Genomic DNA, 47,505 nt, shown 5'->3' with positions numbered 1-47,505 from the left:
AGAGTCACGGAAGGAACGTTTAAGACGAAGACGTGGATAGGCTGGGTGTGTAAGCGCAGCGATGCGTTGAGCTGACCAGTACTAATGAACCGAGCGGCTTAACCTTACAACGCCGAAGGGGTTTTGGTGTCGGAAGACAGCAAACAGAAGTCGGAAGACAGAAGAGAGACAGATTTCAGCTTGTTCAGAGATTGCTTCGGGTGGTGGTGTCAGCAGAGACGCAACGGCCGGAAGGAAACCGAATATGCCTGGCGGCGATAGCGCGGTGGTCCCACCTGACCCCATGCCGAACTCAGCAGTGAAACGCCGTAGCGCCGATGGTAGTGTGGGGTCTCCCCATGTGAGAGTAGGACACTGCCAGGCTTTAAATACAGTGGAAACCCTCAGCGTAAGCTGGGGGTTTTTGCGTATTAAGGCATATCTCACTTTGTTTGCTTATATACCCATGCTCATTGAAACTGCTTGATTTTCCCCCAAATGAGGTCATGGTATCAGTCATGAAAATCTTCATTACCGATGAACAAAAAGCCGAACTTGAACACCTCCATCACACCTGCCGTGATAAGAGAGAGTGCGATCGCATCAAAGCGGTCCTGCTGGCCTCTGAGGGCTGGAGTTCAGTAATGGTTGCTCAGGCCCTGCGTCTTAATGAAACGACTGTTAATCGTCATATCAGCGATTACCTTAATCACCGCAAACTGAAGCCCGAAACGGAGCCGGTTACCACCGGAGTGAGCTGGTGAAAAACTGGGCTTATGTGATGAATATCGACCTTCATTACTTACCGCCATACAGCCCGAATCTGAACCCGATAGAAAGGCTATGGAAGGTGATGAATGAACAAGTCAGAAATAACCATTATTTCGCCTCGACGACCTTGTTCAGGCAGGCAATACATCGCTTTTTTACGGAAATATTACCGGAACTTGCCGGGAACCTGTCGTGTCGTATTAATGACGACTTCCAGGTTTTGAATCCTGCATCTTCAAGTTAAGCGGGTATATATTGTTGCTTGGTTACTACTTCTATGTGCATTCTTATGGTTAACTTAGCCATGATATCAACCATAAATACATTATTTATGGACATAAGAAAACGTAAACCTATTTTCATTCAAGTCAGCCATGTATTGTATATGATACTTGGATATTGGAATCCAAATCATTTACCTAAAGCTTTAATATCTTTCTCATCAGAAAGTTCGCTATATTTCATCAGGTTTTTATTACCATCGATCACCATTAGCTCTTTCTGTGATTTGAAACAATTGCTTAATGGTGAACGGCAGTATTCTGGAAATTTATGATAAATACCTAGCCAATCACTGATAAGGTAATAATTATCTGAAGTTGAGAAAGGGGTATTTATTACACCAGTATGACGATATTTTGGATCAACATTATCGTTATACCAAATAAATAAGGGGATATTATAAGCCTCTTTTCGAGGATGACTAACTCCGTGGTGATAACGAATGTCACCGTTTTTATCTAAGCGTTGTAATCCATGATCTGAAAAATAGAGAATAGATGCTTTATAATCTTTGATTTTATTAATGATTTTCTCTATTAGATGATCAGTATAAATTATTGAGCTGTCATAGCAATTATCATCTTCGTTCGATGAGAAAGATATCAGTTTATTTTCGGGAAATCGGTTACAGGATGGCTCATGACTGCCGTAGATATGCATAATAATAAATTTTTTACCTTTCTGTTTTAGTGCATCATCTAGATAGGGTAGTAACTCTTCATCGTATCCAATATATTCATTCCATTTTTGGCTTTCAGCCATATTAGCAATAACTGTAATCAGGCTATTGCTTTTACCTGATCTTCCTTGATTACTTATCCAAGTTGTCCTAAAACCTGCATCTTTAGCTAAAGATATAATATTGTCGGCATAATGAACCTTATTTCTGAGCTGATATAGAGTAATATTAGAAAGCGAAATAGGTAAGGATAATATAGTAACTGGAGCTGGGGAAATAGCTTGATTGAATATCAACATATTTCTCTGCATTGTGTCTAATGTCGGTGTTGTGGTTTTGTTATAACCGTACAGAGACATATGATCTCTTCTTACTGATTCTCCTATCAGCAATATGTAAATATCAATATCTTTATCTTCTTTTATGTAATTAAAATTCACATTAACAGAAGAAATATTTTTAATTTGTTGATTTTCATATATTGCTTTTACCATTGCTGATGAGTTATAGAATGGTGTTCCCATTAGAAAGTGTTCTGATAGAATAATATCATCTGAATATTTCTTTCCTGAGATATAGTAGTCAACAGGCACTAATAGGCAGACAAAAATAAAAGCCCATAAACTGGATTTGAGTAATTTTTTGTCTATATTTTTGGATAGCCATCTAATAGACAAAAAATATATTAACAACATGAAAATAAAGAAAAGCACATAGTATTTATTGTAGGACAACATACCTACAGCTTCGTTGCTATTTGTATTAATAAAAGTATTGGCAATAGTTGAAGAAAAGCTTATCTGGTGTTCATTAAAGAAGAAAAAAGATGTGGATATATTAAGCGACCACAATAGAGAAATAAGTAAAACCAATGGTTTAAGATATTTATAACAATAAAAGAATGCGTTAACACTTGCTAGCAAGAAACTCAGTAATATTATTTTTAACTTATACTCACCGGCTAAATCGCTAGTGAAAATTATCGGTAGTAAAGAGAGAATCAAAATAATAATAATCGGAGATTTATTTCGCATACAGATTAATAGTTTAATTAATAAGTTGAAATAAAAGAGTTAATCATTAACCTGTGATTAAAACAAGAGGTTAACTTGTGAAATAGCTCTGAATTCAGGTGACTTCTAATGAAAATACCTCTCCCGAAGGAGAGGTTGGACATAAAAACGTAACTAATGTGTTTTTCCTTGTGCGATACCGAGTCCTGTTTGTGATCGAATAAACTGGATTCTAAATTGTTCTCTTTCCTGCATACCTTGTTGTGAATTATCGGTGATAGAAAATAGCCATGAGCCAATAAAAGCGATAATCATTGAAAATAATGCTGGATATTCATAAGGATAGATTGGTCTCTCGTGACCGAGAATGCTGACCCAGATTGTTGGACCGAGAATCATCAAAACCACCGCTGTAATTAATCCTAGCCAACCCCCAGCTAAGGCACCACGGGTAGTGAGTTTACGCCAGTACATAGATAAAAGAATAATTGGGAAGTTACAGCTTGCAGCAATAGAAAATGCCAATCCAACCATGAAGGCTATATTCTGGTTTTCAAATAAAATACCTAATCCGATTGCGATAAACCCAAGTATCACAACTGTTATTTTTGATACTCTCAGTTCATCTCGTTCATTGGTTTTACCGCGTTTAATGGCGTTTGCATATAGGTCATGTGATACCGCTGATGCGCCAGCCAGCGTTAGCCCCGCAACAACGGCTAGAATTGTGGCAAAGGCGACAGCAGAGATGAACCCCAGGAACAAGTTGCCTCCAACTGCATTAGCGAGGTGAACGGCTGCCATGTTAGTCCCACCAATGAGCGCGCCGGTAGCATCTTTAAAGGAAGGGTTTGGACTAACCAGTAAAATAGCACCGAAGCCGATAATAAAAGTCAGAATGTAAAAATAGCCAATAAAGCCAGTAGCATAGAAAACACTTTTTCGTGCTTCTTTCGCATCACTTACAGTAAAGAAACGCATAATAATATGAGGTAAACCAGCAGTACCAAACATCAATGCCAGACCGAGAGAAAGTGCGGATATTGGGTCAGATACCAACCCTCCTGGACTCATGATAGCTTCACCTTTTGAGTGAACAGCAACAGCTTCTTTGAATAACGTATTGAAATTGAAGTTTACTGTTTTCATGACCATAAGCGCCATAAAGGTGGCGCCAGCTAGTAATAGGATAGCTTTGATAATTTGTACCCAAGTCGTTGCTAGCATACCGCCAAATAGAACATAAAGTACCATCAGGATGCCAACCAATACGACCGCTACATGGTAATTGAGTCCAAAAAGCAATTCGATAAGTTTACCTGCCCCAACCATTTGAGCGATAAGATAAAGAGCGACAACAAACAGCGAACCAATTGCAGATAACGTACGGATTGGACGTTGCTGTAACCGGTAAGAAGCGACATCGGCAAAAGTATAGCGTCCAAGGTTTCTTAATCTTTCGGCAATCAGAAATAGGATAATAGGCCAGCCAATCAGGAAGCCGATAGAGTAAATTAGTCCATCATAACCAGAGGTATAGACTAAAGCGGAAATACCAAGGAATGATGCTGCGGACATAAAATCTCCCGCAATTGCCATTCCATTTTGAAAACCTGTAATACGTCCACCCGCCGTGTAGTAATCACTACGGGAGCGTGTTTTTTTTGAGGCCCAGTAAGTGATATAGAGTGTAAAACCAACAAACAGGACAAACATGATAATAGCTTGAACGTTGACAGGTTGCCTTTCTCCGGTTTCAGAGATTGCATTAGCCCAGGTGAGATGAGGAAATAGCATTATTGCTAATAGCAGGAACTTTTTCATTTCTTTACCTCACTGAGAATTTGTGAGGTAAGGTGATCAAACTCGCTATTGGCTCTGATGACATATAAGCCGGTTAAGATGAATGAAATAATAATTAAACCAATACCAACCGGTATTCCACGGGTAATACTGGAATCATTATAAAGGGGAGTACCTAGCCATTCGGGTGAAAATGCAATGAGAAAAATAAAACCGACATACAGAATTAATGTGATTATTGATAGCAACCATGCAAAACGTCCTCGCTTTTCAACCAATTCTTTAAAACGAGGGTTATTTTCGATCCCTTGGTAAATATCGTCATTCATCGGAATATATCCTCTTATATTTATTATATTTTGATTACAGCCGCCTTACGGCGGCATGATCTGTTACGAAATTCTCATTGTTTGTTTTTCTTCCAACAATTTTTCTACTACGCCTGGATCTGCTAGTGTTGAAATGTCTCCTAGATTGCTGGTATCGCCGGAGGCTATTTTGCGCAGAATACGGCGCATAATTTTTCCTGAGCGGGTTTTTGGTAAGGAGTCTGTCCAGTGTAGGATATCTGGTGTAGCAATCGGGCCGATTTCTTTACGTACCCAATTACGGACTTCTGTATAGAGTTCTGGAGAGGGTTCTTCACCGTGATTTAAGGTGACATAAGCGTAAATTGCTTGCCCTTTAATGTTATGCGGGGTACCTACGACAGCAGCTTCTGCAATTTTAGGATGAGAGACCAAAGCAGATTCAATTTCAGCAGTACCTAAACGGTGGCCGGAAATATTCAACACGTCATCAACACGGCCAGTTATCCAATAGTAGCCATCTTCATCACGGCGTGCTCCATCGCCACTGAAATACATCCCCTTAAAGGTGGAAAAATAGGTTTGTTCGAAGCGATCATGATCACCAAATAGTGAGCGTGCTTGTCCTGGCCAGGAATCAGTAATAACCAGGTTTCCTTCACAAACACCTTCTAGTAGCTCACCAAGATTATCAACCAACGCGGGCTGAACACCGAAGAAAGGTAGCGTTGCGGAACCTGCTTTTAGTTCGGTTGCGCCCGGCAGTGGTGTGATCATGAAGCCACCAGTTTCTGTTTGCCACCAGGTATCGACAATCGGGCAATTGCTGTTACCAATTTTCTGGTAATACCATTCCCAAGCTTCCGGATTAATCGGTTCGCCAACTGATCCCATAATACGCAGAGAAGTACGTTTTGTTTCTTCAATAGCTTTGTCGCCTTCAGCCATCAGGGCTCGAATCGCTGTAGGCGCTGTGTACAGGATATTGACCTGATGTTTATCAATAACCTGACTCAGACGGTTAACCGCAGGATAGTTTGGTACGCCTTCAAACATTAGAGTGATAGCACCGCAGGAAAGGGGGCCGTAGAGCAGGTAGCTATGCCCGGTAACCCATCCCACATCTGCTGTGCACCAATAGACTTCCCCCGGCTGATAGTCGAATACATATTTAAATGTCAGAGATGCATATACAAGGTAACCTCCAGTGGTGTGCAATACACCTTTAGGTTTACCGGTAGAGCCTGAGGTATAGAGAATAAATAGCGGGTCTTCTGCATTCATCTCTTCGACTGGGCAATCAGCACTAGCGTCTGCTACCAATTCATGCCACCAAAGGTCACGGCCAGATTGCCAGTGACTAATATTTCCAGTACGTTTAAAAACGATCACATTGGATACACTGACAACGGCTGCATTATTTAATGCATCATCAACATTCTTTTTTAGGGGAATGGTGCGTCCGGCTCTCAATCCTTCATCGGCGGTAATGACCAATTTTGTGTTTGAATCGATGATGCGCCCGGATACGGCATCAGGAGAAAAACCCGCGAAAATAACAGAGTGAATAGCACCAATGCGGGCACATGCCAACATGGCAACCGCTGCTTCTGGCACCATCGGCATGTAAATAGCAACAACATCGCCTTTTTTAATACCCAGATTTTTTAATACATTGGCAAACTGACATACATCATGGTGTAGTTCACGATAGGTTATTGCTTTGGATTCTGTTGGATCATCACCTTCCCAGATAATAGCGGTTTGATCGCCACGTTCTTTTAGATGACGATCGAGACAATTTGCGCTTAAGTTTAGTGTCCCATCTTCAAACCAGCGGATATTGATATGTCCAGGATCAAAAGAGGTATTTTTTACCTTGGTGTAAGGCTTAATCCAGTCAATAATTTTGCCTTTCTCACCCCAGAACCTTTCGGGATCTTGCAACGATAATTGATAATCTTGTTGATATTGTTGTTTATTCATCAGGGCATGTTCTGCGATGGAGGCAGGAATAGGGTGCTTCATTATTTTGGTCATATAATATTCTCCTTACGAATGTTAATATTATGTCAAATCAAAGTTAACTAAAGTGTAAAGAGAATTTTTGTTTTTTTTTTGCGCGGAAGATCACGCAATAAAAAGAATATTTTTCACGTAATTGTCATTTAGTGTAGCGGGTTTCTTTAGGTTTAATTGCTAACCAAAAATAGTAATTCAAAATCCTAATCCAATAATAATGTTAAATATAGATAAATTAACTGATAAGTTGCTGAAACACAGTCATATTATAAAACCATAATGAGAATATGGTATTGATAAACATTTCCAATAATATTTAATTAACTATAATGATCACGTTGTTCACAAGGTGTGGACTTTGAACCATTCTTATATGACTGGAGTACATGATATGAGCTATTCATTACCTTCTCTTCCTTATTCTTATGAAGCTCTGGAACCTCATTTTGATAAGCAGACGATGGAAATTCACCATACCAAGCATCATCAGACTTACGTCAATAATACCAATAGTGCCTTGGAAGCTTTCCCTGAGCTAGCGGGACTGGATATTGATGATCTGATTCAGCAATTAGATAAGATACCTGCTGATAAGCGTACTTTTGTACGTAACAATGCTGGTGGACACGCTAACCATAGCTTGTTTTGGAAAGGTCTGAAATTAGGTACAACTCTGCAAGGCCCATTGAAAGAAGCTATTGAACGTGATTTCGGTAGCATAGATTCTTTTAAAGAGAAATTTGAGCAGGCAGCGGCTACCCGTTTTGGTTCTGGCTGGGCTTGGCTAGTACTGAAAGATGATGGCAAGCTGGCGGTTGTATCGACTGCTAACCAGGATAGCCCATTAATGGGCGAAGCTATTTCTGGTGCATCTGGTTATCCGATTATTGGTCTGGATGTTTGGGAACATGCTTATTACTTACAGTACCAAAACCGTCGTCCTGACTATATTAAAGCGTTCTGGAACGTTGTTAACTGGGATGAAGCAGCAACACGTTATCAGGAAAAAGTGAAATAACTAGCTGAATAATTTCTCTTTTCTGCTATGCCGGCTGATATGACTGCCGGCATTTTTATTGGTTGAATGTTGGTTTATGATGGTGATGTCAGACTGATTTCAATAAGGAAAGTGCATTATGTATTGTCCGCAGGTATATACAGGTAAAATTGAAATATCAGGAAAACTTTCTGCTAGCGCAATTAATAAACGAATGGTTGATGGTAGTCTGAGTCTGACTTCTCTAGGATTGGAAGGTGATGAGCAGGCTGAAACCCGTTTCCACGGTGGACCTGATCGTGCACTTTGTCATTATCCTCGTGAACACTATGATTTCTGGAAACATCAATTTCCTGATCAAGAAGATTTTTTTATTGCTCCAGCGTTTGGTGAAAATATTTCCACAACGGGGTTGACTGAAGAAAATGTTTGTATTGGTGACATTTTCAGTTGGGGTGGGGCAATGATTCAGGTAACTCAGCCTCGTTCGCCTTGTTACAAACTTAACTGTCATTCTGGTATCAGCAATTTTTCTGCCATTATGCAGGAGAGTGGCCGTTGTGGCTGGCTTTATAGAATTATTTCCGCGGGAAATGTCAGCCCAGATGAGCCTCTTGTTCTTGTTTCCCGTAATAGTGATGTTTTAATTAAGGAAGCGATAGCTATTGCTTTTAATATGCCATTTGACGAAGAGCAATATCGTCGGCTGATGAGTGCCGCTGGCTTATCTGCTAGTTGGAGCCTGACTATGCAAAAGCGGGTGATGTTTGGAAAGATTGAGGATTTTAACCGTAGGTTATTCGGAAAATAATAAAATGTGCACGTGATGAACGTGCATATTTTAGATTGCTGGTTTTTAACGTTATTTTTATTCCTTTATTAACCTTGCGATTTAGTGTTTTTTATTGACTTTTCTAAGTCCGATTTATCAGGTTAAATCATGTGGATTATCTTTTTTATACCATTTAAAAACAAATAGTTATATAAAGCTCTCTTATTTAAGTGCGTTATCTGAAAATGATAAAACAGTAGTTAAGAAAAGCCGATAGGCTTTTAGGTTAACCAGATTACAGCGAAAAAAGAATAAAAACATTTAGCAGTATTAAAACCATTAAATAAATTGGTTTTGATTTTAATATTATTAGCATATCTATTATCATTTTTGGTTTTAAACTTAAAATAAATCAAATATGGGAAAAACGAGAAAACTTAAGTATCAGTTTAATGAAAATGGAAGAACCATTATGTTTGCAAAAACTACTTGTTTAAACGGTAATCTGGCAGGTTGTTTTAAAATAAAGTCACGCGCATCTGGTTTTCAGTTGATTTATCAAGTGATTGATGAAGAAATCGTGATATGAGTTATTGTTGTTGGTAAATGCGAGAATGAGAAAGCCTATGATACTGCGCGTAAACAAATTCAATGAGGTTGAATAAAAAAGCAGGAGTATCTGGGGGAAAAGGCTTTTTCTCTGCTGTACAAAAAACAGATTTAATTTAGAATTACCCCGTTCCCCAAACGGCCCCATAAGTCATGTGAGTGAATTTAAGCGATTCCACCAAAAGTAATACCCGGTTATCCCGAACAATCCTGTTGAGATAGAAACCACGATGTCCGATATCAGTAATCTGCTGCGGGATCCGCAGTTTTTTTCTACGCTGCATAAACAGATGTTGCAGTTTGCCAGCTTGCAGTTGAATGATTTTCATCAGGCGGAAGATGTTGTCCAAGAGGCGCTGGAAGGGGCTATGAAGAATGCCGCTTCTTTTGCCGGACGAGCCGCCTGGAAGAGTTGGGTGTTTACGATCCTGCGCAACAAAATCTCGGACGCCTTGCGTATGCGTTATCGGCACAGCAACGTGCAATTGACTGATGATGTTGATGAGCAAAATTTCGAAGCGCTGTTTGATGAATCTGGTCACTGGCCGCGAAACGAGCATCCTCAGCGCTGGCATCTACCAGATGAGGCGGCCGAGCAGGAACAATTCTGGACGGTTTTTGAGCTTTGTCTGACACAGTTGCCAACTCAAAACGCCCGGGCATTTATGATGCGCGAATTTATTGGTCTTGAGACTCAGGAGATCTGTCAGGAAATGGCGCTTTCTGTCAGCAACCTGAATGTGATGCTCTGGCGTGCGCGTATGCGTTTACGCGAATGTTTGTCACAACGTTGGTTTTCCCAGGAGGGTAAATATGCTTAGTTGTTATCAAGCTACGCGCCTGATGTCTCAGGCGCTGGATGAAAAAATCGTGCTTTCCCAACATGTTCAGCTAATGCTGCATTTACGAATATGCGGAGGGTGCCGAAATGTCAGACAACAGCTTGCCGACCTGCGCACTATCACTTCCGCATTCACTCGTGGCGAAAACGAGAATCAAAATAAAGTAACGTAGGGAAAGGGAATCAGGTACGATGGCGGTAAATCAGGCGATCAAGCGAAAACCTCCCACCGCCATACGTCACCAGATACAACTGAGCTGTCAGCCAGGTAGCGTGAACAGGCCAGGCATCTGGATAAACAAATATTTGAATCACCAGCGTCATCACCATTAATGCTAATGCGGAGAAGCGTGTCGCTAATCCGACAATCAGTAGCAGCGGAAACAAGTGTTCTGCGGTTGCGGCCATGACGGCAGCAACATCGGGTGGTAGCAGAGGAAGCTTGTATTCGTTGGTAAAGAGCGACACGGAGCTGTCGGTAACGCGCGGGATACCTAATTGCCAGGGTGTGCGTGTTTCCAGAATATCTATGTTTAATCCCACCACTTTGCTTTGGCCCGACAGCCAGAATGTTGCGGCAAGGCTAATGCGTGCCAGAAGGGGGATAACACTTTCCTGCGCAATGTGTTGCCCTTTTAACACTAATGTTTTGAGTAATGCCATCTTAGCGCTCCGTGTTGCTATATAGAGAAAGGATCAGCTCGTAGTGCTGCATGCGTTGTAAAACCGGCTGAGGCTCAAAAGTTGCATCCTCCCTGGCGGCAATCTCCAGGGCTTCAGTAAGACACTGACCGGACTGGAGCATAGCAATAAATTGCATTTCCGCACGGCTGAGCAACATTATTCGCACGTCGTCGTCAACGCGGCACAGCAGCATATGTTCCGGCTGGAATGGGTCCAGCGCCATCTCGTTTTCACTTTGTTGGTATGAGGCCCACAGGCTGAAGACGGCATAATCTGAACTGAAAAGCCGTACCGAAGGATGGAGCACCATCCGCAACTGTGTGGGATCGTCAACGGGGGCCGCTTCTGTTGTCTGTTCGGTAGGGTCCGCTGCGTGCAGCGATTCAATAAACAACATTTCCAGCCGGGTGAGATCGCTCAGCCAGGGCCAGTCTGCCAACGGTTGAAACGTTGCAATCCAGTCCGGCAATTGAGTGCCATAGCCTGCCAAAACAGGAGAAGAAGGCGGTTGTTGACGTATAAACTCCGCCGCCATCGCACGGAAAAAGTCTTCTCCGAGCTGGTCGACAAGGACGGGGCAGTTTTCGGCCAGTGCGTCGATCAGCGACGTTATGACATTATTACGATAAACCGCAAAACGTACCGCTGGATCGCTACCGTTCCAAGCTGTCAGCCCTTCTGGCACCATGAGGTCGGGGTCAAGGAGGGCTTTATACAGTTGTTGTTGCATTTTTCGTGCTCTCCGTAATGTAACTCTGGGCATGACCGGCTTCGTTCAGCAACACATCTAATGGTGGAATATTGCTGTCCCATTCGAGCAGGGTGGCGATCGGTCCCGTTTCACGCAGGGTCTTGTTATAGAGATCCCAGACAGGCCCGGTCACATGACTGTCGTGTGAATCAATCAGCAGCAGATCGTTTGCTCCATCGCGACTTTCCGTATAGCCCGCCAGATGAATTTCACCGACACAGTGAAGTGGCAGTTCGAATAGCATCTGCCGTGGGCAGCGATTATGGTTGACGCCACTGATATAGAGGTTATTCACGTCCAGTAGTAGTCCGCATCCGGTGCGGCGTATCACCTCGGAGATAAAGTCAGTCTCGCTCATGGTTGAGGTACTGAACTCGACATAGGTGGACGGGTTTTCCAGCAAAATGGGGCGACGCAGCGCATTCTGTACTTGATCGATGTGTTCGCAGACCCGGGTCAACGTGACGTCGGTATAGGGCAGCGGCAGCAGATCATTGAGAAATAGATCGTTGTGAGTCGACCAGGCAAGGTGTTCAGAAAAAACGGCCGGCTGGTAGCGTTCAACCAGCGCAGCAACACGTTGTAAATGGGTCTGATTCAGAGGATTTTCTCCTCCGATGGACAGGCCCACTCCATGAATAGAAAGCGGATAATCCTGGCAAATGGCGGTCAGTGCCTGATGAAACGGACCACCCGCAACCAGATAATTTTCCGCGTGAATTTCAAAAAAACCAATGTCAGGTTTATCGCGCAAAATAGCGCTAAAATGCTCCGGCTTTAATCCAATCCCTGCTCTGGCCGGAAGCCTATTTAGCATGAAGCGATCAGGAGCATCACGAGAGACGCTGTGTGAGAGTAAAGAAATTGTCATCGTATAGCTCCTGCCTGATGTTGGAATTACACTTCTTTAAATGCGTCCAGTTGACCAAAGCCGGTCGGAGAGGTCGGAGACTTCATTTTTACGCAGGAACCCGCCGGTACCATTTTCCAGGCGTTACCTTGATAATCCTTTTTTGAGGTACCAGCACAGGTGGTGCCGGCTCCTGCTTTACAATCATTTTTCCCTTTCAGAGAAACGCCATAGCATTTCTCCATTTTGCTGCCGGAATCCGCCATTGCTGAAGTGCCTACCGTAATCAGCGCACTACCTAAGGCCAGAGCCAGTAATGCTTTTGTCGTTTGTTTAGTCATAGAACGTTCCTTTTATATTGGTGTAGAAGGTGAATTACTACTTCGCTTAAACGAGCATTTGCTTCACTCCATTAGTCGCACCACACATTAATTTCTTACAGTGAATATGAGAAAAAAAATGATTTTTTTATAGTTAACTGATTTTTAATGACTTATTTTTTGAATTAGATATCTCTCTGTACAATAAACAGGCTTATTTTGGGATGTTTTCCGTATGTTCATCGTAGTAGGCGTGAAAGCGGGGTGGTTGTGGTCGTCATAGTACATCTGTATCAAGATGCCAAAAAACTTCCGATTAAACCTAATAAAAAGTAGGTGTTAAAAGTGGTAAAAACAACGGTCAAAACCTTATACCGATTAAAACTAGAAGGTAAAAAAACGGCCTTTAATAATGGTTTAAAATATACCCGTCATAAAACTATTAATGGAAAATGAACCGTTTTAATAATATTTTCAACCGCGGAATAAACTTTTTGATAAACCAGTTAAATAATCGAATATGAAAAATCGGAATACCTTAAATAGGTCAGTTTAAGCTTGCTTTACGCTGTTTTTAATCTGTTTAATCGTATTGCTTTTCTGTCAGATTAAACTATCAGACTTTTCACCATTGATGATGCAAAAACACTCCTCGTTTTTTAAATAGGTTTTTCTGTGGCTTGAAATGTGCACGTAGTGAACGTGCACATTTTATCGATTTAAGGGTGGGCAATAAAGCCAACAGCTTCGTATACTTTATCCAGCGTAATCTGGGCGCGGGCTTTTGCCTTCGTTGCACCTTCCGCCATGATTTTATTCAGCAGGACTTCATCGTTACGGAAATGATGGAAACGCTCTTGTAACTCAGTCAACATACCGGAAACGGCATCAGCAACAGCACTTTTTAAATGACCATACATTTGGCCTTCAAATTCTGCTTCTAGTTCAGGAATGGTTTTGCCAGTAACACCCGCGAGGATATCTAATAAGTTGGAAACCCCCGGCTTTTGTTCTAGATCGTAGCGAACACGGGGAGGCTCTTCTGAATCTGTGACGGCGCGTTTTATCTTTTTAGCGGCTGATTTTGGATCTTCTAACAAAGCGATAACGTTGTTGCGATTATCATCTGACTTGGACATTTTCTTTTCTGGGTCTTGAAGAGCCATAACACGGGCGCCACCGGTTGGGATAAACGGTTCTGGTACAGCGAAGATATTGCCGTAGATGGCATTAAATCGTTGAGCAATATCACGGCTCAATTCAAGATGCTGTTTTTGATCGATACCTACTGGAACTTGGTTTGTTTGGTATACCAAGATATCCGCAGCCATCAGTACTGGATAGTCAAACAAGCCTGCATTGATATTTTCGGCATGACGAGCTGATTTGTCTTTAAACTGGGTCATACGGCTGAGTTCACCGAAATAGGTATAGCAGTTCAGAACCCAGCTTAATTGGGCGTGTTGTGGGACATGAGATTGGACAAAAATAGTACTTTTCTCCGGGTCGATGCCACAAGCTAGGTAGAGCGCCAGTGTATCCAGAGTGCGTTTTCTCAACTCTTTTGGGTCCTGGCGGACTGTGATTGCATGTTGGTCAACAATGCAATAGATGCAGTCGTAATCATCCTGCATTTTAACCCACTGGCGTAACGCTCCCATGTAGTTACCGATGGTTAATTCACCGGAAGGTTGTGCGCCGCTGAATACAATAGGTTTTTGGGAGTTTAGTGTTTCAGATACAGTGGGTTCATTCATTTTATTATGCTTCCTGAAGTTTCAAAGATGGGAGTCCAATTGTGGATAGCAGATCCGAAAAATCCGTTAGTATGCAATCTGGATTGCTTAATGCAATAGATTCACCGTAGTTATATCCATAAGTTAAACCAACACAAGGGCAGCCAGCCGCTTGTGCCGCCAAAATATCATTACGGGAATCACCGACAAAGAGCAGTTCTTCCTTACGCAGTCCGAATGTGCCCATTGTTAAATAAATAGGTGCCGGATGTGGCTTTTTCTCTTTAACATCATCACCACCTAACACTAATGAGAAATATTCACTGATGCCTAAAGAAGCCAGCAGAGGAGCAATGAAAGGTGTTGGTTTATTGGTGATGATACCCATTGGTAAGTTGTGTTTTGCCAGTTCAGCCAATGTAACTTTGACTTCCGGGAATAACTGACTGCCTGTTGTTACAGTTGTTTCATAGAAACGGTCAAACAACTCACGGGTTTCTTTATGCAGTTGAGCGGTCAATTTGACGTTGGCCCATGTCAACGCCCGTTCCACCATAATATCTGCGCCATTACCTACCCAGGCAGCAACCCGCTCTTTTCCCGCAGCAGGGAGATCTTTGGCTAGCAGCGCTTGATCCAATGCATCAGCCAAACCACCGGCACTGTCTACCAGTGTGCCGTCCAGATCAAAAGCGATAGCACGAATACCTGTTAATACCTTACTTGCCATGAGATACCTTTGACAATTCACTACGCATATTATCAATAACAGTTTTGTAATCTGGTTGACTGAAAATGGCTGAGCCAGCAACAAACATATCTGCCCCCGCGGTTGCTGCCGCGGCAATATTGCTAGCTTTAATACCACCGTCTACCTCAAGACGGATATCATAACCGCTTTCATCAATGATTTTACGAACCTGACGCAATTTCTCTAGTGTTCCAGGGATGAAAGATTGGCCACCGAAACCGGGATTTACCGACATCAATAGAATGATATCCAGTTTATCCAAGACATAATCAAGATAACTCAATGGAGTTGCAGGATTGAATACCAAGCCAGCTTTACAACCATGTTCTTTGATGAGTTGTAAACTGCGGTCAATATGCTCACTGGTTTCTGGGTGGAAGGTAATGTAAGTCGCCCCTGCTTTGGCAAAATCAGGGATGATGCGGTCAACCGGTTTTACCATCAAATGGACATCGATTGGCGCAGTGATGCCATAATCCCGCAGAGCCTGGCAGACCATAGGCCCGATAGTCAGGTTAGGGACATAATGGTTGTCCATAACATCAAAGTGAACAACATCTGCCCCGGCTGCCAGCACCTTAGCGGTATCTTCACCCAGTCGCGCAAAATTTGCAGATAAAATGGATGGGGCAATCAGAAAATCTTTCATTATCTTCTCCAAATCGTTTCTATCATCCCTTAATTGCCAGGCAAAAGGGGAGTGGATAAATCAGCGATATAATGCCAAAAGTTCGTCTACCTTACTGCGGGCAAGGATATTCCTGCTGATAGTACGACGTGCTTTGACAATATGAAGTGAAGCTTGATAGTACCATTTTCGTGTCATTGGCGTATCGTGGTTGGATATTAAAACAGGAATTGCACGTTCTGATGATAACTTAAATGCAATATTTGCCAGATTTTCCTGATCTGCAATGTTAAAACTATTAGTGTGATACGCCGTAAAGTTCGCTGTTGCTGACAAAGGCGCATAAGGTGGATCGCAATAGATAACCGAGCCTTTATGTGCTTCGTTCAACGTGTGTTGGTAGTGCTCACAGATAAAAGTCGCATTTTTGGCTTTTTCAGCAAACCAGTGTAGTTCTTCTTCAGGAAAGTAGGGCTTTTTATAACGGCCAAAAGGTACGTTAAATTTACCATGAGAATTATAACGACAGAGGCCGTTGTAACAATGGCGATTGAGATAAAGGAATAACACGCTGCGATAGAACGGGTCAGTGCTTTGGTTAAATTGCTCCCGTAACTGATAAAAGTGTTCGGCTGTATTGTATTCTTGGGTAAACAGAGGGCGTGTGTGGACGATAAACTCATTAGCCCTGAGTTTTACTGTGTTGTACAGGTTAATCAGGTCACTGTTGATATCAGCGAGGATATAAGAATCGTAGTCTGTGTTCAAAAAGACAGAACCTGCGCCAACAAATGGCTCTATCAGACAACTACCGGCTGGCAGATGACGTTTGATGTCATCTACCAACGGGTATTTTCCACCGGCCCATTTTAAGAAAGCGCGTTTTTTTTTCATGCTGTCAATAAGTACTCAATCGTTCCAGAGCCGCAGATTGTACTCTGTTTAGGACAGCATATCAGCGCCTAATAAATATTGTTTTATTTTCTTAGGTCTTGTTGCACTTGCTGCATCGTTCTGACCCAAGGTTTTTTCGCCTGAATCTCGGCCGGTAGAGATGAAACAGCCCGTTTAGCTTCAGAAACGGAACGGTAATCACCATGAATTAAAACAAACCAAACTTTTCCATTACGTTTAGTTTCATAAACTTTGTAATGAGTAAGATTATACTTTTTAGCAAAAGCGGTCAGTGTATCTGAGCGGCTGGCACTACTTAATTGTAAAGTGTAGTGGTTTGCCGGGGTTTTCGATAAATCACTACTGGTGCCGCTGACCTCATGGTTTTTACTGCTAGCATGATTTGTCGATGGTTTTGATTTAGCCGGTGTTTCTGATTTCAGTGGACGGATATTTTCCGATTTCTGCTGTATCACTGGCGGCGGTGTTACTGTCTGTTGTTGGGCTTGATTCAGATTTTGCACTGCGTGATTTATATTACTTTGTTGTTGAGTCAGTGCATCAGGAATATTTCCTGGTAATTCAATGCGCTGATTTTGGGTTTCGCCATTGTTATTTTGAGGCTGATGAGGTTGAGTTGCAGCACCACTAACAGGAGGAACATGGATTTCCTGTGGCCTGTTAATTGTATTTGTGGTGTTACTCTCTGATGTTATGGATTGATTGTTATCGTTGTTGGACGATGAACCGGATAAATCAATATTCTTCTCGGCAACATTTGGCGATTGCTGTTTTTCATGTTCAGTTGGAGCTTTTAAAGCAGAACTGATAGCAATAATCAGTAGTACCAGCACTAAAATTCCAATGCCGAGCATCATTTGCTGACGTGAAATCGCAAATTTAGGTTTGTTTAATGGCTGACGCGAGCGTGAAGGACGGCGATCTGAGGTATCTGGCCTAAACTCACTGTCTACTCTTTGAGCCGCTCTTTGTTCATTTTCTGATTTGAATTCGTCCATATAGCCCTCCAAACAGAGCCAATACTGCCAATTGCAATTGAAGCCAGTCCGGCCGGCTGACTTAACTAAGATAGAAATTTGTCTGATAGAATTGTTATTTTATGACACAACAATCAGATGTATGCAAAAAAACATTTAATTTAATGCCATAAGCATACAACTTACTTAAAATTTACACATTTTCATGGTAAGCACTGACGAATAGCGTCAATAACACAATTGTGTTCAATATCTGAGTGGAGATCAGCTTTACCTATTTTTGTTGGAAGAACCAGCCGTAATTTACCTGCTATAACTTTCTTATCTCGCATCATATGTGGGAGATAGGCTTCTGGCGGCATGTTTTGTGGCCCGTGTACAGGCAGATTTGCCCGCTCCAACAATCGGATAATGCGTTGAGTATCCTGTTCGGAGAAGTTATCAGCAAGTTGAGCTGTTCTTGCTGCCATGACCATTCCTGCGGCAACTGCTTCTCCATGTAACCAGACACCATATCCCATTTCTGTTTCGATGGCGTGACCAAAGGTGTGACCAAGGTTCAACAGGGCACGCAAGCCACTCAATTCTTTCTCATCTGCTGCGACAACTTCAGCTTTCAATTCGCAGCAACGACGGATGCAGTAAGCCATTGCTTGGGTATCGAGAGCCAGGAGTTTACCCATATTATCTTCAAGCCAGCTAAAAAATGCGCTGTCGAGAATGATACCGTACTTAATGACCTCAGCCAGACCGGAAGAGAGTTCGCGGGCTGGAAGCGTTTGCAGGCAGTTGAGATCGACCATTACAGAGGCGGGTTGATAGAATGCGCCTATCATATTCTTGCCGAGAGGATGGTTTACTGCGGTTTTTCCTCCGACAGAGGAATCAACTTGAGCAAGAAGGGTGGTAGGCATTTGAATAAAACGGACGCCACGTTGATAACAGGCAGCGGCAAAACCAGTTAAATCACCGATTACGCCGCCACCGAGAGCGATAAGTGTTGTGTCCCGGCTGTGGTTATTTTCCAGCAAAGCAGAAAATACGTCATTTAATACGGAAAGAGATTTGTACTGTTCACCATCAGGGAGAATCACTTCATCTACCCGAATCCCGGCTTGCTGCAAGGCGGCTTTTACTTTTGCCAAATACAGCGGAGCTAGGGTTTGATTCGTTACCAGCATAACCTGCTGGCCTGCTTTTAGTGGTGCAAAAGCAGAAGGATCGTCAAATAACCCTTTTGCAATGGTAATTGGGTAACTACGTTCCCCTAAAGTGACAATGATCTTTTCCATAAGCAGCCTTCGCCTTAATTATTTATCGCTGTACAGACTTGCTTGAATCAGTTTTTTTCCAGTAACTCAATGATTTGGTTAGCGACAACTTTAGCGCTCTGTTCATCGGTACGGATAGTGACATCAGCAATTTCCTCATATAGAGGGTTACGTTCGCTTGCTAAATTTTCTAAAACTTCGCGTGCTGGTGCATCGACTTGAAGTAAGGGGCGTTTTTTATCGCGCTGGGTGCGTGCTAACTGTTTTTCAATGGTGGTTTCCAAGTAGACCACGACACCACGGGCAGACAGACGATTACGGGTTTCTCTGGATTTCACAGAACCTCCGCCAGTCGCCAGTACAATGCCTTGTTTTTCAGTGAGTTCGTTAATCACTTTTTCTTCGCGCTCGCGGAAGCCTTCTTCGCCTTCCACGTCGAATACCCAGCCCACGTCAGCTCCGGTACGTCGCTCAATTTCTTGATCAGAGTCATAAAACTCCATATTGAGTTGCTGAGCTAACTGACGACCAATAGTGCTTTTGCCGGCACCCATAGGCCCAACCAGAAAGATATTACGTTTCTCTGCCATGTTTTTGGTATTACTAAGACTATTCGTTAATGATAACCCGCCCCGCTAATCAAATCAGCAGCGGGACCTAAACTGAAACCTCATGAGCGGTAATGTGAGATCAGATAACAAAATTATCTCAGTACATCAGCCAGTTTTGCAACTATATAAATCAATGATGAGCTTTTTGTAACGAAAGCTCTGGTTTCATTGGCTGATTATTGTGATGTTAAACCCGACCACTCAATTAGCTAACTCTTGTATGCTAAATCGGACTCAGCGTCAAATCTATAAACAAGATTAGTTGGAAAAATCTGCGTATCATCATACAGAATAGTTAAGTTTTTTATGTCCAACTCACTGATATAATGGTTATATTTTTATTTTTGATCAAATGTCCATCAGTTGAGGCGTAATAAATATGACTAACTCTCGTCGGCTGTGTTTATGGCCCTTTTGGTTAAATAGTGAACCGAACAATGGAATGTCTGATAGATAAGGTACCTTTTGGGTTTGCTCGCCTTTTTTCTGTTGAAAAATTCCACCGAGAATAAGTGTCTCACCATTCTTTACAGTAACTTGAGTTATTATTTCCTGTTTGTCGATGGTTAAATTCTCACCTCCTCCTTGACTTATTGAGATCCCTGGCATGTTTTGGCTGATTTTCAGAGAGAGTCTGATTTTATTTTTTCTCAGTATATGGGGGGTAACTTCCATTCCTAGTACGGCTTCTTTAAATTGCACGGTACTTTTCTCTTTTTCTTGGCTGACGTAGGGAATATCAGAGCCTTGCTTGATGCTGGCTAGCTGTTGATGTGAGGCGGTTAATCTTGGACTAGCGATAATATCTAGTTGGTTTTCTTGCTCTAAGGCACTGAGTTCCATTTCCAGTAAACTGGTGTGAATGCGGGCAATATTGAACGCAAATCGATGCATGTTATCGTTGGCTGCTTGGTTAATATTGAGGCGGTTTATACCCGTTGTTGCATTAATCGGCTCCCCTATCGGCATGCCCCAGTAAATGCCGAGTTCATGTAGTGCTTCCCTGCTGCTGGTCACGATATGTGCCGTAATTTGCACTTGCTGTTGTGGTGTATCTATCTCTTTCAGCCAACTTTTTATCTGTGCGATGGCGATGGGGGTATCCTGTAAAATCAGACTATTAGTTTCAGGATCAAAATCAACTTTACCCTCTTTTGTTATCAGTGCGGGTCTATTTTGCTTGAGATTCAGAGCAATTCTTTCTGCGTCTGCATAGTGTAATACGGTTGAGAGGGACTGAATTTCGGTCTCATTGACTGATTGATCAAATAACTCAACCGATTGCTCTTCTGCCTCTATCATAGGGGGAGCAAAAGGATTTCTTATTTCTGCAACAACAATAGTGGGCAGAAAAAGGATCAACAGAATAAATTGCTTAGTCATAAAACTCCTCATGTGAGGTTTCTGACAGGGTGATTTTGACGTTTAGGAATTCACCTGATGGCGAAATGGAAAGCTGTTTAATCAACAGCGGTGGATGTAACGTTTGTAACGCTTCAAGAAAATTCAGCATCTGTTCGTAGTTCAAATAAATTGTGATTTGCCAGAGCGTTTTTTCCCCTTCTTTTTTACGTTGCCACTCAAGAACTTGTGCGCCAGAATTTATCAATGGCTGTTGCAGTTGTTTTATTGCGGTAATTTTTACCGCATTTTGTCGCGGCTTACTGAGTTCATTTTCTATTTGGTTGATATGTTGTTGTATATCTTCCAATAGCGGTAGCTGATTTAGTCGTTCATTGGTTGCTTTGGTATTGATTTGTTGAACTGCTATTTTTTCTGTCAGACTACTTCTCTGTTCAGCTTTTTCTTGCCAGAAGAAAAGATAAAACAGAATCAGAAATGGCATGATGATAGCTTGCTGCCAGATGAAGAGCAGCCAGGTTGGTTTGGCAAACCACCATAGGTAGTCACTTTTTATCATTGGCTATCTCCGTCTGCCAGTTAGCGTCAATAATAAATTGTCTGATTTGTTGTTCGGTGGTGGTCATCTTTTTTAGTTGAATTTCAGACAATTGCCTGTTGTTTTCAAGATTATCCAGCAGAGACGTCATACTGGAATAATCCAGACTATTAGCAACCAGTTTTAATTGACCTTCCTGATCATCGAAAGCGGTTAACCAACTTCCTTCCGGTAATAATTCAGGTAATTCATTAAATAATTGCCAATGTTGTTGGTTCTGTTTCAGCCACGTTTGTTGCTGTTTTAATTTATAGGTCAGTTTGTTGTGAAGATTGATCGCTTCCTCTGTCTGAGTTATCTGTTGTTGCAAATGTAATTGTTGCTGGCTGAGTTGTTGTAATTGCCTTTGATGCTGATTAATCGTTTCCTGTTGTTTTAGTAACATCCAGACGAGCACTGTCAGCCACAACATCAGTTGCAATAGAAGAAAAATTGCCCACCAACGATAACGATGTTTTAGCCGGGTTTGGCGCCAAGGTAGAAAATTAACCTGATACATCGTTACTTATCATCCGGTCTGAGTGCTAAACCACCGGCTATCACATATTCCATCAGTTGAATTGGCAGTGGTGGTTGATAGTGACGAAATGCTGTCAACATATCCCAAGAGTAAGTTCCTTCAGGTAGGTCTTCTTGTTGGTAGCTACTGTAGTAAACCGGTTGTTCAGCCATAGATGAGGCAGATAATTGACGGATAATCTGTTGTGGAGAAGCAGCCGTATTTGCTGATACCAAATCATAAGCGAAGGGGGCATTGGCAGGAGATACCCATAACCAGCCGGATTGTTGCCTGTGTAGCAACCAACTATCAGCGGGAACGCCGGCATATTGCGCTATATAGCGTAGGGCACAGGGAGCAATATCAATGGCATCTGGAAATATTCCTGCTTGTGCAAGACATTGTAGCCAGAGGTTGAGATCTTTCTGGCGGGCGGCGCTGATGTAGGCGTTTTGTTCAATGATACGGTAATCCAGCGCCAGTTCTCGGGTGTTAAAGGGAAATTGTTTCTCGGCGCTGGCATTGATAAACCAGCCTTGTTCCGGCTCTTTAAGGTTGATATCTGGAGGTAAAATCAGACTCTTCTGCAATGTTTGTTGTACAGGCAGGGCGAGTCTGAAACTGATTTTTTTAGGTAATTCTTGGCGCCATTGATTTAAAATATCACATAATATTTCTGGCCGTTGTAAACGACCTTCTGGCATAACCGCATCAGATAAAAGATATTGCCAGCAGTGGCGAAGCTGCCAGCCATCTCGGCGTTTTATAGCTGCGACGGCGCGGAGGGCGCCATTTTGGATGTCTAATCCGACATACCATTTTGGTGAATACATCTATCGATCTCCATATCAGTAATTTTAATAAAAGACCATATTCAAGGTGCTGTGTAACCTTTATACTACGCGCCGATTGTTTATAAACCACCCGACTAACGTGGCATGGGAAATTTCAGGTGAAGTTCGTAAAGTATTTTTTAGTCTTTGTCGTGAGTTGCATTTTTCTGGGAACGGCCTCGATTTTTGGTATGTACAAATATATCGAGCCTCAGTTACCTGATGTGGCGACATTAAAGGATGTTCGATTACAGACACCAATGCAGGTGTTCAGTGCGGATGGCGAGCTTATTGCCCAATATGGTGAAAAACGCCGTATGCCTCTTGAGCTGTCCGAAATTCCACCCATTATGGTGAAGGCGTTCATTGCAACGGAGGACAGCCGTTTTTATGAGCATCATGGGGTTGACCCTGTGGGGATCATCCGGGCAGCATCTGTCGCAATGAGTTCAGGCCATGCATCACAAGGGGCAAGCACCATTACTCAGCAACTGGCGAGAAATTTCTTTCTCACTCCTGAGAAGACGTTGATGCGTAAAATCAAGGAAGTTTTTCTGGCCATCAGGATTGAGCAATTGCTGAATAAGGATGAGATCTTCGAACTCTATCTCAATAAAATTTACCTTGGTTACCGGGCTTATGGTGTCGGGGCGGCGGCTCAAGTCTATTTTGGTAAGAGTGTCAAAGAGTTGACATTGAGTGAAATAGCCATGATTGCCGGTTTGCCAAAGGCGCCTTCTACATTTAACCCGCTTTATTCGTACAGTCGGGCGATTAACCGCCGGAATGTGGTTCTGAGCCGTATGCTCAATGAGGGCTATATTACTCAGCAGCAATATAATCAAGCCAGAAGTGAAAAGTTGGTCGCTAATTACCATGCGCCCCAGATTGCTTTCTCCGCGCCCTATTTGTCCGAGATGGTGCGTCAGGAGATGATTGAGCGTTATGGTGAGAATGCTTACACCGACGGTTATAAAGTTTACACCACGATTACGCGTAAACTTCAGTTGGCTGCCGTGGATGCGGTTCGTAATAACCTCATTGATTATGATGTGCGTCATGGCTACCGTGGAGCGCAGGAAATTTTGTGGAAAGTGGGCGAACCTGCTTGGGATCGGGAACAGATTGTCAAGAAGCTTAAGACCTTGGCAAATTATGGGTTGTTAATGCCGGCTGTGGTGACCAGAGCGGGTAGTGATCAGGCGATAGTGATGTTGCCTGATGGCAGTAGTGCGGAATTGCCAATGGCGGGTGTCCGTTGGGCCAGAAAGTTCAGATCTGATAGTGCACAGGGGGCGGTTCCTCGTAGTGTGAATGAAGTAGTTCAGGTTGGTGAACAGGTTTGGGTTCGGAAAGTAAAGGATATTTGGTGGTTGGCACAAGTGCCGGAAGTTAATGCGGCTTTGGTCTCTATTGATCCAAATGATGGTGCTGTGAAGGCGCTAGTCGGTGGGTTTGATTTCAACTTGAGTAAATTTAACCGTGTCACTCAGTCGTTACGTCAGATTGGTTCCAATATCAAACCATTTCTCTATACCGCAGCGATGGATAAAGGGCTGACATTGGCTTCATTGCTGAATGACTTACCCATTAGTCGTTGGGATGCTGGAGCCGGTACTGACTGGCGTCCGAAAAACTCACCACCGACTTATGTTGGGCCAATCCGTTTGCGTCAGGGATTAGGGCAATCGAAGAATGTCGTGATGGTTCGGGCAATGCGAGCAATGGGAGTCGATTATGCTGCTGATTACCTCCAACGGTTTGGTTTCCCGGCACAAAATATAGTACGTACAGAATCTCTGGCTTTGGGATCGCCATCATTCACACCAATGCAAATGGTACGTGGCTATTCGGTCATGTCCAATGGCGGCTATCTAGTTGATCCTTACTTTATTACTAAGATTGAAAACGACGATGGCGATATTCTATTTGAGGCTAAGCCTAAAATTGCATGTCCGCAGTGTGATATTCCAGTAATTTATGGGGATACGGTACGTTCAATCGAACTTTCTGAAAACTCGATTGAGAATGTTGCTCAATCTCATGTCAGACAACAAGAGATATTGCCGTTACCTGAGTTGGAAAGAGCGCCGGTAATTGATAGCCATGAAGATGCGCCAAAATATGCTCCTCATGTTATCAGTACTCAGTTGGCATTTTTGATCCATGATGCTTTGAATAGCAATATTTTTGGCGAGCCGGGTTGGTCAGGTACGGGGTGGCGCGCCTCACGCGATCTGAAACGTCGTGATATCGGCGGCAAAACTGGAACAACTAACAGTTCAAAAGATGCTTGGTTCTCAGGTTATGGGCCAGATATTGTCACGACGGTTTGGATTGGTTTTGATGACCACCGCAGAAGCCTTGGTCGTACCGCGGCCGGTGGCGGTGAAGCGGGTGCTAAGAGTGCGCAGCCAATTTGGGATGACTTTATGAAAATCGCACTGGAGGGGGTTCCTGAAAAAGAAGTCACACCTCCTCCGGGGGTTGTTTCTGTCGTGATAGATCGTAAGACAGGTAAACTTGCTGGCGGAGGCGGGGATACCCGTAGTGAATACTTCATTGACGGAACTCAACCTACAGAGAGTGCGGTGCAAGAAGTTGGCACAACTTTAATTGAGAATGGTGAAAGCCAAGAATTATTCTGAGGATAAGACACAGGCACAACGGAAGCGCTGTTGTGCCTGTGAACTTCAACGGTGTTTTAAATATTTTTGTGCCAGAAATAGGGCGCAGACATTACGCGCTTCGTTGAAATCAGCGTGATCCAGTAATGACATCATATCGGCTATTGGCCAGCGTATTTGTGGTAGTGGTTCAGGTTCATCCCCTTCCAGTCTTTCTGGATAGAGATTTTCAGCAATAACAATATTCATTTTGTGAGAAAAATAGGCCGGAGCCATAGTAAGTTTGGCTAATTGTTCTATTTTTCTGGCACCAAAGTTGACTTCCTCTTTTAGTTCACGGTTAGCGGCTTCGAAGATACTTTCCCCAGGGTCGATCGCACCTTTAGGAAAGCCTAATTCGTACTGCTCGATGCCGACTGCATACTCACGAATAAGCAACAATTCATCCCCAATGACCGGGATTATCAGAACAGCTTCCCGATTGGCCGGACGCATCCGTTCATAAACGCGTTTTACACCGTTACTGAATTCGAGATCAACTGACTGAATGTGAAATAAACGTGAATGGGCAATGTCCTCTATGTTTAGGATTTTAGGGTTTTTCAGGTCATTCATAATTGCCCCTGATGGTTGAATATTGGTTGAATTGAGTGTCTGTGCATTATTACGTCATAAATTATTTCATTAACCTTAGATTTTATGATGAAATTAGGTACACTCCATAAATTGACTAAATATGGCCGATTATTTTGATAAATGATAGTGATTATCGCTGGTTATTGTTGTTACTGTTATCTTTATCCTCTTTGGAAATAGATCTATGCTGTAGATAGTTTAGTGTGTGATTATATATAACTCATTGTAAAGTAAATTAAAAAACAAATAGAAATAACCTAATTCAGAACTTAACGTGTAGTTGCTAATTTGCAAACAACAATAGCAAGATTATCATGGGTATGGGGATAAAATGAGCGTAACAGTCGTTATATTGGCTATCTTGATAATTAGCCTGATTGTCATGGCTTCCTTTCTGATTTTCAAATGGAAGCTACATGATAATGCCTGTTATCTGCCTTCTGTTGCTGCACCAACCTATCGTAAACTTAATACTGATGAGTATCAGGCTATTGAATGTTATTTGAGTCGAGTGTTGCCGCCAGTTGTAACAGACCGTATTAATAAAACAAGTTGGCCAATTCTGATGGGTAAAAATGATATGGTTTATACTATCTGTCATTCCATTACCCGGTTTTCTGTTGCCTCGGATGAACTACATAGCTGGCGTTATTATATTGATATGGCAGAAGTTCATTTACCGTTTTTCCTTGAGCCTTTTATTAAACAGCAGAATATTATTGATGTTGTTCACACTGCGACAATACCACTGGTTATTTCGATTAATGGTCACTTTCTGAAAGATTTTCAACAGGATTTTCCTTCTGCTCCGGTAATTTCAGAGGTATCTCATCAACAGGCATCGATCCAGAAAAATGGTGAAACCAGCGTAAAATTACAAAATATCCGTAAAGAGACATTGGAAGAGTACCGGTTAAATCACTCATCGGGGATTTGGGAGGGGGGATTTTTGTGTTTTGGATTTTTCATTTGGTTTCTTGCATTACTTTCACCAACACTGCTTTTGCCGTGGCTGATGTTGATTGCAGGCAGCTTAGTCGTTGTCAGTTTTTTGCCGCTATTTTGTCCACTCTCAATATGCAGGCGCCAGGATATTCACTGTTTTACCGGTATACCAAAACGATGGGGATTATTTGGCGAATTTGAACAAGGGCAAATGAGTAATATTTCACTTGGTGGAATTGATTTGATTTATCCTCCTCATTGGGAGCCTTATGTTGCTCACTATCTTGATCAAAAAACCAATATTGATATTTACACTAACGGCCAGGTAGTCAGGCAAGGGCATTATCTCTCTTTGCATGAGGAAGAAAAAAATTACCCTTACCGTCGTTATGGGAAAAATCTCATGATGATCGTTAGCAGTTTGCTGATTATGTTACTACTCTATTTTTATCAGCCTGTTAGTGTACCGATGAAACTCAGTTTTGCTTGGTTGCGTGGCAGCAGCACAAAAGTCGTCACTGACGCTAGTATGATGGAAAGGATGGAATTGCGAGTTGGGGATATCCTGAAAGCAAAAGGGGTTGGTATGTGTTATATGCCGCCAAACAATATGAATGGTAAAGGAGACACCTATTTTTCTCCATTCGATTGTTCGGGGATATATTGGAATAGAGTTAATCCACTGCCAATACCAGAATCAGAAATTATAGAAAATGCCGCTAAACTGATTGCAACTGTTAATAAGCAATTACGTTTACAGGAAAATGACGATGTAATAAATCCAGACCTTGTTCAGGAGACTTTCAAATCTGGCATGATATTATTGGATAATTTCCCTGATATTATATTGAAAACTAAAGAATTATGTGAAAAAGAAACCGACTGTTTACGATTAAAAAATGCTTTGGTTAACTTGGGTAGTGCTAATGATTGGCTAACTTTGTTAAAGAATGCAGAAAGTGGCAAATTAGATGGTACTCATGTTTTATTGCGTCCGGCTGGCGCTGAAGCTTTGGGAAAATTGGTTGATGCAACTACATCATCATTTATCTACCGGGAAATAGATAAAGTCGCAATGCTGCTTAATAGTCCTTCTCCTGGCGGTGTTCTGCTTATCAGTGATGAAGGCAAACAACTGGTTGAATATATAACGCCGGCTATCATCTCTTATGACCATAGTGCGTTGGAACAATGGCGTGAATTACAGCGGTTATCGGATATGGTATTGCAAACACCCTTTGAGACAACAGGAATTATCACGGAATTGTCTGTAGACAGTCATGGAACTCGCCGGATTGTGTTGCATAATGAACTGGATTCCATGACGCTTGCTCGTTGTATTGGTACTACTGTTTTATTCTTGACTCTTTTTACGACCTTAATCATTAACTTTGTGCTGGTTGTTAAGAAAAATCGGCAGAATAAACAACGTCTAAACAAAATCAGTCAATATTACGATAACTGTTTTAATACACTTTTTCCGCCTACGCGTTGGCGATAATCGACAATGGTATGTTAGGCTTTGCTTTATTTGCCAAAGCTGATGGTAAGAGGAAAAATGAAGGGTAATTCAGACTCCGATCAAGCTGTCCGTCTGGATAAATGGCTGTGGGCGGCCCGTTTTTATAAAACACGGGCTATTGCACGAGAAATGATAGACGGTGGTAAAGTTCACTATAATGGTCAAAGAAGTAAACCGAGTAAATTGGTTGAACTAGGGGCTGAAATTAAACTGCGTCAAGGTAATGATGAACGTATAGTTGAAGTTCTTGCGTTGAGCAATCATCGACGTAGTGCGCCGGAGGCGCAGCAACTTTACCAGGAGACGGAAGCGAGTATTGCTAACCGGGAAAAAATGGCAATTGCTCGAAAAATGAATGCATTAACTATGCCTCATCCTGATCGCCGACCGGATAAAAAAGAAAGACGCACGCTGATTAAGTTTAAGAACACCAAATTAAGTGGGCAGGAATAACCTGCTTGAATGAGAGATAGTTATGTTTAAACAAGACCAATTGCACCGCTTTTTATTTGAGAATTATTCTGTACGTGGTGAGCTGGTTTTAGCCAGTGAAACTTACCAGCATATTTTGGAAAATCATGATTACCCGCAGCCGGTACAGCAATTATTGGGAGAACTGTTGGTAGCAACCAGTCTATTAACGGCAACCCTGAAATTTGATGGCGATATTACGGTTCAAATTCAGGGGGATGGTCCGGTCAAATTGGCAGTGATTAATGGTAATCATCAGCAACAAATGCGAGGTGTCGCTCGTATTGATGGATTAGTGCCTGAAAATAGCAGTTTGAAACAGATGGTTGGTACAGGCTATATGGTTATTACCATTACGCCAACTCATGGTGAGCGTTATCAAGGCGTGGTTGCGCTGGAAGGTGAAACACTGGCGGATTGCCTTGATGATTATTTCAGACAGTCTGAACAGCTACCGACTCGTTTATTTATCCGTACTGGCATTCAGGATGGAAGGATTGCTGCTGGCGGTATGTTGTTACAGATTCTGCCAGCTGCAGAACAGGGGAGTGCAGAAGCTTTTGATCATCTGGTGCAACTTACTGCAACCATTAAAGGTGAAGAGTTATTTTCATTGGAAGTTAAGGAAATCTTGCACCGTCTTTATCATGAGGAAGATGTCATATTATATGAACCGCAAGCGGTCGAATTCCGTTGTACTTGTTCTCGCCAACGTTGTGCTGACACATTAGTCACACTTTCCGATGAGGATGTTAATCATATTTTGCAGAAAGATGGCAACATTGATATGGCGTGTGAGTATTGCGGCACGCACTATATTTTTGATGCTGATGATCTTGCTGCAATCAGGACGGAAAAAAAGAACCGATTCCATTGATATTCGATCTAAACAAACTTTTTCACCTTTTAAGGCGCGGCTCCGCGCCTTTCTATCAATTATCCATAATACTCAGAACTATTTTCGTGCCTTTGGCCCAAGATCAAACTTAAAAAAATAGTGGGTTTTCAATTTTTTGATAACTATCGCTGTTAATTAATCATAACTATTTATTATTGCTCACAGAAAAAGCGTGACTACCCACCAGGAGCAATGACATGAGTGTTAAAGGCATTACCCCGCAGGAACTCGCGGGCTACGGAATTCATGATGTTAACGAAATTATTTATAATCCAAGCTATGAGTTGTTATTTTCAGAAGAGACTAAACCTTCACTCAAAGGCTGCGAGAGTGGCACTCTGACCAACCTGGGGGCTGTGGCTGTCGATACGGGGATCTTCACGGGCCGTTCACCCAAAGATAAGTACATTGTTCGTGATGATGTTACCTGTGACACCGTATGGTGGGCCGACCAGGGAAAAGGTAAAAATGATAACAAGCCATTACAGCAGGAAACATGGACACATCTGAAAGGCTTGGTCACTAAACAGCTTTCAGGCAAACGTTTGTTTGTGGTTGATGCTTTCTGTGGTGCTAATGCAGATACACGATTGAAAGTCCGCTTTATTACAGAAGTTGCGTGGCAGGCCCACTTTGTTAAAAACATGTTTATCCGTCCGTCAGATGAAGAGTTGGCTGAGTTCAAACCAGATTTTATTGTAATGAATGGTGCAAAATGCACCAACCCGCAATGGCAAGAGCAGGGTTTGAACTCTGAAAACTTTGTTGCGTTCAACCTGACAGAGCGTATGCAGCTTATTGGCGGTACCTGGTACGGCGGCGAAATGAAGAAAGGGATGTTCTCTATAATGAACTACCTGTTGCCACTGAAAGGTATTGCTTCGATGCACTGTTCTGCCAACGTGGGTGAAAAAGGGGACGTTGCGGTCTTCTTCGGCTTGTCTGGTACAGGTAAAACCACACTTTCTACTGATCCAAAACGTAAGCTGATTGGTGATGATGAGCACGGTTGGGATGATGACGGTGTGTTCAACTTTGAAGGGGGTTGTTACGCGAAAACCATCAATCTGTCTAAAGAGGCGGAACCCGATATCTATCATGCGATTAAACGTGATGCGTTGCTGGAAAATGTTACTGTACTGACAGATGGCACGGTTGATTTCAATGATGGTTCAAAAACGGAAAACACCCGTGTTTCTTATCCTATCCACCATATTGAAAACATTGTTAAGCCGGTTTCCAAAGCGGGCCATGCAACTAAGGTCATTTTCCTGACTGCGGACGCATTTGGTGTGTTGCCCCCAGTATCTCGCTTGACACCTGAACAGACTCAATATCACTTCCTATCTGGTTTTACGGCAAAATTGGCTGGTACCGAACGTGGTGTGACTGAACCGACACCCACATTCTCTGCATGTTTTGGTGCCGCATTCCTGACTTTGCATCCAACCCAATACGCGGAAGTATTGGTAAAACGTATGCAGGCGGCAGGCGCTAAGGCTTATCTGGTGAATACTGGCTGGAATGGTACGGGTAAACGAATCTCGATTAAGGATACCCGCGGGATTATTGATGCCATCCTAAATGGTGATATTGAAGAAGCAGATACCATTACATTACCTATTTTCGATCTGGCGGTTCCGACAGCATTGCCGGGTGTTGATACCGATATTCTTGATCCACGTAAGACTTATGCAGATAAATCTCAATGGGAAGAGAAGGCGAAAGATTTGGCTCATCGTTTTGTCGACAACTTTGATAAATATACCGATACCCCGGCGGGGGAAGCTTTAGTGAAAGCGGGCCCTAAACTGTAATTGTGAATTTTTTAGCCTCATCCGTTAGGGTGAGGCTTATTTGATATTTATGCCGGAGGAAGGTCGAACAACAATATTTCACTATCGTTGCTGCTGTTAAGTTGAAGATTGATTTCATCCCGGATAGCCAGACCATCGCTGGTGGTGGCTTTGATACCATTAACCGTCACTTCGCCACGAATGACTTGTATCCAAATATAACGACCTTTTTCTGCAACATATTCGGCGGTTTCGTGATCCTTAAGTACCCAACGCCATAAAGTCATCTCCTGAAATACTTTCAGTGAACCATCCCGGGCATCAGGCGAGAGCACCAATTGGCGGCCTTGTACATTATCAAAACGGCGCTGTTCATAACGTGGTGTTAAGCCTGTTTTATCTGGGCTAATCCAGATTTGATATAGATGCAATTGGCGCTCTCTGTTCGGGTTGTATTCTGAATGACGAATACCGGTACCTGCGCTCATAATTTGGAATTCACCGGCAGGTACCCGTTCTTTATTTCCTATACTATCCTGATGTTCAACGGTGCCGGAAAGAACATAGGTCAGTATTTCCATATCCTTATGCGGATGGATGCCAAAACCTTGACCTGCTTTGATGAAATCTTCATTAATCACTCTCAGAGCTGAGAAACTCATAAAATTGGCGTCGTAGTAGTTGGCAAATGAGAAGGTATGCCAGCTAGTTAACCAGCCATGATCGGCATGGCCGCGATCTGATGCTTTACGTAAATGGATCATATTCAAATCTCCTCAATAGTTTTTACAATCTAATTGAGAAGAGCTAGCATTAAAGCTTAAAAATCTGACTTAATATCTCAAATATTTTGAATGATTGGCAATTGGATTAATTAATAAAAAAAAGCCAGCACCCGGCTGGCTAAAGTAAACACTGGAAGCAATGTGAGCAATGTCGTGCTTTCATCTGTACCCTGAAGACGGTTCATCTGAAAGCGATACGAATGATAATAATTATCACTATCGATTGTAAAGCGTTTTTTCTGGTCAAATATAGAATAATGGTAGGATGTTATCTCAATCATTTGATAAATATCACTATTTTTATAGATTTTGGTGTCATACTCAAGGGAAAGAAAACACTTTCACCGAACCGATTCATTAGGAGATCACCTTAAATTGTTCAGTAAATTTGACGTGATATTAAAAGCCTTGACAGGGTTACTGTAAACCCTTAGTTGAGGTCTATTTGTCGAAATAATTTGATTAGGAACTGAAACGTGTTTAAACAGAATAAGCTCGTGCTGGAATTTTATTTACCATAGCCAACTATTTATTTTAAGAAATGTTTTGGTGAAATAATTACGCTATAATGAATTTTAATATGCTGCTCAATGCCAAATGTTCTCTAAAATTCAATTCATTCTGAATCTTTTTACTCTAATAAGTCGTTTTCTTTATATATTCTGACTTTATTTTAAACGTCATGAAAGATATTTTTTCAGGTAATTATATGTGGCATTTTTTGGCGTGGATTATGTTAACAGGTTTGACTATTTGGGGAATGATTAATCATTCACTAAATCAGAATTATCAACAACAAACAGTTTCATTTAATATTCTTTATCGAGAGCTGAGTGAAAAGCTGGCACAACATGACGCTATTGTATCGCTAACGAATACTAATATCGAATTAGATCAACTACAGGAAAACTTTCCGCAAATCGTCGGATTACAAGAGATGCCAATGAATGTATTAATCTTCCCTATAATCAGTGAAGAGGGAGAGGGAAGATATTGGCTTAATAGTAAACGTGATAGCATCCGGTTATTGATAGATCTCAATATCCTGATGAAAGATCTATCATTATTGTCACAATTTCGAATGGTACAACTGGATTGGAATAATCGCCCATTGATTACCTATGGGCTGGAGAAAGATCACTATTTTTGGAACTGGGAGAAGAAGTTAACCAATCGCTTTCAGCCTTTTGTGCTTAAAGTGGGTAACGACCAACAATGGTCTAAACTTCCGTGGGGCTATATTGCTTGTCTGAGTTTTTTATGGGCAGTGATTATCTGTTTTATCTTTTTAATTCAGAAGAATAAAAGATTGAGGAAAATTTCTGATTTACGAGCACGTTTCTTTGAATTTACCCGCTTAAATACAATGGATGAAGTGGCAACGGGTGTTGTTCATGAATTAAATCAGCCTTTGACAGCGATTATGAGTTATAACCAAACTGCATTGCGGTTAATGAAAAAGCAGCAATATGATAAAGTGACGCCGATACTGGATTCATCAATTTTGCAAACTCAACGCATCGCAAATTTATTAACGCAATACCGCCAAAAACTGACGGCCGGTAGTATTATTTTGCAATCTGTGAATATCATATCGATATTAAGTCGAGTTGAAGTATTGCTCGAAAATGAAATTAAGACTGGTAAGATAAAGATAATAAAGCATATTTGTGATGAGCTGCCAATGATATCTGCCGAGCCATTATGGATTGAGCAAATATTCCATAATTTAATCAGCAATGCTATTCAGGCACAGCAAGAGCAAGGTCAGTCAGAATATCAAAATTGGATCTGCGTCGATATCGCTTATATTAATGAAATGATAAGAATCACCATAACAGATGGTGGTCCTGGATTAAGTGATGAAGCTTTAAAGAACGTGTTTATTCCATTCTTCACAACACGCCAACAAGGTATGGGATTGGGAATGACGTTAACGGAAACATTAATTCATAAACTTGGTGGTGATATCAATGCTGAAAATTGTGAAACGGGAGGAGCGCGTTTTATTATTTGGCTACCAACTAATAAAGGTAAGGAGAAATAATGGCGGCAGTGATTTATCTCATTGATGATGACGAAGCGATCCGTGACTCATTATCTATGTTATTAGAAACAATGAATTGGCAGGTAATTTCATTTCCTGGTGCGCAAGAATTTCTTGATGAAATTGGTAGCAAGAATATTACAGCGCTTCAGGGATGTATTTTATTGGATATTCGTATGCCGGGAAAACCTGGATTGGCATTGCAGGCGGATCTATTGAAACTCAATAGTACATTACCGGTCATTATCATGACCGGACACGGAAATATTGATATTTGTCGTCGTGCTTTTAAAAATGGTGCTTTCGAGTTTTTAACCAAACCTATTGATGCAGATTTATTAATTGAAACAGTTTCAAGTGCATTATTATTTCATCAGAAAGTATTTAAGCAACGTCAGATATATGAACAATTAAAAACGAAATTCAGCCAGTTGTCTGAACGTGAAAGGGAAGTGATGAAAATTATTTTAGAAGGTAAAACCAGTAAACAAATTGCTCAACAGTTATCGTTATCACCACGTACTATTGAGGTTCATCGTGCCAATATATTTCATAAGTTGGATATACACTCTTTACCGCAGTTAGTCAAAGAGTATGAATTATTTAAGTCATTATCTCATGACTAAGTATTTCTACTGAGTCGAATAAGTAATTGGCCGAATAGCTATAGCTGATAAACCTCATTAAGTTAGAACAGGATAATTCATCAACTTAAACTTAATGAGGTTTACCTATGAAACATTCTCTTTTCTATACTGTCCTGGCAGCAGGTTTATTTGCTCAATCTGCTTTTGCTTCATCGCTAATTACTGAACGTAATATTACCCTTGAGGTAGCAAATAAATTAGCTTCTGAAGCAGTTCAGTCCTGTCAATCGAATAATTATAACGTGACGGTTTCTGTTATTGATAAAAGTGGAGTTTTGAAAGCGGTTCAGCGTATGGATAAAGCCGGGTTGCATACCGTTGAGGCGAGCAAAATGAAAGCTTATACCGCGTTATCTACCCAGAGAACGTCAGAGGACGTAATGAAAACGGCGCAATCAAATCTTGGTGCTCAATATTTAGGGGATATTCCAGGCTTCCTATTACTTGGTGGTGGTGTTCCGGTTAAATCTGGTGATGAAGTGATTGGTGCAATTGGTATTGGCGGCGCACCGAGTGGTTCTTTAGACCAACAATGTGCTCTTGATGCAATTCAAAAAATTTCATCAGATTTATCTTAACCATAACGATTTATGAAATTTGCAGGGGTAACGATAATGAATTAAATCTCTATTTCTACTTATGATTACAATACTCGTTGTATTGATATTAGGAATGTAGAATTTGGGTTTAATATCTTTCATGATCATACCTTGCACAGAGGCAATAACTGGGATGAAGTTATTGCCTCTCATTGATTTTGTTTATGGTTAATATGTCAACTTTATCCTCAGCTTTATTTAAATATATTCTTAGGCTATTATTTTGTTCGCAATGATCAAGCTTTACGTTTTTACACAGGTGTAGGCCCTGTAACAAGTTACACTTATATCTAATGCAAGAAAAAACGCAGGATTAGGAGGGAAGGAGTGACTTAATAATCCTGAATCACAAAAAATGCTTTTTTGCAGAAACAATAAAGTTTGTGAAAATATATAAAAATGACAATGACTGTATCTAATGGAATAATATAAATAAGCTCACACTAGGTTTATGTAATAAAAGATCATTACATTATTATTGTGCGCAATATCACGAAAAAGTATCTCCTCCTAATCCCTCCTCCCTCTTAGTATCAAAACTAGGAGGATGCTGACTCATCTGAGACATTATTTAATATTTCATTCCTATTTTATTAACAATAATATCGGCGACGATTTATTTCTATTAAAAAGGTCTGATTATGGTAGCTCCCTTCTGGAAAAGGGCTTACCTGGCCCTATTAAGCAGTACATTCGTTTTACTACTGGCAAGCTGTGATAACAATAGTTCTTTACCCGAATCCCCGGAGGAACCGATGGCGCATATCCCTAATAAAGTACCTAGTGAAGCTGCTGTTGCCGGCAATTTTCAGGCAGTGATCCACTTGGTGGACATTGCTAAATTAAGTCAAAGCCCAACAACAAACCGTGATTACAGTACTAACACCCTCTACTTGTGGAACGATAAAAATTGTGATGCCTTGGCTTCCCCTTCATTAAGCTGGGACGATATCAGTGCAACTCCCGCTGGCAGTGATAGTTATGGGCCTTACTGGGTAATACCGTTAACCAAGAACGCGGGTTGTATCAATTTTATCGTGCGTGATGGTAGCAACAATAAATTGATCGACAGTGACCTAAAAATCTCCTTCTCTGATTTCAAGAATCGTACCGTCTCTGTGATACCCGGCAGTCATCAAATCTATAGCAGTCGTGCGGCAGCCTTTAATTCCGTGTTTGGCGTTTCTCAGGCTTCGGCACACTGGGTCGATAACCAGACTTTGTTGTGGTCGGGCGGAGCGGATAAACCCCATGTCCGCTTATATTACAACCGGAATGGCAAAGTAGAAGCTAATGATGAAGGAAATTTCATCGATAGCTATCTGACATTAACACCGACCACCTTGAGCCAGAAAACGGCTGATAGATTTCCGCACTTGAGGAAATTAACCGCATTTCGTTTGCCTGCGGATACGGATGTCGATACGTTACTTACCGGTGATCTGGTGGCGTTGGCGACCAATGAAGCGGGCTTGCTATTATCGGCTACTCAAGTACAAACGGCTGGTGTGTTGGATGATCGCTTCGCTAACACTGCTGACACACTAGAATATGGTGCGCTAATCAACGATGTAGGTGTTACTTTCCGCTTGTGGGCGCCTACTGCTCAACATGTTGGGTTGGTTATCTACGATGCAGATAAACAGGTTATCACCAATCATGCCATGAGTCGCGATCCTGTTAGTGGCTCATGGTCATGGCAAGGTGCTAAGGATTTGATTGGTGCTTACTACCGCTATGCTTTAACGGTATACCATCCATATTCCCGTAATGTAGAGCACTACGAGGTTACCGATCCTTATTCCCACAGTTTGTCCACCAATTCGGAATACAGTCAAGTCATCAACTTGGATGACGAAGCGCTAAAACCACAAGACTGGGATAGCGTTTTTATGCCGCATTCGCAAAATACACCAGCGGATATTGCGCGTATGACCATCTATGAAGCTCATATCCGTGATCTCTCCGTTGCAGATAGCACAGTGCCAGAAACCTGGCGCGGTAAGTATCTGGCTCTTACTTCTGACAATAGCGATATGTTCAAACACCTTAAAGCATTGAGTCAGGCAGGGGTGACTCATATGGAGCTATTGCCGGTATTCGATGTGGCTTCCATTAATGAATTTAGCAACCAAGTAGCCGATCTCAACCATCCATTCAGTCATTTGTACCAAGTCAACCCAAAGGTGAGGAGCAGCCGTTTCGCTGATTATTACAATAGCTCACAGACTGTGGGTGAAGTATTGCAGGAGTTACAGCGTGGCGACAGTGCTGATAACCCGCAGGTACAAGAGTTAAATGCAATAATTGCGGAAACCGACTCCTACAACTGGGGTTACGATCCGTTTCATTACTCGGTACCGGAAGGTTCTTATGCTACTGATGCGGAAGGTTCGGTACGTATAAAAGAATTTCGTGCCATGATTCAGGCCATCAAGCAACAATTGGGGATGAATGTAGTCATGGATGTGGCGTACAACCACACCAATGCTGCTGGCCCCACAGATAGGTCTTCCGTGTTAGATAAGATAGTTCCTTGGTATTATCATCGCCTGAATGAAATCAGTGGTAACGTTGAATCCAACACTTGTTGTCACGATACAGCGCCAGAGCACCGCATGTTCGCTAAACTCATTGAAGACTCGCTGGTGACTTGGGTTAAGGACTATAAAATCGACGCATTTCGATTTGACTTAATGGGCTATCATCCGAAGGCTCAGATTTTATCGGCGCTGGCAAAAGTACGTGCGATTAACCCATCGGTCTATTTTTTTGGTGAAGGTTGGAACTCAGGGCAGGAAGACCGTTTCGAAATCGCTTCACAGATTAATCTTAAGGGTACTGGGGTGGGTACTTTCTCTGATCGGCTACGAGATGCGGTACAGGGTGGCGGGCCGTTTGATTCCGCTGATAGCATTCGCATTAATCAGGGGGTAGGCAACGGCGCTGGAACGTTACTTAACGAAATGGCGTGGTTCGATGCTAATGAGGCGCGTCATCTGGCGGATTTGGTACGTCTCGGTATGGCGGGTAATTTGGCTGATTTTGTGATGATCGATAAAGATGGGGCAGTGAAAACGGGTAGAGACATTAACTACAAAGGCGCTATAGCCGGTTATGCCGCTGATCCAATTGAGGTGATTAATTATGTCTCTAAGCATGATAACCAAACGTTGTGGGACATAATCAGCTACAAAGCGGCGCGTGAGGCAGATTTGGCGACACGAGTTCGTATGCAGGCAATATCTCTCGCCACGACATTCCTTGGGCAGGGGCTGGCTTTTGCTCAACATGGATCGGAGCTACTGCGTTCAAAATCTTTTACCCGCGATTCCTATAATTCCGGCGATTGGTTTAATCGTGTTAGCTACACCTACCAGGATAATAACTATGATGTTGGTATGCCGGATCAGCGTGTTGATGGCGAAAATTATGCATTGATTGAAAAAGTGAAAAATATGGTAGATAAACCGGGCCGGACTGAATTATTACAGATGACGGCTTTTTATCAGGAATTGTTGCGTTTGCGCCAATTTTCACCACTGATGACGCTTGGTGATGGCGCATCGGTTAAACAACGTGTTGATTTCCTTAACGTTGGGCCGCATCAGCAGCTTGGGTTGCTGGTAATGACCATAGATGACGGTAATACTACTGGTGATGACCGTGATTCGCGATTTGACGGCTTGGTGGTGATGATTAATGCGGCTCCACATCCTGCCACAGTAAGAGATCTTAACGTCAGAGGGTTGAAGTTGAATGATATTCAGAGCGAGCTAGGCAGAGCTTCGTTGGCGGCGGGTATCAAAATAGCAAAAGACGGCACAGTCACGTTACCAGCTTGGTCAGTAGCGGTGCTGGTTCTGCCACAGGATGGTGTTAGCGGTACTGGTTTGCCTGTCCGCAGGAAGTAACACGCAGGAATTTTCCATTGTTTGCATCGGGGCGGTTTGTCCAGACCGCCCATTTTTACCTTGAAAGGGGCCTCCCGCCGCTTTCCTTGCTGATGATAATTGAGGCATTATTTATCTCCTTATTATATTCCTACATTATCACTCTTTGTTTTTCGTTATCATCTTGCTGCTATTCTTCACAAAATAGATGGTTTTATAAGCTTAATTTTCCCATTGGTCACAGCTTTTAATAGTTATAAAAGTCAGTAATTTGTGTTGACATAATAAAAAAATGTGATGATATGGTTTTTATTCGATTGTAAATTATACAAAATTCTTGGTGGTAGCTTTTTACTTGTTACCACACAGAGGGAGGCGAGTTGAATTTCCAAGGGTTACAGGCAAAGTATCGCCGTCTATTTCAGGAAAGTGCCGCCTGGAAACTGTTAAGAGCAGATAATTCCCCTTTAATTTTGGCGTTTCTGGGGGAGTTGTTTTCTGAGGAGAGTGAAGTCCCTTTTAGTCGTGCCCGCGTGTCACTTGATGCAGAACTGGTACGCTGTCGTGAACTTGGTCTTTGGGAAACTGAAACGGGAGCGGGTACGTATCTCAATAAATGGATTCGGGAAGGCTGGTTGCGTGAGATGGACGACATGTTAACCAAAACGGATGCCAGTGAAGTTGCACTCCGTTTTAGTCAGGGGCTTGATGAACGCAGTACAGGAACCACCGCGTCTCATCTTCGAATTGTTCAAGAAGCGGTCAGAGAATTTGCGGTGGCTATTAGCCCAAATATTGATGAGCGTGTCACGCTTTTGGAACATAGAAAAGCTGAAATCCAAAGAGAGATTGATGCCCTGAGAGCTGGCGTGGTGCTTGAACTGACTGAGCTTGAGCAGAGGGAGAGAATTCGTGAGATCTACCAATTGGCCTCTGTTTTAACGGGTGATTTTCGTCGTGTTGAAGATGAAATTCGTCAACTGGATCAGGAAATTCGCATTCAAATTATTGAAGGAGATTCCACCAGAGGGGATGTTCTTCTCTCTGTTTTAGAAAAAGAAGCGCTATTGGCGAAAACGGATGCGGGTAGTGCGTTTGAAAGTTTCTTTGATTTGTTATGCGATCAAAATAGAACAATGGAACTGCGGGATCAACTTCGAAGCATTTTAAATCGTCCCGCAGCAGAACATTTGACTACCCAGCAACGACAGTTCTTAAATCAGCTCATGAGGGAACTGAGCCGCGAGAGTGACAGAGTTTTTCAAATCAGGCGAAGAACGGAAGAGAGTTTGCGTGCTTACATAGAGAGTGGCACTGCGCAAGAAAATCGTGCTGTTGATAGATTGCTTGGTCAATTGGAACGACTCGCCGTTGAATTGAGGAACTCAGGTTATGACTTGCAAACGGCGACAACTCTGTCACTGCCTGTTGGCGCGGCAAGTATTAGTTCTCCCGAAAGCATGCTGCTTAAATCACCTGATGAAAAACTAGATACTTCAGGTGCTGAAGAACAGATCAACTCTCGAGAACCGAGTATGCAGATGCTGGATTGTCTTGATGTTGTTCAAATTCGATTAATCGCTGAGAGAACATTAGCAACGTTAAAAGAGTTTGGCCCAATGACGATTGCATCTGTTGCAAATTATCACCCACTTAATTCAGGGTTGGAGGAGTTAGTTGCCTATTTGCGGGTGGCGAAATCTGTCGGGGCTGCATCATTGGAAGGAAAAGAATCAATTGAAATCAGCGATAAACGGGGAGTTCGCTTGCAGGCGTCTATACCTACTTTTCTGTTGAGTGCCGACCTGTTTCCAGACAGTTTGGATGAATTAGTTCTTTAAATGGTGAAAAGAAAGTGGTTGTAGATTTATATAGTGAGGGTTGAAATGCACAAAGGTAAAAAGTTGAATAAAGATAATGGCATCCTCGCTACCCTTGGGAAGTCTAATTCTGATCCTCAAGAAGAACAGAAAACAGGGTTCTTCGATTAGTTGATAAAACACCATACGCAATCAGAGTATAACCCGCTTACAGATACAGCCGGCGTTGAATCTGATGTTGCTTTTTCGGTTGTCAATCAAAGCCCATCCTGTGACGTTGATAATGTATTAGTCAGTGAGCAGGCTGAGAACTCAAACAGTGATATGCCGCCTGATGCGCGTCGGGTGCTGGTTAGCTTGTTGCGTCAGGGCGTTATTTTGTCTTCGCAGAAAGCTAAACTGTTTGAATTACTTTGTCGATACCAATCTGCTGTACGCAAACATCTATCAGAAGTCTATTTGAAGTTAGTTTTGGATGAAAAAGCAGGTGTTGCCTTTATAGCTGGCTTTCAAAATGAGGAAGATACTGAATCATTGGGTATAGATGATGACGAGGTTGTCTCTCTGATTAGCCGAAGGACGCTCTCTTTATACGATACATTGTTGCTGTTAGTGCGGCGTAAACACTATCAAGACCGGGAAACATCGGGAGAACAAAGGATTATCATTGATATTGAACGTATAGAATCCCATCTGACGCCGTTTTTACCGCTGACAAACAGTACTAAATCTGACCGGAGAAAACTCAAGGGCGCTCTTGATAAAATGGTGACGAAAAAATATTGAGTTCGGTCCGGGGAAGCGAAGATCGCTTCGAGATTACGCCGGTGATCCGCTATGTAGTCAGCGCTGAATTTCTTGAAAGCATGCTTAATGAATACCTGAAAATGGCGAGAGAGAAGGGTATTGAGCTAAATAAAAATGGCGGCGACGCTGTTGATTATCAAGATGAAGAGGAATAGACAGGAGATGAAAATGACTGATCAAACTCTTTCGGCTAATTCATTATTTCACGTTGGTCAAATCAGATTAGCTGAACTCTCAGTTTATAACTGGGGGTCATTTAATGGCTTGCATACCGCGTTGATCGATCCTATGGGAACGCTGGTCACTGGAGATAATGGCGCCGGGAAATCGACGTTTATTGATGGCCTTATGGCTCTGCTGCTTCCTGCCGGAAAGGCAACTTTTAATGTGGCCGCGGCTCAGGGTGATCGTTCTGACCGGACTTTACTTTCCTATATGCGGGGAAGTTTTGGATCTGCCCATGACGGAGCGGGGACGAGAGTCAGAAGTAAGCGTGAGTTTGGCGTAGTGACCGGGCTTAGAGCTTTATATCAGGGTGATGATGGTTCAAAAATCACGCTTGCGGCACTTTTCTGGATTACTAAATCGACGAATGTGCTGGCGGATGTGACGCGAGTTTATGTTGTTGCCAAAAGAGACCTGACGCTTAAGGAAATGCTCAATGCTTTTGGCGATGGTAATGCCCGGGCATTCAAGCAATGGCTTCGTGATGACTCGGCGATTACGTGCTGTGATGATAATTTTTCTGATTATCAGGAGTTGTACCGAAAGCTTTTGTATATGGACAATAAGAATGCGCCTGCATTGTTGTCGCGGGCGTTAGGTCTAAAAAAAAATTGATGATTTAACTGGGTTGATTCGTGAGTTGGTACTTGAGCCGAGCACAGTTAAAGATGATGCTAAAAAGGTCGTGGAAGAGTTTGCTGATCTGGTAGCAATTCATAGTCAATTAGTGGATGCAAGAGCGCAAAAAATGCACTTGTCTAAGTTACCCGAACTTAGCTCAATTATCGAAAAAACGACGAGAGAATTTGAAGAATTAACGGCCGAAAAAATAGTCTTCCGGTTTACTTTGGGGAAGTCTTCGCGCAACTGTGGAGCGAAAAAATTGCCGATATTGAGTCTGAACTTGAAGCGCTACTCCTTGAAATTAAGCAAGTTGAAGAGCAAAAAACAGATGCGGATAAGTTGGTTGAGAGAAGGCATGAGGAATACCTTCAGTTTGGTGGGGATAAAATAGAGTCGCTTCGAAAGGAAATTGGTCATACCCAAACTCAGTTGAATCGGGTGGTTAGGAATTCATCGCAATATCAAACTCATGTTAATGAGCTGTCTCTGCCTTCGGTATTAGAGGAGGCTGTATTTCTTAAAAATCAATCTGCGGCATCCGCCAGACTTGCCAGTATTCAACGAGACGAAGAAGAGTATCAGGACAAGTTTGCCGCCATCAGTGCTAAATTCAGTGAGCTACAAGCCAATATCCATGATATCTCTCAGGAAATCCGGGAAATCGAGGCAAGGCCGGATTCCAATATCGATGTGAAATATCAGCAACTGCGGGATGAACTGGTTAATTCCTTAGAATTAAGTAAAGACCAATGCGTATTTATTGGTGAGCTTATCGACGTCGAAGATAGTGAAAAAATCTGGCAAGGCGCGATAGAGAGGGCGTTAGGCGGGTTGCGAACAACGCTTGCTGTGCCACATCATTGTTATTCGATGGTGACTCGCTGGTTAAACGTCCGGCATACAGGTTTACATGTCCGTGTTCAAGTTGTGAATGATTCTGCGATTAACCGGGGTCATTCGGCGGAGTTTAAGCCTAATGGTTATTTAAAGAAACTGGTATGGCGTACTCACCCTTATCAAGAGTGGCTCAAGCATTATTTGCAGCGATTTGACCTGCAATGTGTCTCGAATACGGAAGAATTGGATAAGACCCCGTTTTCGATGACACAACAGGGGTTAATGCACATGGATAAGGGGCGCTTTGAGAAAAAAGATCAACACCGAATAGATGACAGAAGACGCTGGTGCTTGGGTTTTTCAAACAAATCACGTTTAGCCATTCTTAATAACGATAAAAAAGAGTTAACTCTGCAATTGGCGGAAACCGAGAAAAAGGTGAGTCAGGCCCGCCAAGATTTGAATACTGTTTCTGATCGTAAAATACTCTGGGAGAAGATCCAAAGTTACTGTTGGGATGATATTAATGCCCCTTATTGGCACGAAAAGCTTTCGGATTTGCAGGCTGACCTTAAGGTATTAGAACAGTCAGGTGGCGATCTTGATAAGGCCAGAGAGCGTTGGGAGTCGGCGAAGGAGCAGTTGGCTCAAATCCAATCGGTATTAAATCAGCTCAACTCTGATTCTGGCGGCGTTAAAAATACGCTGAAAAATGCAAAAGAGGAATGGAGCAAAGCGCAGGCAAAAGCATCAAAAGGATTACCTGATTCAGCCAGACAATTACTTGCTCTTCGGGTTGGAGTGCTTAGTACAAACGATTTAAGCCAGATGTCTGAATTGGTGTCCAAGGTTGAAGAAGATTTGGAGCGTTTGTTAGATATTAGCCGAAACAGTAAAGACAGGGCGGAAAGGTCAGCCATCAGCATTATGGTCTCATTCAGGTCTAACGATAAATGGCAAGTCTTCACGGTTGATTGGCAAAGTAATATTGGCAGCCTGCCTGATTATCTTAATCATTTACGACAACTGGAAGAAGAAGGGCTTCCCAACCTTGTGGAACAGTTTATTGAACGTTTGAATAAGCATGCAACGCAGTCGCTAGCGCGGATTAAAACTAAGCTTGAATCTGAACGGGAAGATATCCTTGAGCGGATTGATATCATTAACCGGGTCCTCAAGCGTACCGAGTTTCGATCAGGGACACACTTAAAGCTAGGTTCAAAGAGAGAGAAATTCCCGCATGTTAATGAGTTTGAACAGCATTTGCGTAAGGTGCTTAGTCAGGTAACCAGTGATGACCATGAAGCGCGGTTCCGTCAATTGGCTAAAGTAGTTGAAATACTTGGGAAAGCAAGTGCGCCAGGCTCTTCAAATACATTAGAAAGTTTAAGGCTGCTTGATCCTCGTTATCAGATGTCATTTTACGCCGAAGAGTTGGATAGTAATACCGGTGAGATTCGTGATGTATTGGAATCATCCAGTGGAAAGTCAGGTGGAGAGAAAGAGTCATTTGCGGCGACTATTGTAGCGGCAAGTTTGGCCTATGTTTTGACGCCAGATGGTTATGATCGACCGGTTTACTGTACTGTTTTCTTGGACGAAGCATTCTCAAATACGGCTGAAACAGTAAGTCGGCGGGTGCTCCGAGTATTTCGAGAGCTCCACATTCACGTTAATTTGATCACGCCTTATAAGAACTTGAATCTGGCAAGAGAATCGGCTCGCTCACTACTCATTGCGGAAAGAGACCAGGAAAACCATGACAGCCGTTTATGTGAAGTGACTTGGGAAGAGATTGACCGGAGAATGGGCGAAGAGAAGGAGAAAAAGTTGTCTGATGAGGCTGCTGATCTGGGGATCGAGTTTGAGAAGTTGACATGAAAAAAGGGCAGTATGAGGTGCGTTGGGGGTTATTGCCAGCGCAAGTTAAGAGCATCATTAGGCAGCGTGAGTGGGATAACCGTTCCTCACTAAAAGACCGGCTACTGGGCAACAGGGCATTTCCTATTCGCGTTGGATTAAAACCACCCAAAGGGAATTCTGCCATATTAGATATCGCTCATTTTCAACGGTTTATTGATGAGTGGAGATCATTTCCCTATCAAGATGTTGTGGAGTGGTCTTCTAAGAATTTCAGGGAATTATCTGAACAACGCATTCCAACTTTTGTTGTCATTGAATCGATGCAACATTTGATTCAATTTTTAGGGAATGATGCCCTTTCCCGAAGTAAGGTATGGGAAAGAAATATGAAGCCATTTTTGCGGATTGATAAAGATCTCTATCCTGCATTGGTGAAATGTATAGATATTGTGGAAAAACTCTCGTTGAGAGATGCGGAATTATTAGCAGAATTGCTACCACAATTAAAGCAGGGCTTAGGCGAAGGACAATATTTAAGAGCACTGCCACTCATTGGGATTGATACTAAGTTTCTTGAGAACCACCAAATCCTGATCGAAGAGCTGGCCGATATCATTCACAAGGGGGCTGTTTCGGCATCAGGTGGTCTTATTTCCTGGTTAGGGTGTGCAATAAATCCCAAAGGTTGGTTAACTATCAGGCCGCTCTGCCATGCCGCGACTGCGGCGCTTGGGGGAATGCCAATACTACAAATACCCGGCGAATTACTTAGAAAGTACGAACTTCCGGCATCGAATATTCTAATAGTAGAAAATTTACAGTCTGGTTTGGCATTGCCCGAAATGCTTGACACGATAGCGGTGATCGGAGGAGGTAAAAACATTGCTTGGATGGATGCGGCATGGCTGAGAAATAAACGTGTAGGATATTGGGGAGATATTGATACTTGGGGGTTGTCTATTCTCAGTGATGCCAGAAACAAGTTTGTGGATATTGAGCCACTGATGATGGATGTTGAAACCGTTAAAATTCATGAAGACAGAATGGTCCCTGAATCAAATCCAGTAGAATCCAATCCTTCATCGCTAAATGAGGATGAAACAAAGTTGTTTAATGATCTCATTTCTGGTCGTTTCCAATCTTCACGTTTAGAGCAAGAACGTCTTTCAGCTGATTACATTAGAAATAAGCTTATGGATTGGCTGTCGTGACTATTCTTGTTTTTTCCGCGCCCAAGCGCACTCAAGATTGATGCTTCTAATTTTCTCCTCTCCGGGTTAAACTCTTACCGCGATGGCAGAAGAATTTAACCAAACTTACTATGCGGTGATAGGTCGCTTGCCTAATAACTCAGTGGTAAGATTTGAACAGAATGAGAACGATAAAAAAGCCGCATCACTTGCATAGTGCGGCTACGATAACATTAATTATTCTAAATAATTAGCAAAATCCGCCGTAAACCCTCGCCCAATGCGAGGGTGTCGCAAAAGGCGTGTATTATCCGTTAAGATCTGCGTACTTCTTTTAAGCGCAGATCTTTTATGACCTTATTCATTCGAAAACGGGAACCTTCCCTTCATACCGGACGTCAGTTTGTCAAA

Annotated in this window: 41 protein-coding genes, 2 rRNA genes and 2 pseudogenes; 24 read left to right on the top strand and 21 right to left on the bottom strand. The window is 42.3% G+C overall.

Annotated elements, in window-relative coordinates:
• The 4 genes and pseudogenes from EAE93_RS21795 to EAE93_RS25755 form a co-directional block, all read left to right on the top strand.
• Positions 1-106: ribosomal RNA gene (locus tag EAE93_RS21795) — 23S ribosomal RNA — on the top strand; the annotation flags it as partial.
• A 141-nt stretch (positions 107-247) separates the two neighbouring features.
• Positions 248-363: ribosomal RNA gene (gene rrf, locus EAE93_RS21790) — 5S ribosomal RNA — on the top strand.
• Between the two features lie 134 nt (positions 364-497).
• Positions 498-710: pseudogene (locus EAE93_RS25760) on the top strand (helix-turn-helix domain-containing protein); the annotation flags it as partial.
• Positions 710-994 (top strand): annotated as a pseudogene (locus EAE93_RS25755) (transposase); the annotation flags it as partial. The pseudogenes EAE93_RS25760 and EAE93_RS25755, both read left to right, overlap by 1 nt.
• Positions 995-1,161: 167 nt before the next feature.
• On the opposite strand, the gene EAE93_RS21780 reads toward EAE93_RS25755, so the two are convergent.
• The 4 genes from EAE93_RS21780 to acs all read right to left on the bottom strand — a co-directional run bounded on the left by EAE93_RS21780 (position 1,162) and on the right by acs (position 6,875).
• The gene (locus tag EAE93_RS21780; RefSeq protein WP_040149920.1) at positions 1,162-2,745 is read right to left on the bottom strand and encodes a phosphoethanolamine transferase; all 1,584 of its coding nucleotides are present in this window, start codon (positions 2,743-2,745) and stop codon (positions 1,162-1,164) included.
• 153 nt (positions 2,746-2,898) lie between these two features.
• A complete protein-coding gene (actP, locus tag EAE93_RS21775; protein ID WP_036779492.1) occupies positions 2,899-4,548 on the bottom strand; it encodes a cation/acetate symporter ActP in 1,650 nt (549 codons plus the stop codon).
• The gene (locus EAE93_RS21770; RefSeq protein ID WP_036779490.1) at positions 4,545-4,856 is read right to left on the bottom strand and encodes a DUF485 domain-containing protein; all 312 of its coding nucleotides are present in this window, start codon (positions 4,854-4,856) and stop codon (positions 4,545-4,547) included. Before EAE93_RS21770 ends, actP begins: the two co-directional genes overlap by 4 nt.
• 63 nt (positions 4,857-4,919) lie before the next feature.
• Entirely contained in the window at positions 4,920-6,875 is a 1,956-nt protein-coding gene (acs, locus tag EAE93_RS21765; RefSeq protein WP_036812545.1) for an acetate--CoA ligase, read from the bottom strand.
• A gap of 373 nt (positions 6,876-7,248) precedes the next feature.
• Here acs and sodA point away from each other — a divergent pair, with 373 nt between their 5' ends.
• The 4 genes from sodA to EAE93_RS21745 all read left to right on the top strand — a co-directional run bounded on the left by sodA (position 7,249) and on the right by EAE93_RS21745 (position 10,249).
• Positions 7,249-7,875: a superoxide dismutase [Mn] gene (gene sodA, locus EAE93_RS21760; protein WP_036812547.1), complete on the top strand. Its 627-nt coding sequence runs from the start codon at positions 7,249-7,251 to the stop codon at positions 7,873-7,875.
• A 118-nt stretch (positions 7,876-7,993) separates the two neighbouring features.
• Positions 7,994-8,665 carry a 6-hydroxyaminopurine reductase gene (gene yiiM, locus EAE93_RS21755; protein WP_046396202.1) on the top strand — a complete coding sequence of 224 codons (672 nt, stop codon included), beginning with the start codon at positions 7,994-7,996 and terminating at the stop codon, positions 8,663-8,665.
• Between the two features lie 800 nt (positions 8,666-9,465).
• Positions 9,466-10,056 carry an RNA polymerase factor sigma-70 gene (locus tag EAE93_RS21750; protein WP_214040560.1) on the top strand — a complete coding sequence of 197 codons (591 nt, stop codon included), beginning with the start codon at positions 9,466-9,468 and terminating at the stop codon, positions 10,054-10,056.
• On the top strand, positions 10,049-10,249 hold the full coding sequence (locus tag EAE93_RS21745; protein ID WP_036779475.1) for an anti-sigma factor family protein: 201 nt from the start codon (positions 10,049-10,051) through the stop codon (positions 10,247-10,249). The genes EAE93_RS21750 and EAE93_RS21745 overlap by 8 nt, the downstream gene beginning before the upstream one ends.
• Positions 10,250-10,259: 10 nt before the next feature.
• On the opposite strand, the gene EAE93_RS21740 is transcribed toward EAE93_RS21745, so the two are convergent.
• The 15 genes from EAE93_RS21740 to pilM all read right to left on the bottom strand — a co-directional run bounded on the left by EAE93_RS21740 (position 10,260) and on the right by pilM (position 22,862).
• A complete protein-coding gene (locus tag EAE93_RS21740; protein ID WP_214040559.1) occupies positions 10,260-10,739 on the bottom strand; it encodes a DoxX family protein in 480 nt (159 codons plus the stop codon).
• A 1-nt stretch (position 10,740) separates the two neighbouring features.
• On the bottom strand, positions 10,741-11,490 hold the full coding sequence (locus EAE93_RS21735) for an HvfC/BufC N-terminal domain-containing protein (protein ID WP_214040558.1): 750 nt from the start codon (positions 11,488-11,490) through the stop codon (positions 10,741-10,743).
• On the bottom strand, positions 11,471-12,382 hold the full coding sequence (gene bufB, locus EAE93_RS21730) for an MNIO family bufferin maturase (protein ID WP_214040557.1): 912 nt from the start codon (positions 12,380-12,382) through the stop codon (positions 11,471-11,473). Before bufB ends, EAE93_RS21735 begins: the two co-directional genes overlap by 20 nt.
• 26 nt (positions 12,383-12,408) lie before the next feature.
• Complete coding sequence (locus EAE93_RS21725) at positions 12,409-12,702, bottom strand: BufA1 family periplasmic bufferin-type metallophore (RefSeq protein WP_036779464.1); 294 nt, start codon at positions 12,700-12,702, stop codon at positions 12,409-12,411.
• 698 nt (positions 12,703-13,400) lie between these two features.
• Positions 13,401-14,438, bottom strand: coding sequence for a tryptophan--tRNA ligase (gene trpS / locus EAE93_RS21720; RefSeq protein ID WP_214040556.1), 1,038 nt, complete (start codon positions 14,436-14,438; stop codon positions 13,401-13,403).
• Positions 14,439-14,442: 4 nt separating this feature from the next.
• The gene (locus EAE93_RS21715; RefSeq protein ID WP_036812562.1) at positions 14,443-15,147 is read right to left on the bottom strand and encodes a phosphoglycolate phosphatase; all 705 of its coding nucleotides are present in this window, start codon (positions 15,145-15,147) and stop codon (positions 14,443-14,445) included.
• A complete protein-coding gene (gene rpe / locus EAE93_RS21710) occupies positions 15,137-15,817 on the bottom strand; it encodes a ribulose-phosphate 3-epimerase (protein WP_036779454.1) in 681 nt (226 codons plus the stop codon). The genes EAE93_RS21715 and rpe overlap by 11 nt, the downstream gene beginning before the upstream one ends.
• A gap of 60 nt (positions 15,818-15,877) precedes the next feature.
• Positions 15,878-16,690, bottom strand: a complete 813-nt coding sequence (gene dam, locus EAE93_RS21705; RefSeq protein WP_036779452.1) for an adenine-specific DNA-methyltransferase — start codon at positions 16,688-16,690, stop codon at positions 15,878-15,880.
• Positions 16,691-16,773: 83 nt separating this feature from the next.
• The gene (locus EAE93_RS21700) at positions 16,774-17,709 is read right to left on the bottom strand and encodes an SPOR domain-containing protein (RefSeq protein ID WP_036779449.1); all 936 of its coding nucleotides are present in this window, start codon (positions 17,707-17,709) and stop codon (positions 16,774-16,776) included.
• Positions 17,710-17,891: 182 nt separating this feature from the next.
• Positions 17,892-18,980: a 3-dehydroquinate synthase gene (gene aroB / locus EAE93_RS21695; protein ID WP_214040555.1), complete on the bottom strand. Its 1,089-nt coding sequence runs from the start codon at positions 18,978-18,980 to the stop codon at positions 17,892-17,894.
• Between the two features lie 47 nt (positions 18,981-19,027).
• Positions 19,028-19,549, bottom strand: a complete 522-nt coding sequence (aroK, locus tag EAE93_RS21690) for a shikimate kinase AroK (protein ID WP_036779445.1) — start codon at positions 19,547-19,549, stop codon at positions 19,028-19,030.
• Positions 19,550-19,918: 369 nt separating this feature from the next.
• Positions 19,919-20,953, bottom strand: coding sequence for a type IV pilus secretin PilQ (pilQ, locus tag EAE93_RS21685; protein ID WP_036779443.1), 1,035 nt, complete (start codon positions 20,951-20,953; stop codon positions 19,919-19,921).
• The gene (locus tag EAE93_RS21680) at positions 20,946-21,491 is read right to left on the bottom strand and encodes a hypothetical protein (RefSeq protein ID WP_110086031.1); all 546 of its coding nucleotides are present in this window, start codon (positions 21,489-21,491) and stop codon (positions 20,946-20,948) included. Before EAE93_RS21680 ends, pilQ begins: the two co-directional genes overlap by 8 nt.
• Positions 21,478-22,029, bottom strand: coding sequence for a PilN domain-containing protein (locus EAE93_RS21675; RefSeq protein ID WP_110086030.1), 552 nt, complete (start codon positions 22,027-22,029; stop codon positions 21,478-21,480). Before EAE93_RS21675 ends, EAE93_RS21680 begins: the two co-directional genes overlap by 14 nt.
• A gap of 2 nt (positions 22,030-22,031) precedes the next feature.
• Complete coding sequence (pilM, locus tag EAE93_RS21670; protein ID WP_214040554.1) at positions 22,032-22,862, bottom strand: pilus assembly protein PilM; 831 nt, start codon at positions 22,860-22,862, stop codon at positions 22,032-22,034.
• A gap of 119 nt (positions 22,863-22,981) precedes the next feature.
• Here pilM and mrcA point away from each other — a divergent pair, with 119 nt between their 5' ends.
• Positions 22,982-25,510 carry a peptidoglycan glycosyltransferase/peptidoglycan DD-transpeptidase MrcA gene (gene mrcA, locus EAE93_RS21665; protein ID WP_214040553.1) on the top strand — a complete coding sequence of 843 codons (2,529 nt, stop codon included), beginning with the start codon at positions 22,982-22,984 and terminating at the stop codon, positions 25,508-25,510.
• Between the two features lie 45 nt (positions 25,511-25,555).
• On the opposite strand, the gene nudE is transcribed toward mrcA, so the two are convergent.
• Positions 25,556-26,104 carry an ADP compounds hydrolase NudE gene (nudE, locus tag EAE93_RS21660; protein WP_036779433.1) on the bottom strand — a complete coding sequence of 183 codons (549 nt, stop codon included), beginning with the start codon at positions 26,102-26,104 and terminating at the stop codon, positions 25,556-25,558.
• 352 nt (positions 26,105-26,456) lie between these two features.
• On the opposite strand from nudE, the gene EAE93_RS21655 reads away from it, so the two are divergent.
• The 4 genes from EAE93_RS21655 (at position 26,457) to pckA (ending at position 31,778) form a co-directional block, all read left to right on the top strand.
• Positions 26,457-28,571, top strand: coding sequence for an intracellular growth attenuator family protein (locus EAE93_RS21655; RefSeq protein WP_214040552.1), 2,115 nt, complete (start codon positions 26,457-26,459; stop codon positions 28,569-28,571).
• A gap of 57 nt (positions 28,572-28,628) precedes the next feature.
• Positions 28,629-29,045: a ribosome-associated heat shock protein Hsp15 gene (hslR, locus tag EAE93_RS21650; protein WP_214040551.1), complete on the top strand. Its 417-nt coding sequence runs from the start codon at positions 28,629-28,631 to the stop codon at positions 29,043-29,045.
• A gap of 22 nt (positions 29,046-29,067) precedes the next feature.
• Positions 29,068-29,940: an Hsp33 family molecular chaperone HslO gene (hslO, locus tag EAE93_RS21645; RefSeq protein WP_214040550.1), complete on the top strand. Its 873-nt coding sequence runs from the start codon at positions 29,068-29,070 to the stop codon at positions 29,938-29,940.
• 218 nt (positions 29,941-30,158) lie between these two features.
• Positions 30,159-31,778: a phosphoenolpyruvate carboxykinase (ATP) gene (pckA, locus tag EAE93_RS21640; RefSeq protein ID WP_036779424.1), complete on the top strand. Its 1,620-nt coding sequence runs from the start codon at positions 30,159-30,161 to the stop codon at positions 31,776-31,778.
• A 47-nt stretch (positions 31,779-31,825) separates the two neighbouring features.
• Here pckA and EAE93_RS21635 read toward each other — a convergent pair whose 3' ends face one another.
• Entirely contained in the window at positions 31,826-32,521 is a 696-nt protein-coding gene (locus EAE93_RS21635; RefSeq protein WP_040149936.1) for a pirin family protein, read from the bottom strand.
• 754 nt (positions 32,522-33,275) lie between these two features.
• Here EAE93_RS21635 and EAE93_RS21630 point away from each other — a divergent pair.
• From EAE93_RS21630 to EAE93_RS21590, 11 genes are all read left to right on the top strand, one after another.
• Positions 33,276-34,589 (top strand): sensor histidine kinase, encoded by a 1,314-nt coding sequence (locus EAE93_RS21630; protein ID WP_235319469.1) that lies wholly within the window; start codon positions 33,276-33,278, stop codon positions 34,587-34,589.
• Complete coding sequence (locus EAE93_RS21625; RefSeq protein WP_036812584.1) at positions 34,589-35,215, top strand: response regulator transcription factor; 627 nt, start codon at positions 34,589-34,591, stop codon at positions 35,213-35,215. The genes EAE93_RS21630 and EAE93_RS21625 overlap by 1 nt, the downstream gene beginning before the upstream one ends.
• Positions 35,216-35,322: 107 nt before the next feature.
• Positions 35,323-35,814, top strand: coding sequence for a GlcG/HbpS family heme-binding protein (locus EAE93_RS21620; RefSeq protein ID WP_036812587.1), 492 nt, complete (start codon positions 35,323-35,325; stop codon positions 35,812-35,814).
• A gap of 662 nt (positions 35,815-36,476) precedes the next feature.
• The gene (gene pulA / locus EAE93_RS21615) at positions 36,477-39,749 is read left to right on the top strand and encodes a pullulanase-type alpha-1,6-glucosidase (RefSeq protein WP_214040549.1); all 3,273 of its coding nucleotides are present in this window, start codon (positions 36,477-36,479) and stop codon (positions 39,747-39,749) included.
• 359 nt (positions 39,750-40,108) lie between these two features.
• On the top strand, positions 40,109-41,569 hold the full coding sequence (locus EAE93_RS21610) for a DUF3375 domain-containing protein (RefSeq protein WP_214040548.1): 1,461 nt from the start codon (positions 40,109-40,111) through the stop codon (positions 41,567-41,569).
• Between the two features lie 150 nt (positions 41,570-41,719).
• Entirely contained in the window at positions 41,720-42,334 is a 615-nt protein-coding gene (locus EAE93_RS21605) for a DUF4194 domain-containing protein (protein WP_214040547.1), read from the top strand.
• Positions 42,331-42,510: a hypothetical protein gene (locus tag EAE93_RS21600; protein ID WP_214040546.1), complete on the top strand. Its 180-nt coding sequence runs from the start codon at positions 42,331-42,333 to the stop codon at positions 42,508-42,510. Before EAE93_RS21605 ends, EAE93_RS21600 begins: the two co-directional genes overlap by 4 nt.
• 13 nt (positions 42,511-42,523) lie before the next feature.
• Positions 42,524-43,195 carry an ATP-binding protein gene (locus EAE93_RS24820; RefSeq protein WP_250151142.1) on the top strand — a complete coding sequence of 224 codons (672 nt, stop codon included), beginning with the start codon at positions 42,524-42,526 and terminating at the stop codon, positions 43,193-43,195.
• 13 nt (positions 43,196-43,208) lie between these two features.
• Positions 43,209-43,595 (top strand): hypothetical protein, encoded by a 387-nt coding sequence (locus tag EAE93_RS24815; RefSeq protein WP_250151141.1) that lies wholly within the window; start codon positions 43,209-43,211, stop codon positions 43,593-43,595.
• Positions 43,544-45,922 carry an ATP-binding protein gene (locus EAE93_RS21595; protein WP_250151140.1) on the top strand — a complete coding sequence of 793 codons (2,379 nt, stop codon included), beginning with the start codon at positions 43,544-43,546 and terminating at the stop codon, positions 45,920-45,922. Before EAE93_RS24815 ends, EAE93_RS21595 begins: the two co-directional genes overlap by 52 nt.
• The gene (locus EAE93_RS21590) at positions 45,919-47,115 is read left to right on the top strand and encodes a DUF3322 domain-containing protein (RefSeq protein WP_110086022.1); all 1,197 of its coding nucleotides are present in this window, start codon (positions 45,919-45,921) and stop codon (positions 47,113-47,115) included. The genes EAE93_RS21595 and EAE93_RS21590 overlap by 4 nt, the downstream gene beginning before the upstream one ends.
• The last annotated feature ends 390 nt before the right edge of the window (positions 47,116-47,505 follow it).

It is taken from the genome of Photorhabdus akhurstii, from assembly GCF_018448925.1.
GTDB classification, from domain to species: Bacteria; Pseudomonadota; Gammaproteobacteria; order Enterobacterales; family Enterobacteriaceae; genus Photorhabdus; species Photorhabdus akhurstii.
The sequence above is the reverse complement of the archived record's forward strand: the minus strand, read 5'-3'. Positions and strand labels throughout refer to the sequence as shown.

Bases quoted from the DNA above. Each gene is read 5' to 3' on its own strand.
- nudE (WP_036779433.1), bottom strand. From the start codon at position 26,104: ATGAATGACCTGAAAAACCCTAAAATCCTAAACATAGAGGACATTGCC.
- EAE93_RS21750 (WP_214040560.1), top strand. From the start codon at position 9,466: ATGTCCGATATCAGTAATCTGCTGCGGGATCCGCAGTTTTTTTCTACG.
- bufB (WP_214040557.1), bottom strand. From the start codon at position 12,382: ATGACAATTTCTTTACTCTCACACAGCGTCTCTCGTGATGCTCCTGAT.
- EAE93_RS21715 (WP_036812562.1), bottom strand. From the start codon at position 15,147: ATGGCAAGTAAGGTATTAACAGGTATTCGTGCTATCGCTTTTGATCTG.
- sodA (WP_036812547.1), top strand. From the start codon at position 7,249: ATGAGCTATTCATTACCTTCTCTTCCTTATTCTTATGAAGCTCTGGAA.
- EAE93_RS21590 (WP_110086022.1), top strand. From the start codon at position 45,919: ATGAAAAAAGGGCAGTATGAGGTGCGTTGGGGGTTATTGCCAGCGCAA.
- EAE93_RS21655 (WP_214040552.1), top strand. From the start codon at position 26,457: ATGAGCGTAACAGTCGTTATATTGGCTATCTTGATAATTAGCCTGATT.
- hslO (WP_214040550.1), top strand. From the start codon at position 29,068: ATGTTTAAACAAGACCAATTGCACCGCTTTTTATTTGAGAATTATTCT.
- EAE93_RS21620 (WP_036812587.1), top strand. From the start codon at position 35,323: ATGAAACATTCTCTTTTCTATACTGTCCTGGCAGCAGGTTTATTTGCT.
- EAE93_RS21735 (WP_214040558.1), bottom strand. From the start codon at position 11,490: ATGCAACAACAACTGTATAAAGCCCTCCTTGACCCCGACCTCATGGTG.
- EAE93_RS21635 (WP_040149936.1), bottom strand. From the start codon at position 32,521: ATGATCCATTTACGTAAAGCATCAGATCGCGGCCATGCCGATCATGGC.
- pilM (WP_214040554.1), bottom strand. From the start codon at position 22,862: ATGTATTCACCAAAATGGTATGTCGGATTAGACATCCAAAATGGCGCC.
- rpe (WP_036779454.1), bottom strand. From the start codon at position 15,817: ATGAAAGATTTTCTGATTGCCCCATCCATTTTATCTGCAAATTTTGCG.
- yiiM (WP_046396202.1), top strand. From the start codon at position 7,994: ATGTATTGTCCGCAGGTATATACAGGTAAAATTGAAATATCAGGAAAA.
- EAE93_RS21740 (WP_214040559.1), bottom strand. From the start codon at position 10,739: ATGGCATTACTCAAAACATTAGTGTTAAAAGGGCAACACATTGCGCAG.
- EAE93_RS21780 (WP_040149920.1), bottom strand. From the start codon at position 2,745: ATGCGAAATAAATCTCCGATTATTATTATTTTGATTCTCTCTTTACTA.
- trpS (WP_214040556.1), bottom strand. From the start codon at position 14,438: ATGAATGAACCCACTGTATCTGAAACACTAAACTCCCAAAAACCTATT.
- pckA (WP_036779424.1), top strand. From the start codon at position 30,159: ATGAGTGTTAAAGGCATTACCCCGCAGGAACTCGCGGGCTACGGAATT.
- EAE93_RS21700 (WP_036779449.1), bottom strand. From the start codon at position 17,709: ATGGACGAATTCAAATCAGAAAATGAACAAAGAGCGGCTCAAAGAGTA.
- aroB (WP_214040555.1), bottom strand. From the start codon at position 18,980: ATGGAAAAGATCATTGTCACTTTAGGGGAACGTAGTTACCCAATTACC.
- EAE93_RS21680 (WP_110086031.1), bottom strand. From the start codon at position 21,491: ATGATAAAAAGTGACTACCTATGGTGGTTTGCCAAACCAACCTGGCTG.
- actP (WP_036779492.1), bottom strand. From the start codon at position 4,548: ATGAAAAAGTTCCTGCTATTAGCAATAATGCTATTTCCTCATCTCACC.
- EAE93_RS21625 (WP_036812584.1), top strand. From the start codon at position 34,589: ATGGCGGCAGTGATTTATCTCATTGATGATGACGAAGCGATCCGTGAC.
- EAE93_RS21725 (WP_036779464.1), bottom strand. From the start codon at position 12,702: ATGACTAAACAAACGACAAAAGCATTACTGGCTCTGGCCTTAGGTAGT.
- acs (WP_036812545.1), bottom strand. From the start codon at position 6,875: ATGACCAAAATAATGAAGCACCCTATTCCTGCCTCCATCGCAGAACAT.
- EAE93_RS21745 (WP_036779475.1), top strand. From the start codon at position 10,049: ATGCTTAGTTGTTATCAAGCTACGCGCCTGATGTCTCAGGCGCTGGAT.
- EAE93_RS21675 (WP_110086030.1), bottom strand. From the start codon at position 22,029: ATGTATCAGGTTAATTTTCTACCTTGGCGCCAAACCCGGCTAAAACAT.
- EAE93_RS24820 (WP_250151142.1), top strand. From the start codon at position 42,524: ATGACTGATCAAACTCTTTCGGCTAATTCATTATTTCACGTTGGTCAA.
- pulA (WP_214040549.1), top strand. From the start codon at position 36,477: ATGGTAGCTCCCTTCTGGAAAAGGGCTTACCTGGCCCTATTAAGCAGT.
- aroK (WP_036779445.1), bottom strand. From the start codon at position 19,549: ATGGCAGAGAAACGTAATATCTTTCTGGTTGGGCCTATGGGTGCCGGC.
- pilQ (WP_036779443.1), bottom strand. From the start codon at position 20,953: ATGACTAAGCAATTTATTCTGTTGATCCTTTTTCTGCCCACTATTGTT.
- hslR (WP_214040551.1), top strand. From the start codon at position 28,629: ATGAAGGGTAATTCAGACTCCGATCAAGCTGTCCGTCTGGATAAATGG.
- EAE93_RS21770 (WP_036779490.1), bottom strand. From the start codon at position 4,856: ATGAATGACGATATTTACCAAGGGATCGAAAATAACCCTCGTTTTAAA.
- dam (WP_036779452.1), bottom strand. From the start codon at position 16,690: ATGAAAAAAAAACGCGCTTTCTTAAAATGGGCCGGTGGAAAATACCCG.
- EAE93_RS21630 (WP_235319469.1), top strand. From the start codon at position 33,276: ATGTTAACAGGTTTGACTATTTGGGGAATGATTAATCATTCACTAAAT.